This is a genomic window from Pseudomonas sp. FG35 (genome assembly GCF_057809295.1).
Map to the genome: position 1 here is coordinate 282,388 of NZ_JBMDJR010000007.1, position 47,417 is coordinate 329,804.

General features: G+C 56.6%; 57 protein-coding genes and 4 tRNA genes (1 of these 61 running past the window's edge). 8 read left to right on the top strand and 53 right to left on the bottom strand.

The features are described 5' to 3' along the window. Positions 1–334 carry the beginning of a GlxA family transcriptional regulator gene (locus tag ACODTD_RS16375; protein ID WP_489105023.1) on the bottom strand. 662 nt of this gene lie to the left of the window's left edge, so the window shows 334 of its 996 coding nt (coding positions 1–334); the start codon lies at positions 332–334; its stop codon lies off the left edge, out of view. Between the two features lie 101 nt (positions 335–435). On the opposite strand from ACODTD_RS16375, the gene ACODTD_RS16380 reads away from it, so the two are divergent. The 7 genes from ACODTD_RS16380 to ACODTD_RS16410 all read left to right on the top strand — a co-directional run bounded on the left by ACODTD_RS16380 (position 436) and on the right by ACODTD_RS16410 (position 5,613). After that, complete coding sequence (locus ACODTD_RS16380) at positions 436–990, top strand: cysteine hydrolase family protein (protein WP_011336159.1); 555 nt, start codon at positions 436–438, stop codon at positions 988–990. Positions 991–1,143: 153 nt separating this feature from the next. Next, complete coding sequence (locus ACODTD_RS16385; protein WP_064382238.1) at positions 1,144–1,812, top strand: YjfI family protein; 669 nt, start codon at positions 1,144–1,146, stop codon at positions 1,810–1,812. Positions 1,813–1,829: 17 nt separating this feature from the next. Then, positions 1,830–2,528, top strand: coding sequence for a PspA/IM30 family protein (locus ACODTD_RS16390; RefSeq protein ID WP_011336161.1), 699 nt, complete (start codon positions 1,830–1,832; stop codon positions 2,526–2,528). 125 nt (positions 2,529–2,653) lie between these two features. Further along, positions 2,654–3,304, top strand: coding sequence for a DUF2491 family protein (locus ACODTD_RS16395; protein WP_039771970.1), 651 nt, complete (start codon positions 2,654–2,656; stop codon positions 3,302–3,304). A gap of 13 nt (positions 3,305–3,317) precedes the next feature. Then, a complete protein-coding gene (locus tag ACODTD_RS16400; RefSeq protein WP_489105024.1) occupies positions 3,318–3,743 on the top strand; it encodes a DUF350 domain-containing protein in 426 nt (141 codons plus the stop codon). 17 nt (positions 3,744–3,760) lie between these two features. After that, complete coding sequence (locus tag ACODTD_RS16405) at positions 3,761–4,453, top strand: DUF1190 domain-containing protein (protein WP_011336163.1); 693 nt, start codon at positions 3,761–3,763, stop codon at positions 4,451–4,453. Between the two features lie 2 nt (positions 4,454–4,455). Beyond that, a complete protein-coding gene (locus tag ACODTD_RS16410; protein ID WP_221615937.1) occupies positions 4,456–5,613 on the top strand; it encodes a glutathionylspermidine synthase family protein in 1,158 nt (385 codons plus the stop codon). A gap of 75 nt (positions 5,614–5,688) precedes the next feature. Here the strand turns inward: ACODTD_RS16410 and ACODTD_RS16415 are convergent, their stop codons facing one another. Together ACODTD_RS16415 and ACODTD_RS16420 are read right to left on the bottom strand one after the other, a co-directional pair. Beyond that, positions 5,689–6,207, bottom strand: coding sequence for a single-stranded DNA-binding protein (locus tag ACODTD_RS16415; protein WP_003228709.1), 519 nt, complete (start codon positions 6,205–6,207; stop codon positions 5,689–5,691). Between the two features lie 9 nt (positions 6,208–6,216). Next, positions 6,217–7,614, bottom strand: coding sequence for an MFS transporter (locus ACODTD_RS16420; protein ID WP_007955631.1), 1,398 nt, complete (start codon positions 7,612–7,614; stop codon positions 6,217–6,219). Between the two features lie 191 nt (positions 7,615–7,805). Here ACODTD_RS16420 and uvrA point away from each other — a divergent pair, with 191 nt between their 5' ends. Then, positions 7,806–10,640, top strand: a complete 2,835-nt coding sequence (gene uvrA / locus ACODTD_RS16425; RefSeq protein ID WP_011336165.1) for an excinuclease ABC subunit UvrA — start codon at positions 7,806–7,808, stop codon at positions 10,638–10,640. 65 nt (positions 10,641–10,705) lie between these two features. Here the strand turns inward: uvrA and bfr are convergent, their stop codons facing one another. The 50 genes from bfr to birA all read right to left on the bottom strand — a co-directional run bounded on the left by bfr (position 10,706) and on the right by birA (position 47,288). Continuing rightward, positions 10,706–11,173 (bottom strand): bacterioferritin, encoded by a 468-nt coding sequence (bfr, locus tag ACODTD_RS16430; RefSeq protein ID WP_489105025.1) that lies wholly within the window; start codon positions 11,171–11,173, stop codon positions 10,706–10,708. A 149-nt stretch (positions 11,174–11,322) separates the two neighbouring features. Then, positions 11,323–12,777 carry a catalase gene (locus ACODTD_RS16435; RefSeq protein WP_285357939.1) on the bottom strand — a complete coding sequence of 485 codons (1,455 nt, stop codon included), beginning with the start codon at positions 12,775–12,777 and terminating at the stop codon, positions 11,323–11,325. Positions 12,778–13,015: 238 nt separating this feature from the next. Further along, positions 13,016–13,402 carry a 50S ribosomal protein L17 gene (rplQ, locus tag ACODTD_RS16440; RefSeq protein WP_007955635.1) on the bottom strand — a complete coding sequence of 129 codons (387 nt, stop codon included), beginning with the start codon at positions 13,400–13,402 and terminating at the stop codon, positions 13,016–13,018. Positions 13,403–13,444: 42 nt separating this feature from the next. Continuing rightward, positions 13,445–14,446, bottom strand: coding sequence for a DNA-directed RNA polymerase subunit alpha (locus tag ACODTD_RS16445; protein ID WP_003186012.1), 1,002 nt, complete (start codon positions 14,444–14,446; stop codon positions 13,445–13,447). Between the two features lie 26 nt (positions 14,447–14,472). Then, positions 14,473–15,093, bottom strand: coding sequence for a 30S ribosomal protein S4 (gene rpsD, locus ACODTD_RS16450; protein ID WP_011336168.1), 621 nt, complete (start codon positions 15,091–15,093; stop codon positions 14,473–14,475). Positions 15,094–15,111: 18 nt separating this feature from the next. Continuing rightward, a complete protein-coding gene (gene rpsK / locus ACODTD_RS16455) occupies positions 15,112–15,501 on the bottom strand; it encodes a 30S ribosomal protein S11 (protein ID WP_002555466.1) in 390 nt (129 codons plus the stop codon). A 30-nt stretch (positions 15,502–15,531) separates the two neighbouring features. Next, a complete protein-coding gene (rpsM, locus tag ACODTD_RS16460) occupies positions 15,532–15,888 on the bottom strand; it encodes a 30S ribosomal protein S13 (protein WP_009045849.1) in 357 nt (118 codons plus the stop codon). A gap of 130 nt (positions 15,889–16,018) precedes the next feature. Next, a complete protein-coding gene (rpmJ, locus tag ACODTD_RS16465; protein WP_002555468.1) occupies positions 16,019–16,135 on the bottom strand; it encodes a 50S ribosomal protein L36 in 117 nt (38 codons plus the stop codon). Positions 16,136–16,162: 27 nt separating this feature from the next. Continuing rightward, a complete protein-coding gene (secY, locus tag ACODTD_RS16470) occupies positions 16,163–17,491 on the bottom strand; it encodes a preprotein translocase subunit SecY (RefSeq protein ID WP_003228718.1) in 1,329 nt (442 codons plus the stop codon). Beyond that, positions 17,492–17,929 carry a 50S ribosomal protein L15 gene (gene rplO / locus ACODTD_RS16475; RefSeq protein ID WP_011336169.1) on the bottom strand — a complete coding sequence of 146 codons (438 nt, stop codon included), beginning with the start codon at positions 17,927–17,929 and terminating at the stop codon, positions 17,492–17,494. It abuts the gene before it with no gap. Between the two features lie 3 nt (positions 17,930–17,932). After that, complete coding sequence (rpmD, locus tag ACODTD_RS16480; RefSeq protein WP_003176408.1) at positions 17,933–18,109, bottom strand: 50S ribosomal protein L30; 177 nt, start codon at positions 18,107–18,109, stop codon at positions 17,933–17,935. A 2-nt stretch (positions 18,110–18,111) separates the two neighbouring features. Further along, positions 18,112–18,612, bottom strand: a complete 501-nt coding sequence (rpsE, locus tag ACODTD_RS16485; RefSeq protein WP_007955637.1) for a 30S ribosomal protein S5 — start codon at positions 18,610–18,612, stop codon at positions 18,112–18,114. A 3-nt stretch (positions 18,613–18,615) separates the two neighbouring features. After that, the gene (gene rplR, locus ACODTD_RS16490) at positions 18,616–18,966 is read right to left on the bottom strand and encodes a 50S ribosomal protein L18 (RefSeq protein WP_003186037.1); all 351 of its coding nucleotides are present in this window, start codon (positions 18,964–18,966) and stop codon (positions 18,616–18,618) included. A 10-nt stretch (positions 18,967–18,976) separates the two neighbouring features. Next, entirely contained in the window at positions 18,977–19,510 is a 534-nt protein-coding gene (gene rplF / locus ACODTD_RS16495) for a 50S ribosomal protein L6 (RefSeq protein WP_011336170.1), read from the bottom strand. 12 nt (positions 19,511–19,522) lie between these two features. Beyond that, on the bottom strand, positions 19,523–19,915 hold the full coding sequence (gene rpsH, locus ACODTD_RS16500) for a 30S ribosomal protein S8 (protein ID WP_011336171.1): 393 nt from the start codon (positions 19,913–19,915) through the stop codon (positions 19,523–19,525). A gap of 209 nt (positions 19,916–20,124) precedes the next feature. Further along, the gene (rpsN, locus tag ACODTD_RS16505) at positions 20,125–20,430 is read right to left on the bottom strand and encodes a 30S ribosomal protein S14 (RefSeq protein ID WP_007955639.1); all 306 of its coding nucleotides are present in this window, start codon (positions 20,428–20,430) and stop codon (positions 20,125–20,127) included. A 13-nt stretch (positions 20,431–20,443) separates the two neighbouring features. Beyond that, a complete protein-coding gene (rplE, locus tag ACODTD_RS16510; RefSeq protein WP_003210069.1) occupies positions 20,444–20,983 on the bottom strand; it encodes a 50S ribosomal protein L5 in 540 nt (179 codons plus the stop codon). 20 nt (positions 20,984–21,003) lie between these two features. Then, positions 21,004–21,318, bottom strand: a complete 315-nt coding sequence (gene rplX, locus ACODTD_RS16515) for a 50S ribosomal protein L24 (protein ID WP_003186046.1) — start codon at positions 21,316–21,318, stop codon at positions 21,004–21,006. Positions 21,319–21,329: 11 nt separating this feature from the next. Then, a complete protein-coding gene (rplN, locus tag ACODTD_RS16520) occupies positions 21,330–21,698 on the bottom strand; it encodes a 50S ribosomal protein L14 (RefSeq protein WP_002555479.1) in 369 nt (122 codons plus the stop codon). 23 nt (positions 21,699–21,721) lie between these two features. Then, on the bottom strand, positions 21,722–21,988 hold the full coding sequence (gene rpsQ, locus ACODTD_RS16525) for a 30S ribosomal protein S17 (RefSeq protein ID WP_003194644.1): 267 nt from the start codon (positions 21,986–21,988) through the stop codon (positions 21,722–21,724). Positions 21,989–21,990: 2 nt separating this feature from the next. After that, positions 21,991–22,182 (bottom strand): 50S ribosomal protein L29, encoded by a 192-nt coding sequence (rpmC, locus tag ACODTD_RS16530; protein ID WP_002555481.1) that lies wholly within the window; start codon positions 22,180–22,182, stop codon positions 21,991–21,993. Then, the gene (gene rplP / locus ACODTD_RS16535) at positions 22,182–22,595 is read right to left on the bottom strand and encodes a 50S ribosomal protein L16 (RefSeq protein WP_003228729.1); all 414 of its coding nucleotides are present in this window, start codon (positions 22,593–22,595) and stop codon (positions 22,182–22,184) included. Before rplP ends, rpmC begins: the two co-directional genes overlap by 1 nt. Positions 22,596–22,607: 12 nt before the next feature. Continuing rightward, positions 22,608–23,294 carry a 30S ribosomal protein S3 gene (gene rpsC, locus ACODTD_RS16540; RefSeq protein ID WP_003176422.1) on the bottom strand — a complete coding sequence of 229 codons (687 nt, stop codon included), beginning with the start codon at positions 23,292–23,294 and terminating at the stop codon, positions 22,608–22,610. A gap of 13 nt (positions 23,295–23,307) precedes the next feature. Continuing rightward, entirely contained in the window at positions 23,308–23,640 is a 333-nt protein-coding gene (gene rplV, locus ACODTD_RS16545) for a 50S ribosomal protein L22 (protein WP_003103908.1), read from the bottom strand. Between the two features lie 11 nt (positions 23,641–23,651). Further along, on the bottom strand, positions 23,652–23,927 hold the full coding sequence (gene rpsS / locus ACODTD_RS16550; protein WP_489105026.1) for a 30S ribosomal protein S19: 276 nt from the start codon (positions 23,925–23,927) through the stop codon (positions 23,652–23,654). A 16-nt stretch (positions 23,928–23,943) separates the two neighbouring features. Beyond that, positions 23,944–24,768, bottom strand: coding sequence for a 50S ribosomal protein L2 (rplB, locus tag ACODTD_RS16555; protein WP_003186055.1), 825 nt, complete (start codon positions 24,766–24,768; stop codon positions 23,944–23,946). A gap of 14 nt (positions 24,769–24,782) precedes the next feature. Continuing rightward, positions 24,783–25,082, bottom strand: coding sequence for a 50S ribosomal protein L23 (rplW, locus tag ACODTD_RS16560; protein ID WP_002555488.1), 300 nt, complete (start codon positions 25,080–25,082; stop codon positions 24,783–24,785). After that, the gene (gene rplD / locus ACODTD_RS16565; protein ID WP_003228735.1) at positions 25,079–25,681 is read right to left on the bottom strand and encodes a 50S ribosomal protein L4; all 603 of its coding nucleotides are present in this window, start codon (positions 25,679–25,681) and stop codon (positions 25,079–25,081) included. The genes rplW and rplD overlap by 4 nt, the downstream gene beginning before the upstream one ends. Positions 25,682–25,693: 12 nt before the next feature. Then, positions 25,694–26,329 (bottom strand): 50S ribosomal protein L3, encoded by a 636-nt coding sequence (rplC, locus tag ACODTD_RS16570; protein ID WP_007955641.1) that lies wholly within the window; start codon positions 26,327–26,329, stop codon positions 25,694–25,696. 80 nt (positions 26,330–26,409) lie between these two features. Beyond that, positions 26,410–26,721 carry a 30S ribosomal protein S10 gene (gene rpsJ / locus ACODTD_RS16575; RefSeq protein WP_003186070.1) on the bottom strand — a complete coding sequence of 104 codons (312 nt, stop codon included), beginning with the start codon at positions 26,719–26,721 and terminating at the stop codon, positions 26,410–26,412. A 157-nt stretch (positions 26,722–26,878) separates the two neighbouring features. Beyond that, positions 26,879–28,072, bottom strand: coding sequence for an elongation factor Tu (tuf, locus tag ACODTD_RS16580; RefSeq protein ID WP_010220303.1), 1,194 nt, complete (start codon positions 28,070–28,072; stop codon positions 26,879–26,881). Positions 28,073–28,103: 31 nt separating this feature from the next. After that, positions 28,104–30,209 (bottom strand): elongation factor G, encoded by a 2,106-nt coding sequence (fusA, locus tag ACODTD_RS16585; RefSeq protein WP_011336173.1) that lies wholly within the window; start codon positions 30,207–30,209, stop codon positions 28,104–28,106. Between the two features lie 30 nt (positions 30,210–30,239). Beyond that, positions 30,240–30,713, bottom strand: a complete 474-nt coding sequence (gene rpsG / locus ACODTD_RS16590; RefSeq protein ID WP_007957592.1) for a 30S ribosomal protein S7 — start codon at positions 30,711–30,713, stop codon at positions 30,240–30,242. 108 nt (positions 30,714–30,821) lie between these two features. Then, positions 30,822–31,193 (bottom strand): 30S ribosomal protein S12, encoded by a 372-nt coding sequence (gene rpsL, locus ACODTD_RS16595; protein WP_003186084.1) that lies wholly within the window; start codon positions 31,191–31,193, stop codon positions 30,822–30,824. A 215-nt stretch (positions 31,194–31,408) separates the two neighbouring features. Further along, entirely contained in the window at positions 31,409–35,608 is a 4,200-nt protein-coding gene (gene rpoC / locus ACODTD_RS16600) for a DNA-directed RNA polymerase subunit beta' (protein WP_007957594.1), read from the bottom strand. A 63-nt stretch (positions 35,609–35,671) separates the two neighbouring features. Next, entirely contained in the window at positions 35,672–39,745 is a 4,074-nt protein-coding gene (rpoB, locus tag ACODTD_RS16605; protein ID WP_221615940.1) for a DNA-directed RNA polymerase subunit beta, read from the bottom strand. A gap of 220 nt (positions 39,746–39,965) precedes the next feature. Further along, on the bottom strand, positions 39,966–40,331 hold the full coding sequence (gene rplL / locus ACODTD_RS16610; protein ID WP_007957596.1) for a 50S ribosomal protein L7/L12: 366 nt from the start codon (positions 40,329–40,331) through the stop codon (positions 39,966–39,968). A 79-nt stretch (positions 40,332–40,410) separates the two neighbouring features. Further along, positions 40,411–40,911, bottom strand: a complete 501-nt coding sequence (gene rplJ / locus ACODTD_RS16615; protein WP_007957597.1) for a 50S ribosomal protein L10 — start codon at positions 40,909–40,911, stop codon at positions 40,411–40,413. A gap of 198 nt (positions 40,912–41,109) precedes the next feature. After that, a complete protein-coding gene (gene rplA, locus ACODTD_RS16620) occupies positions 41,110–41,805 on the bottom strand; it encodes a 50S ribosomal protein L1 (protein ID WP_003228754.1) in 696 nt (231 codons plus the stop codon). Further along, on the bottom strand, positions 41,805–42,236 hold the full coding sequence (rplK, locus tag ACODTD_RS16625; RefSeq protein ID WP_003228756.1) for a 50S ribosomal protein L11: 432 nt from the start codon (positions 42,234–42,236) through the stop codon (positions 41,805–41,807). Before rplK ends, rplA begins: the two co-directional genes overlap by 1 nt. Positions 42,237–42,353: 117 nt before the next feature. Continuing rightward, positions 42,354–42,887, bottom strand: a complete 534-nt coding sequence (nusG, locus tag ACODTD_RS16630; protein WP_007957598.1) for a transcription termination/antitermination protein NusG — start codon at positions 42,885–42,887, stop codon at positions 42,354–42,356. Positions 42,888–42,896: 9 nt separating this feature from the next. Beyond that, the gene (secE, locus tag ACODTD_RS16635) at positions 42,897–43,265 is read right to left on the bottom strand and encodes a preprotein translocase subunit SecE (protein ID WP_489105027.1); all 369 of its coding nucleotides are present in this window, start codon (positions 43,263–43,265) and stop codon (positions 42,897–42,899) included. Positions 43,266–43,310: 45 nt separating this feature from the next. Further along, a tRNA-Trp gene (locus ACODTD_RS16640) sits at positions 43,311–43,386 on the bottom strand. 53 nt (positions 43,387–43,439) lie between these two features. Then, positions 43,440–44,633, bottom strand: a complete 1,194-nt coding sequence (tuf, locus tag ACODTD_RS16645; protein ID WP_010220303.1) for an elongation factor Tu — start codon at positions 44,631–44,633, stop codon at positions 43,440–43,442. Between the two features lie 85 nt (positions 44,634–44,718). After that, positions 44,719–44,794, bottom strand: a tRNA-Thr gene (locus ACODTD_RS16650). 26 nt (positions 44,795–44,820) lie between these two features. Continuing rightward, positions 44,821–44,894 (bottom strand) — tRNA-Gly (locus tag ACODTD_RS16655). Positions 44,895–44,919: 25 nt separating this feature from the next. Then, positions 44,920–45,004 (bottom strand) — tRNA-Tyr (locus ACODTD_RS16660). A gap of 143 nt (positions 45,005–45,147) precedes the next feature. Beyond that, positions 45,148–45,588: a hypothetical protein gene (locus tag ACODTD_RS16665; protein WP_011336176.1), complete on the bottom strand. Its 441-nt coding sequence runs from the start codon at positions 45,586–45,588 to the stop codon at positions 45,148–45,150. Positions 45,589–45,595: 7 nt separating this feature from the next. Next, positions 45,596–46,345 carry a pantothenate kinase gene (locus ACODTD_RS16670; RefSeq protein ID WP_011336177.1) on the bottom strand — a complete coding sequence of 250 codons (750 nt, stop codon included), beginning with the start codon at positions 46,343–46,345 and terminating at the stop codon, positions 45,596–45,598. Then, positions 46,335–47,288, bottom strand: coding sequence for a bifunctional biotin--[acetyl-CoA-carboxylase] ligase/biotin operon repressor BirA (gene birA / locus ACODTD_RS16675; protein ID WP_011336178.1), 954 nt, complete (start codon positions 47,286–47,288; stop codon positions 46,335–46,337). The genes ACODTD_RS16670 and birA overlap by 11 nt, the downstream gene beginning before the upstream one ends. Between the last annotated feature and the right edge of the window lie 129 nt (positions 47,289–47,417).

Consider the following 47,417-nt stretch of genomic DNA (forward strand, 5'->3'; position numbering starts at 1 on the left):
CGCCAAGCGTCGCGCCACGCGCATGTTGTTCACGCAGCCAGGGCAGCAGCCCGGCCGGCATCTGTGCCGCGGAAAAACCGGCAATGGACGGCGGGATCAACACCGCCAGCAAACCGTTGTCGGCTCCGGGATGACTGTCGTAAACCCGCACGGGCGGGTGGTCGTCATCGACCTGCCAGTGGCTGATCCGTAGCAGCGGCAATTGCGTGGCCTGGTGTTCGGCGGCGATCCGGTTGGCGACCCCGAACAGGTCGGTCAGGCCATGCACCGCCGCCATTTGCGCGCCGGGATACATCAGCACGCCCAGTTCCGCGACGGTCCTTTCTGCACCCATTGTCAGTTTTCCCCTGTGTATTGTCGGTGCGGCCAATCCTCGAAACCGTGGCCAGCGCCAATACTGAACCCACACCCAACGTTCACTTCGAGGACACACCCATGGCCAAGCAAGCGCTCATCGTAGTCGATATCCAGAACGACTACTTCCCCCAAGGCAAGTGGCCGCTGGCCGGTGCCGACGCCGCCGCGGATAACGCTGCCCGGTTGATCGCGGCCTTCCGCGAGGCCGGCGATTCGGTGGTGCACATCCGCCACGAATTCACTTCGCCCGAGGCACCGTTTTTCACCCCGGGCTCCGAAGGCGCGAAACTGCATCCGAAAGTGCTCAACCGCGCCGATGAGCCGGTGGTGCTCAAGCACTTCGTCAACTCGTTCCGCGAAACCGAGCTGCAATCGATCCTCGACGAACAGGGCATCAAGGAGCTGGTGGTGGTCGGCAGCATGAGCCACATGTGCGTCGATGGCGTTACTCGCGCGGCGGCCGATCTGGGTTACACCGTTACGGTGATCCACGATGCTTGCGCCAGCCGTGACCTGGAATTCAACGGTCTGACCGTGCCCGCCGCCCACGTGCATGCGGCGTTCATGTCGGCGCTGGGGTTTGCCTATGCCAGCGTGGTATCCACCGACGAGTTCCTCGCTGCCAGCCGCTAAGCCCTGCTCTGATACAACCAGAAAAATCTGCGCCCGCCTCGTTGCGGGCGTTTTTTCGCGTGTCATGAAAATCTCACGCGTGAGCCATTGATGGCATTTTGATTTGGTTGTAGTGTGGCTCACGCGTGAGATGTTCATAACGGAGTCATCGCCATGAAAAGCAACTCCCCAGCAACAAAATCGGAGAGCCCGAAGGGAGTGCGCTCGACACCGTCCGCGAAAAAACCGTCGAGCTTCTACATGAAGCAGATGCGCGCGGGCCTGGCTGCCGCCGGTTATGTGAAACACGAAACTTGGGTGCTTCCGGAAAACCGAAGCTTGCTCAAGCAAATGGAGCAACAGCTACGCCAACCGATTCTGGCTGGCTCTTTCATGTCGGAGAATTACATGAGCGCAGGCAACAACTGGAACATCGATAGCCTCTACAACGCTTTCAAGGCGCTGGACGAGGTGGCTTCGCAAGAGATCACGCTGTCTCTGATCCAGAGCTCCGAACCCAGCCTCAAGCTGGAAATGAACGAATTCGGCGGTCTGCCGATTCACATCGCCCTCGCCGGTCAGCAGATCATCGTCGACACCGTGCTGGTGGACATCGATTCGATCACCGATGTGCGCGCCTTCAACGACGCCGTACTGCGCAGCCGGGAAATGTTCCCGCTGTCGTCGATCGGCATCGAGACCATGCCCAACGGCCAGACTGTCTACAACATGTTCGGCGCACTGAGTGCCGATTCGAGCCTGACCAACGTGGTCACCGAGGTGAAAACCCTGGTCGACAACGTGCAGCGCGCCAGCGAAGCCTTCGAACACTTCTTCAAGTAATCAACAGGGAATATCCAATGACTCAGTCCATCTGGAGCAAGTTGTTCACCGCGCTGCGCGGCGGCGCCAACGAAGTCGGCGAAGCGATCGCCGACCAACAGGCCCTGCGCATCCTCGATCAGGAAATCCGTGACGCCGACAGCGCGCTGTCCAATGCCCGTCGCGAACTGGTCACCATCATGGCCAAGCACAAACTCTCCGCCGACCGCGTGAGCGAGTACGAAGCCAAGATCGGGGACCTGGAAGCCAAGGCCGTTTCCGCCCTGAACGCCGGCCGTGAAGACCTGGCGCTGGAAGTGGCCGAAGCGATTTCGACCCTGACCAACGACCTGGGCGTCGAGAAAAAGCAGACCGACGAGTTCGGCACCTACGCCGACAACATGCGCAAGGACATCAACAAGGCCGAAGCGCGGATCAAGAGCCTGCGCCAGCAAGTGGACATGGCCAAGGCCCGTGAGAGCGTGCAGAAAGCGCAGGTCAGCGCCTCGATCGCCAGCGGCGGCGCCAACGGCAAGCTGGAAACCGCTGTCGGTACTCTGAACCGTCTGCAAGCCAAGCAGCAGCAACGCGCTGCCGAGCTGAGCGCTGCCGACGAACTGGCCGATGCTTCGACCGGCAACGACCTGGATCGCAAGCTGCGCGAAGCCGGCATCACGCCGAACGAAGGCAGCGCCAACGCCATCCTCGAGCGTCTGAAGCAGAAGTCCGCCCAGTAACGGCGGCGAGAAAAACAGAAGGGCACCGGGTGCCCTTCTTTTTTGCCTGCTCGTTCGCCGCGCGGCCCGGTACACTAGCGGCGTTTTGCCAACGAATATCGATACCCGCTTCAAGGAATGTACCCATGGGATGGTTCAAAGATTTGCTCGGCACCAGCAACTGGCAGTCGGCCGCGCCGGCGTCCGAGTCTGCCGGCGGCCCGCTCGGACTGGCGCAGGGCAAGGCGATCCGCTTCGACACGACCCTCGGCCTGTTGCTCGACGGCAGCACATCAGTGCGGGTTCCCGACGCCCAGGCCATCTGGAGCGCCGGCTGGATCGACCTCGGCCAGTCGAACAAACTGCATCGCTACTATCTGAACGATGAAGAATTCTGGGTACAGATCCATGTCACCGGTGATGACCAGATCGAGTCGGTGACGCTGTTCAACTACGTTAGCTACGTGACGGTCAACAGTGACGCCGAATTGCAGCGTCTGGCCGGCCCGAACAGCCTGATCGGCCTACCGACCTATCGCCACGAAGGCGTCGAATACACCCGTGAGTGGGGCACCGAACGCGGTCAGACCGAACTGGTGCCGCTGACCGAACAGGTGATCAACCCCGACGAGTCGTACACCATCAACCATCACTCGATGCTCTACGCCCGGGACACCGGCCTGACCGATCGCCGCGAGCTCCTGCTGTTCTCCGTCGAACAGGACGAAGAAGGCACCGTCAGCCTGAGCACCTCGCTGGGCATCTCGCTGTACACCACCGATTTGAGCACCATCTAAAAGGAATTTTTCCATGCTGGAAGCGTTGTCCATTTCCCTGAACAAAGCCGCACTGGTCGGTTTCGTCGCCTACCTGATCGGCGCCGTGCTGCTGTTCATGCTGTTTCAGTTCGTCTACACCCGCGTCACGCCGCACAAGGAATTCGAGCTGATCCGTTTCGGCAACGTCGCCGCCGCCATTGCCCTGTCCGGCGCGATCATCGGTTTCGCGATTCCGGCCAGCAACGTGATCGCTCATTCGATCAACGTCCTCGACTTCGTCCTCTGGGCGGTGATCGCGGCCGTGGTGCAATTGTTGGCCTTCCTGGCGACCGGCCTGGTGCTCAAAGGCACGTCACAGCGCATCGCCAACGGTGAAATCGCCGCAGGCATCTATGTGGCGGCAGTTGCGATCAGCGTCGGCATGCTCAACGCCGCTTGCATGACCCCGTCCTACTGATCGGCAGGAAGCCTGAGATGAAACGAAGCAAGTACGTTCAACTGTCGCTGGCCGCTTCGGTGGCCCTGGCGATTTCCGCTGAAGTGGCCGCCCAGGAGCAGCAACGCAACTTCCAGAGCGTCGAACAATGCGTCGACGCCGAAGTGGCGCCGGATGTTTGCTCGAATGCCTACGTCGCCGCCCTGGCCGAACACCGGCGGATCTCCCCGGCCTACGACGACAAGGCTGCCTGCGACGCGGACTTTGCCGCCGACTGGTGTCAGAAAAATTCCGCCGGCCGTTTCGTGCCGAAACTCGGCGGCTTCAAGGTGCCGCAGGACGGTGAGCCGGCGCAGAACCTCGATGCGATCGCCAATGCCCAGATGCCCGCCGGCGACGCCGCCGCCGTGCAGAGCAATCAGACCAGCACTTCGCACTCGTCCAGCGGTGCAGGCAACGGCTGGCTCACCGGATGGCTGATCGGCAATGCCATGAGCAACAACCGCGCGATCGACTCGCGGCCGGTTTATCGTGAGCGCAATACCCGCCAGACCTACGACACCTCGACGCTGAACCGTCGCATCGAATCGGCGCCGAGCCGCAGCCAGCGGGACTACGACAGCGATTACCGCAAACCGGTCAACGTCGCTGCGTCCACCTCCCGTGGCGGCTTCGGCAGCCAGTCCAGCGCACGCAGTGGTTGGGGCGGCTGGGGCCGTTCGAGCAGCTGACCATGAAGAAGATCCACTGCGCCGAGCGCCACGACTGGAAGCAGACCGCCGAAAGCCTCGGCTTTCTGTTTCATACCATCGACGACGAGCCGTACTGGGACGAGCGCGCCTATTACCAGTTCACGCTCGCACAGATCGAAAACGATCTGGAGGATCCAACCACCGAGCTGCACGAGATGTGCATGGACCTGGTCGACCGCGTCGTGCACAGCGAAGAACTGCTGGGTCGCCTGAGCATTCCGGCGTCGTACTACGACATGATCCGAACGTCCTGGCTGGAAGGTCATCCGCATCTGTACGGGCGCATGGACTTCTCCTACAGCGGCAATGGCCCGGCGAAGCTGCTCGAGCTCAACTACGACACGCCCACGAGTCTTTACGAAGCGTCGGCGTTCCAGTGGGGCTGGCTGGAGCAATGCATCGAGCGCGGGATGCTGCCGCGCCATGCCGACCAGTTCAACAGCATCGACACCCGGCTGCACGAAGCCTTTGCCCACCTGAAACTCACGCGGCCGTTTTACTTCGCCTCGATGAAAGACTCGGTCGAAGACAAGGGCACCACGGATTACCTGCGGCTGATCGCAGAAAAGGTCGGCATCGAATCGCGGCACATCGATATCGAAGACATTGGCCTGAGCGCTGACGGTCGTTTCGTGGATCTCGAGGATCGCTGGATCCCGCACCTGTTCAAACTGCACGCCTGGGAGTTCATCTTCCACGAACCGTTCGGCGCGGCGATCGCCGAATGCGACACCCAGTTTTTCGAACCGGCGTGGAAATCCATTCTCTCCAACAAGGGCGCCTTGCCGTTGCTTTGGGAACTGCACAAGGGTCATCCGAACCTGCTCGCCGCACATCTCGATCCGAATCCGGGCAGCGCGGTGCCCAAGGGCTGGGTACGCAAGCCGTACTTCTCCCGGGAAGGTGCCAACATCGAACTGCAGACCGCCGAGGGCCTGATCGTCAAGGAGGGTGGGCCCTACACCGATGCGCCCTTCATCCTTCAGGAACTTGCCCCGTTGCCGAAGTTCGACGACAGCTACACGCTGATCGGCTCATGGGTGATCGGCGATCAGGCGGCGGGGATTGGCGTGCGCGAAGACAACAGCCTGATCACCAAGGATTCGAGTCGGTTCCTGCCGCACCTGATTCTTGACTGAAAACCCGCGCACATGAAAAAGGCCCGTCGTGTTCAGCGACGGGCCTTTTTTATTTAGCGCGGATACAGCAGCGAATCAGAACGGAATGTCGTCATCGAAGCTGTCGAAATCCGGAGCCGGTTGCGGTGCGGCCTGCTGTGGAGCCGGGGCCGAACGCTGCTGAGGTGCCGACTGCTGCGGACGCGGAGCCTGTTGGCGTGGCGCCTGCTGCTGATAGTTGTTGCCACCGCCTTGTTGGTCGCCCTGTTGTGGACGGCCGCCAAGCAGTTGCATGGTGCCTTGCATGTCGACCACGATTTCGGTGGTGTAACGCTTGATACCGTCTTTTTCCCACTCACGGGTCTGCAGCTTGCCTTCGATGTAAACCTGCGAACCCTTGCGCAGGTATTCGCCCGCGATCTCGGCAACCTTGCCGAACATCGATACACGGTGCCACTCGGTCTTCTCGACCTTCTGACCGGTCTGCTTGTCGGTCCACTGCTCGCTGGTCGCCAGACTCAGGTTGGTCACGGCGTTACCGTTGGGCAGGTAGCGTACTTCGGGATCCTGGCCGCAAGTACCGACCAGAATGACTTTGTTAACCCCACGGGCCATAACGTTCTCCTAGGCTTCGCACGCAGTCTGCGCCGGGTTGTTCACCAGGCGTTCGAGAGTGGTGCGATCCATTAATTCGGTGTCCAGTTTGATGTAGATCGCCGCTTCATCAGCGACTATCACTGCATCAGTTACCCCTACGAGGGCCTTGAGACGCTCGACCAGACCCGCTTCGCGGATCGCTTCGGGCGACAGCGGCAGGCGCAGGCTCGTCACGTAGGGAGGTTCGCGCATGGTAACAGCAAAGGCCAGCCAAAGTGCAGCCAGCCCGGCACATCCGAGGAACACAACCGACAGACCGCCATGCTGGAACATCCAGCCGCCGAGAATCCCGCCGAGTGCCGAACCGAGGAACTGACTGGTGGAGTACACGCCCATGGCCGTGCCCTTGCCACCTGCCGGTGAAACCTTGCTGATCAGCGACGGCAGCGATGCTTCCAGCAGATTGAACGCGGTGAAGAACACCACTGTCCCGATCACCAGAGCCCGCAGGCTGTCGCCGAACTGCCAGAAGAATAGCTCAGTGAGCATCAGCGTCATCACGGCGCCGAGCAAAACTCGTTTCATTTTGCGTTTCTTCTCGCCGTAGATAATGAACGGGATCATGGCGAAGAAAGAAATCAGCAGCGCGGTGAGGTAGACCCACCAGTGCTGTTCCTTGGGCAGACCGGCCTTTTCGACCAGCGCCAGGGGCAGTGCGACGAAGCTCGACATCAACATCGCATGTAACACAAAAATGCCCAGGTCCAGCCGCAGCAGGTCCGGGTGCTTGAGCGTCGGCATCAACGCCTGACGTGCAACGCCAGACTCGCGGTGGCTCAGCGGCCCGGTGGATTTCGGCACCATGAACATCACGATCACGATCCCTACCAGCGCCATGCCGCCCGTAGCCAGAAACAGACCGGACAAGCCGAACGCACGGGTCAGCAGCGGGCCGACCACCATCGCTACGGCGAACGACAGGCCGATGGTCATGCCAATCATGGCCATGGCCTTGGTGCGGTGCTGTTCGCGGGTCAGGTCGGAAAGCAACGCCATGACTGCCGCAGAAATAGCGCCGGCGCCCTGCAGGATCCGCCCGGCAATCACGCCCCAGATCGAATCGGCCTGAGCCGCCAGCACGCTGCCAAGGGCGAAGACGATCAGCCCCAGGTAAATCACCGGACGCCGGCCGATGCGGTCGGAAATGATCCCGAACGGAATCTGAAAAATCGCCTGGGTCAGGCCGTAAGCGCCGATCGCCAGCCCGATCAGGGCCGGGGTCGCTCCCGCCAGATCCATGCCGTAGGTCGCCAGTACCGGCAACACCATGAACATGCCAAGCATACGGAAGGCGAACACCAGGGCCAGACCGCTCGCCGCGCGGGTCTCGCTGCCACTCATGCGTTCGCTGTGGGGATCGTGCATGGAAAAACCTCGTGTGAACCGGCGGCGATTCTACCAGTCCCATCGAGAGACGGGGTATATCGCGACGCTTTGACGCGTACAGATGAAACTCTCTTCATGTAAGGCAAAAAACCCTTCACTTGATAGTGTGCATCCATCCAGTATTTGGCCGTATACTCCTGTGTTTTCGACGCCCGCCGAGCGAGGCCATTTTGGACAAGATCCTGATTCGTGGGGCCCGCACCCACAACCTGAAGAACATCGACCTGACCCTGCCACGGGACAAACTGATCGTCATCACCGGCCTGTCCGGATCCGGCAAGTCGTCCCTGGCCTTCGACACGCTGTACGCCGAAGGTCAGCGCCGCTATGTCGAATCCCTGTCGGCCTATGCCCGGCAGTTCCTGTCGATGATGGAAAAACCCGACGTCGACACCATCGAAGGCCTGTCGCCGGCGATCTCCATCGAACAGAAGTCGACCTCGCACAACCCGCGTTCCACGGTCGGCACCATCACCGAAATCTACGACTACCTGCGCCTGCTTTATGCCCGCGTAGGTACGCCGCGCTGCCCGGATCACGACATTCCGCTGGAAGCACAGACTGTCAGCCAGATGGTCGACCTGGTACTGGCCCAGCCGGAAGGCAGCAAGCTGATGCTGCTGGCGCCGGTGATCCGCGAGCGCAAGGGCGAGCACCTGTCGGTGTTCGAAGAACTGCGCGCCCAGGGCTTCGTCCGGGCCCGGGTCAATGGCCGGCTCTGCGAGCTGGACGAACTGCCGAAACTGGATAAACAGAAGAAGCATACGATCGAAGTGGTGGTCGACCGCTTCAAGGTTCGCGCCGACCTGCAGCAGCGTCTGGCGGAGTCCTTCGAGACCGCGCTGAAGCTGGCAGACGGCATCGCCCTGGTGGCGCCGATGGACGACGAGCCGGGCGAAGAAATGATCTTCTCCGCGCGCTTCGCCTGCCCGATCTGCGGCCACGCAATCAGCGAGCTGGAACCCAAGCTGTTTTCCTTCAACAACCCGGCCGGCGCCTGCCCGACCTGCGACGGTCTGGGAGTGAAGCAGTTCTTCGACATCAAGCGACTGGTCAACGGTGATTTGACCCTGGCCGAAGGCGCGATCCGTGGCTGGGACAGGCGCAACGTCTATTACTTCCAGATGCTCGGCTCACTGGCCGCGCACTACGGTTTCAGCCTGGAGCAGCCGTTCAACGAGCTGCCGGCCGATCAACAGAAATACATCCTGCACGGCAGTGGCTCGCAGAACGTCGATTTCAAATACCTCAACGACCGGGGCGACATCGTCAAACGCTCGCACCCGTTCGAAGGCATCGTGCCGAATCTCGAGCGCCGCTACCGCGAAACCGAATCGGCGAGCGTGCGCGAAGAACTGGCGAAGTTCCTCAGCACCCAGTCGTGCCCGGATTGCCGTGGCACCCGCCTGCGTCGCGAAGCGCGGCACGTGTGGGTCGGCGAGAAAACCCTGCCGGCGGTGACCAACCTGCCGATCGGCGACGCCTGCGATTACTTCGGCGCGCTGAAGATGACCGGCCGCCGCGGCGAGATCGCCGACAAGATTCTCAAGGAAATTCGCGAGCGCCTGCAGTTTCTGGTCAACGTCGGCCTGGACTATCTGTCGCTGGATCGCAGTGCCGATACGTTGTCTGGCGGTGAAGCGCAGCGGATTCGTCTGGCCAGCCAGATCGGCGCGGGCCTTGTGGGTGTTCTGTACATCCTCGACGAGCCGTCCATTGGCCTGCACCAGCGCGACAACGATCGCCTGCTCGGCACCCTCAAACACCTGCGCGACATAGGCAACACGGTCATCGTGGTAGAGCATGACGAAGACGCGATCCGCTTGGCCGACTACGTAGTGGATATCGGCCCGGGTGCCGGCGTTCATGGCGGGCAGATCGTCGCCGAAGGCACGCCGGACGAAGTCATGGCGCACCCGGACTCGCTGACCGGCAAATACCTGTCGGGCCGGGTCAAGATCGAAGTACCGGCCAAGCGCACGCCGCGTAACAAGAAGCAGGTGCTGTCGCTCAAGGGGGCGCGCGGCAACAATCTGCGCAACGTCGACCTGGAAATCCCGATCGGCTTGCTGACCTGCGTGACCGGTGTCTCCGGCTCGGGCAAATCGACGTTGATCAACAACACGCTGTTCCCTTTGAGCGCCACGGCACTCAATGGCGCGACCACCCTGGAAGCGGCAGCTCATGACAGCATCAAGGGCCTGGAGCATCTGGACAAGGTCGTCGACATCGACCAGAGCCCGATCGGTCGTACGCCACGTTCCAACCCGGCGACCTATACCGGGCTGTTCACGCCGATTCGCGAACTGTTCGCCGGTGTGCCCGAATCCCGATCTCGTGGTTACGGCCCGGGGCGCTTCTCGTTCAACGTCAAGGGCGGTCGTTGCGAAGCTTGCCAGGGCGACGGTCTGATCAAGGTGGAAATGCACTTCCTGCCGGACATCTACGTCCCGTGTGATGTGTGCAAGAGCAAGCGCTACAACCGCGAAACCCTGGAGATCAAATATAAGGGCAAGAACATCCACGAAACCCTCGAGATGACCATCGAGGAAGCGCGGGAGTTCTTCGACGCGGTGCCGGCGCTGGCGCGCAAACTGCAAACGCTGATGGATGTGGGGCTTTCGTACATCAAGCTTGGACAATCGGCCACGACGCTTTCCGGTGGTGAAGCGCAGCGGGTCAAGTTGTCCCGCGAGCTGTCCAAGCGCGATACCGGCAAGACCCTGTACATCCTCGACGAGCCGACCACCGGCCTGCACTTCGCGGATATCCAGCAACTGCTCGACGTACTGCATCGCCTGCGCGACCACGGCAACACCGTGGTGGTGATCGAGCACAACCTCGACGTGATCAAAACCGCCGACTGGCTGGTGGATCTTGGCCCCGAGGGTGGTTCGAAGGGTGGACAGATCATTGCCACCGGTACGCCTGAGGAAGTGGCCGAGATGAAACAATCTCACACCGGTCACTATCTCAAGCCGCTGTTGATTCGCGATCGGGCCTGATTGCCGGACATGAAAAAGCCCCTGTCACTTCATCAGTGACAGGGGCTTTTTTGTATCAATTGCAATCAGGACGCGTGGGACTGCAGGTAGTTCTGGATACCGATCAGCTTGATCAGGCCCAACTGCTTTTCGAGCCAGTAAGTGTGATCTTCTTCGGTGTCATTGAGCTGAACCCGCAGGATTTCACGGCTGACATAGTCGTTGTGTCGTTCGCACAGTTCGATGCCTTTGCACAGAGCAGCACGCACCTTGTACTCAAGACGCAAATCCGCTTCGAGCATGGTCTCTACCGTGGTCCCAACATCCAGGTCATCCGGGCGCATGCGCGGAGTGCCTTCGAGCATCAGAATCCGGCGCATCAGCGCATCGGCGTGACCGGCCTCTTCTTCCATCTCGTGGTTGATTCGTTCGTAGAGCTTGGTGAATCCCCAGTCCTCATACATCCGCGAGTGAACAAAATATTGGTCACGCGCGGCCAGTTCGCCGGTCAGCAACGTGTTGAGGTAATCGATAACGTCTGGGTGGCCTTGCATCGCCCTACATCTCCCTGCTTGAAAGTCTGTAGTTTGAACCAACCTGACTGGAAGGTCACTCACTTCGCGCAATAAAAGCGAAGATATTCTGAGAAAAGCAGCCTAAATAACGCAAAAACCGCCCGAATGAGGGCGGTTCTGCTTCTCGTTTAGACTTCGTTAAGCTGTACGTTGAGCAGCTTTGCGATTGCTTCTCCGTACGCCGGATCGGCCTTGTAGAAATGCTGCAGCTGACGGTCGATCACATCACTCGAAACACCCCCCATCGCACCGGCGATGTTGCTGACCAGCAACGCTTTCTGTTCGTCGCTCATCAAACGGAACAGCGCACCGGCGTGGCTGTAGTAGTCGCTGTCTTCGCGGTGATCGTAGCGATCAGCCGCACCACTCAGGGCCAGCGCAGGCTCGGCATAATGTGGCGCTTGTTTCGGCGACTCTACGTAGCTGTTTGGCTCGTAGTTAGGCGCTGCGCCACCATTGCTGCCAAAAGCCATAGAACCGTCGCGCTGGTAAGTATTCACCGGGCTGCGCGGGGCGTTAACTGGCAGCTGCTGGTGGTTGGTGCCTACGCGGTAGCGGTGGGCATCGGCGTACGCGAATACGCGACCTTGCAGCATGCGATCTGGCGACAGACCTACGCCAGGCACCATGTTGCTCGGGCCGAACGCAGCTTGCTCAACTTCGGCAAAGTAGTTGAGCGGATTACGGTTCAGCTCCAACTCACCCACCTCGATCAGTGGAAACTCCTTTTGCGACCAGGTCTTGGTCACGTCGAACGGGTTCTCATAGTGCGCAGCGGCTTGGGCTTCGGTCATGATCTGGATACACACGCTCCATTTCGGGAAGTCACCACGCTCGATAGCTTCGAATAGATCGCGCTGGGCGTAATCCGGGTCTGTGCCCGCCAGACGTGCCGCGTCTGCCGGCGCGAGGTTCTTGATCCCTTGCTTGGTCTTGTAGTGCCACTTCACCCAGTGGCGCTCGCCTTGAGCGCTGATGAGGCTGTAGGTGTGACTGCCGAAGCCGTGCATGTGGCGATAGCCGTCCGGAATACCGCGATCGGAGAACAGGATCGTGACCTGGTGCAGCGCTTCAGGCGAATGCGACCAGAAGTCCCACATCATCTGCGCGCTTTTCAGGTTGCTTTGCGGCAGGCGTTTCTGGGTGTGGATAAAGTCAGGAAATTTCAGCGGATCGCGAATGAAGAACACCGGCGTGTTGTTGCCGACGATGTCCCAGTTGCCTTCTTCGGTGTAGAACTTGAGGGCGAAGCCACGCGGATCGCGCTCAGTGTCGGCCGAGCCACGCTCACCACCGACCGTGGAGAAACGCAGGAAGGTCGGCGTCTGCTTGCCGACAGCAGAGAACAGCTTGGCGCTGGTGTACTGCGTAATGTCGCGAGTGACCGTGAAAGTGCCGTATGCGCCCGAACCCTTGGCGTGTACACGACGCTCAGGAATGTTTTCCCGGTTGAAGTGAGCAAGCTTCTCGATCAAGTGGAAGTCATCGAGCAACAACGGGCCACGAGGGCCTGCGGAGCGAGAGTTCTGGTTGTCGGCGACAGGTGCGCCACTGGCGGTCGTAAGCGTCTTGTTCTGGCTCATGCAATCTTCATCCTCTATCGGTCTTGAACTGCCGGCTAATCGGCTTGTTGGGGAGTATCGATCATCAATATGACAGCCACAAATTCATTAACTTATGGTCACCAATAGATAAAAACTAACGATAAATCCCCGCACATAGTGCAGACCCAAACAGCGTAGAAGCTTGTACGAACAGCGCATTTCTTACAGGCACAAAAAACCGGGCACTAGGCCCGGTTCCTTGTTTCAGACTGATGTCTTACTCAGCGGATACAGCTTCACCGCCGACAGCACGATCAACCAGTTCGACGTACGCCATAGGCGCGTTGTCGCCAGCGCGGAAACCGCACTTGAGGATGCGCAGGTAGCCACCCTCACGGGTAGCGTAACGCTTGCCCAGGTCGTTGAAGAGCTTACCAACGATAGCTTTCGAACGAGTACGGTCGAAAGCCAGACGACGGTTAGCAACGCTGTCTGTCTTGGCCAGAGTGATCAGCGGCTCGGCAACGCGGCGCAGTTCTTTGGCTTTTGGCAGAGTAGTTTTGATCAGCTCGTGCTCGAACAGCGACACCGCCATGTTCTGGAACATGGCCTTGCGGTGCGAGCTGGTGCGGCTCAGGTGACGCCCACTTTTACGATGACGCATGGTTCATTCCTTACCAAACACTACGTTCGGTGATTACGACGATCAGGCAGTCGCCTTGTCGTCCTTCTTAAGACTTGCAGGCGGCCAGTTGTCGAGGCGCATGCCGAGGGACAGACCGCGGGAGGCCAGAACGTCCTTGATTTCAGTCAAGGATTTCTTGCCCAGGTTCGGAGTCTTCAACAGCTCTACTTCGGTACGCTGAATCAGGTCGCCGATGTAGTAGATGTTTTCCGCCTTAAGGCAGTTAGCCGAACGTACAGTCAGTTCCAGATCGTCAACCGGGCGAAGCAGGATCGGATCGATCTCGTCTTCCTGCTCGACAACCACTGGCTCACTGTCACCTTTGAGGTCGACGAACGCAGCCAACTGCTGTTGCAGAATGGTTGCAGCACGGCGGATAGCCTCTTCAGGATCCAGAGTACCGTTGGTTTCCAGATCAATAACCAGCTTGTCCAGGTTGGTACGCTGCTCGACACGGGCGTTTTCCACCACATATGCGATACGGCGAACCGGGCTGAACGAAGAGTCGAGCTGCAAGCGACCGATGCTGCGGCTTTCGTCTTCATCGCTCTGACGCGAGTCGGCTGGTTCATAACCACGACCACGAGCTACGGTGAGCTTCATGTTCAGGGCGCCGTTAGACGCCAGGTTAGCGATTACGTGATCGGGATTAACGATCTCGACATCATGATCCAGCTGAATATCGGCAGCGGTAACCACCCCCGAACCCTTCTTCGACAAGGTCAGCGTAACTTCGTCACGACCGTGCAGCTTGATGGCCAGACCTTTAAGGTTCAACAGGATTTCAATTACGTCTTCCTGTACACCTTCGATGGCGCTGTACTCGTGGAGCACACCGTCAATCTCGGCCTCGACTACTGCGCAGCCGGGCATTGAGGACAACAGGATGCGGCGCAGCGCGTTGCCCAGGGTGTGGCCAAAACCACGCTCGAGAGGCTCGAGAGTGATCTTGGCGCGGGTTGGACTGACAACCTGCACATCAATGTGGCGGGGTGTCAGGAACTCATTTACCGAAATCTGCATGGATGCACCTATTTTCTAGCCCTTACTTACTTGGAGTAGAGCTCGACAATCAGGCTTTCGTTGATGTCGGCGGACAGATCACTGCGAGCAGGAACGTTCTTGAAAACGCCCGACTTCTTCTCAGCATCTACCTCTACCCATTCTACGCGACCACGTTGGGCGCACAGCTCGAGAGCTTGGACAATGCGAAGTTGGTTCTTTGCCTTCTCGCGAACAGCAACCACGTCACCAGCACGAACCTGGTAGGACGGAACGTTTACGGTCTGACCGTTAACGCTGATCGACTTGTGCGATACCAGCTGACGGGATTCGGCACGAGTCGAACCGAAGCCCATACGGTATACAACGTTGTCCAGACGGCATTCGAGCAGTTGCAGCAGGTTTTCACCGGTTGCACCTTTCTTGCTGGCAGCAGCCTTGTAGTAGCCGCTGAACTGACGCTCGAGAACGCCGTAGATACGACGGACCTTCTGCTTTTCGCGCAGTTGGGTGCCGTAATCGGACTGGCGACCGCGGCGTTGGCCGTGGATACCAGGTGCTGCTTCAATGTTGCACTTCGATTCGATCGCGCGCACGCCGCTCTTCAGGAAGAGATCGGTGCCTTCGCGACGAGCGAGTTTGCATTTTGGACCAATGTAACGAGCCATTCTTTACAATCTCCTGGATTACACGCGGCGCTTCTTCGGCGGACGGCACCCGTTGTGCGGGATTGGCGTCACGTCGGTGATGCTGGCGATCTTGTAGCCACAGCCGTTCAAAGCGCGGACTGCGGATTCACGACCTGGACCTGGGCCCTTGACGTTCACGTCGAGGTTTTTCAGGCCGTATTCCAGCGCAGCTTGACCAGCACGTTCAGCGGCTACCTGAGCAGCGAACGGGGTGGACTTGCGGGAACCGCGGAAACCCGAACCACCGGAGGTAGCCCAGGAAAGAGCGTTACCTTGACGGTCGGTGATGGTCACGATGGTGTTGTTAAAAGAGGCATGGATGTGGGCGATGCCATCAACCACTGTCTTTTTAACTTTTTTACGAGGACGAGCAGCAGGTTTTGCCATGATTAAATTCCTGTCGATTCGCTGGGGCGATTACTTGCGGATCGGCTTACGCGGACCTTTACGGGTACGCGCGTTGGTCTTGGTACGCTGACCGCGTACTGGCAGACCACGACGATGACGCAGACCGCGATAGCAACCGAGGTCCATCAAGCGCTTGATTTTCATGTTGATTTCGCGACGCAGGTCACCTTCAGTGGTGAACTTCGCCACTTCGCCACGCAGCTGTTCAATCTGCTCGTCGCTCAGATCCTTGATCTTTGCGGCTGGGTTTACCCCAGTCTCTGCACAGATCTTCTGTGCAGTAGTGCGACCAACACCATAGATGTAGGTCAGCGAGATAACAGTATGCTTGTTATCTGGAATGTTAACGCCTGCAATACGGGCCATTCAGTGGGACTCCAATTGACAGCTACCTACGCCCCGGAAGCCAAGAAATAGGGCGCGAGATAATATCGCTGTAATAACAAATAATCAACCCGGTAGCGCACTAGCTACCGGGCTTGAAGCACAATCACACTCAGCCTTGGCGCTGTTTGTGACGCGGTTCCGCGCTGCAAATTACTCGAACAACACCTTCGCGGCGAATAATCTTGCAGTTACGGCACAGCTTTTTCACCGATGCACGAACTTTCATCACCAACTCCTCGAACCTTATGGGTACTCAGCGCAACATGCCGCTGCCGTAACCCTTCAGGTTGGCTTTCTTCATCAGGGATTCGTACTGGTGCGAAACGAGGTGCGATTGTACTTGGGACATGAAGTCCATCACAACCACGACCACGATCAGCAACGAGGTCCCGCCAAGGTAGAACGGAACGTTTGCTGCAACCACCAAGAACTGGGGCAACAAGCACACGGCCGTCATGTAAAGAGCACCGAACATGGTCAAGCGAGTCAGAACGCCATCAATATAGCGTGCGGACTGCTCACCTGGACGGATGCCCGGAATAAAGGCACCGGACTTCTTCAGGTTTTCCGCTACGTCTTTCGGATTGAACATCAACGCCGTATAGAAGAAGCAGAAGAAAATAATCCCTGCACTAAACAGCAGAATATTCAACGGCTGACCAGGAGCGATCGACTGCGAGATGTCCTGCAACCAGCCCATACCTTCAGACTGACCAAACCAGGCACCCAACGAAGCCGGGAACAGCAAAATGCTGCTCGCGAAAATAGCCGGAATAACACCGGCCATGTTCACCTTCAGCGGCAAGTGGCTTGTCTGTGCAGCAAAAACCTTGCGGCCCTGCTGACGCTTGGCGTAGTGAACAGCGATACGACGCTGACCACGCTCAATGAAGACCACGAAACCGATAATCGCTACTGCCAGCAAACCGATGGCAACCAAGGCGAAGATGTTGATATCGCCCTGACGCGCAGACTCGAAAGACTGCCCGATTGCTCTCGGAAGACCGGCGACGATACCCGAAAAAATCAACATCGAGATACCGTTGCCTACACCACGCTCAGTAATCTGCTCACCCAGCCACATCATGAACATCGCGCCAGCCACAAACGTGGAAACCGCGACGAAATGGAAGCCAAAGTCACCAGTGAACGCAACGCCCTGCCCCGCCAGACCAATGGACATGCCAATGGCCTGAACGAGAGCGAGGACGACGGTGCCGTAGCGGGTGTACTGGCTGATCTTGCGACGGCCAGCTTCACCTTCCTTCTTCAACTGCTCCAGCTGCGGGCTGACGGCGGTCATCAACTGCATGATGATCGATGCCGAAATGTACGGCATGATCCCCAACGCAAAGATGCTCATCCGCTCCAGCGCGCCGCCGGAAAACATGTTGAACAAGCTAAGAATGGTCCCCTCATTCTGTCGAAACAGGTCTGCGAGTCGATCCGGGTTGATACCTGGAACCGGGATGTGTGCGCCTATTCGGTAGACGATAATCGCCAGGAACAGAAAACGCAGACGAGCCCAAAGTTCAGACATACCGCCTTTGCCGAGCGCAGAGAGAGCACCTTGCTTAGCCATTTATTCCTCGAACTTGCCGCCAGCTGCTTCGATAGCCGCACGCGCACCTTTGGTGGCGCCGATTCCCTTGCCGATAGTGACAGCGCGAGCCACTTCACCGGACAGCATGATTTTCACACGCTGTACGTTGACGTTGATCACGTTGGCATCTTTCAGGGACTGCACGGTGACGATGTCGCCTTCCACTTTAGCCAGCTCGGACAGACGCACTTCTGCGCGATCCATGGCCTTCAGGGAAACGAAACCGAACTTCGGCAGGCGACGATGCAGCGGCTGTTGACCGCCTTCAAAGCCTGGAGCAATGGTGCCACCGGAGCGGGAAGTCTGACCTTTGTGACCACGGCCACCAGTCTTACCCAAACCACTACCGATACCACGGCCCGGACGATGCTTTTCGCGACGGGAACCCGGCGCTGGACTCAGATCATTGAGTTTCATCGATTAACCCTCGACACGCAGCATGTAGTAAGCCTTGTTGATCATCCCGCGATTCTCGGGAGTATCCTGGACTTCTACAGTGTGACCGATGCGACGCAGACCCAGACCCTTAACGCACAGTTTGTGGTTAGGGATGCGGCCGGTCATGCTTTTGATCAGCGTAACTTTAACGGTAGCCATGATTACTTGATCTCCTCAACACGCAGGCCACGTTTGGCTGCAATGGATTCAGGAGACTGCATAGCCTTCAGACCCTTGAAAGTGGCGTGAACCACGTTTACAGGGTTAGTCGAGCCGTAGCACTTGGCCAGAACGTTCTGAACGCCAGCAACTTCGAGGACAGCACGCATAGCGCCGCCAGCGATGATACCGGTACCTTCAGAAGCAGGCTGCATGTACACCTTCGAAGCGCCATGAGCAGACTTCATTGCGTACTGCAGAGTGGTGCCGTTCAGATCAACCTGGATCATGTTGCGGCGAGCAGCTTCCATTGCCTTCTGGATCGCAGCAGGCACTTCACGCGACTTGCCACGGCCGAAGCCAACACGCCCTTTACCATCACCAACCACGGTCAACGCGGTGAAAGTGAAGATACGGCCGCCTTTTACGGTTTTGGCTACGCGGTTAACTTGAACCAGCTTCTCGATGTAGCCTTCGTCGCGCTTTTGGTCGTTATTTGACATAACTTAGAACTCCAGCCCAGCTTCACGAGCAGCATCAGCCAGCGCTTTAACGCGGCCATGGTACTTGAAGCCAGAGCGGTCGAAAGCCACCTGCGAGACGCCAGCGGCCTTAGCACGCGTAGCGACCAGCTGGCCAACCTTAGTGGCCGCGTCGATGTTGCCAGTGGCGCCATCACGCAGTTCTTTATCCAAAGTCGAGGCGCTTGCCAGGACTTTGTTGCCGTCGGCCGAAATGACCTGGGCGTAGATGTGCTGCGAAGAGCGGAACACGCAGAGACGCACGACTTCGAGTTCGTGCATTTTCAGGCGTGCTTTGCGAGCGCGACGCAGTCGAGTAACTTTTTTGTCGGTCATTTGCTATGCCCTACTTCTTCTTGGCTTCTTTACGACGGACGACTTCGTCCGCGTAGCGCACACCTTTGCCTTTGTACGGCTCTGGTGGACGGAAGTCGCGGATCTCGGCGGCCACTTGACCTACCAGCTGCTTGTCGATGCCCTTGATCAGGATATCGGTCTGGCTAGGAGTCTCAGCGGTGATGCCTTCCGGCAGTTCGTAATCCACTGGGTGCGAGAAGCCAAGAGCCAGGTTCAGCACCTGACCTTTTGCTTGCGCTTTGTAACCAACACCGACCAGCTGGAGCTTACGCTCGAAGCCTTGGCTTACGCCCTGGACCATGTTGTTTACCAACGCACGAGTGGTACCGGCCATTGCGCGAGTCTGTTGATCGCCATTGCGAGCAGCAAAACGCAGCTCACCGGCCTCTTCAACGACTTCAACGGACGAATGGACGTTCAGTTCAAGAGTACCCTTGGCACCCTTCACCGAAAGCTGTTGGCCTGCGAATTTTACTTCGACACCGGCTGGCAGCTTAACGGGGTTCTTAGCGACGCGAGACATGCTTATCCCCCCTTAGAACACAGTGCAAAGAACTTCGCCGCCGACACCGGCAGCGCGCGCAGCACGATCAGTCATCACACCCTTGTTGGTGGAGACGATAGACACACCGAGACCGCCACGTACTTTTGGCAGTTCTTCGACGGACTTGTACTGACGCAGGCCTGGACGGCTAACGCGCTTCACTTCTTCGATGACCGGACGGCCTTCGAAGTATTTCAGCTCGATGGACAGCAGTGGTTTGGTTTCGCTGCTGATCTGATAACCCGCGATGTAACCTTCGTCCTTCAGGACTTTTGCTACAGCCACCTTCAACGTGGAAGACGGCATGCTTACGACGGACTTTTCAGCCATCTGGGCATTACGGATTCGAGTTAGCATGTCCGCTAACGGGTCCTGCATACTCATGGGCTAGACGCTCCTAATACAGAAAAATTAGCCTTGCGGCTACTACTTGTCGCCGAGAAATTCCGGGCATAAAAAACACGGGCTCAGGCGAGCCGGTCATTCTAGACATACCCCAGAAATGAATCAAGCCCCAAAAGGGGCTTGATTCAAGTTCAAGGCCACCGGTGGTCAGGTTCTTGCGACGCTGACCACCAAGGCTTTGACAGCAATTACCAGCTGGCTTTAACCAGACCTGGAACGTCACCACGCATTGCCGCTTCACGCAGTTTGTTACGGCCGAGGCCGAACTTGCGGTAAACGCCGTGCGGACGACCGGTCAGACGGCAACGGTTACGCATGCGCGAAGCGCTTGCGTCACGTGGTTGCTTCTGCAGAGCTACGGTAGCTTCCCAACGCGCTTCTGGACTTGCGTTCAGATCGACGATGATAGCTTTCAGCGCTGCACGCTTGACGGCGTACTTGGCAACGGTGAGCTGACGCTTCAGCTCACGGTTTTTCATGCTCTTCTTGGCCATTTTCCTACTCCAATCAGTTGCGGAACGGGAATTTGAAAGCACGCAGCAGAGCGCGGCCTTCATCATCGTTCTTGGCAGTGGTGGTCAGGGTAATGTCCAGACCGCGGAGAGCATCGATCTTGTCGTAGTCGATTTCCGGGAAAATGATCTGCTCTTTCACGCCCATGCTGTAGTTGCCACGACCATCGAAGGACTTGGCATTCAGGCCGCGGAAGTCGCGAACCCGAGGCAGGGAGATCGACAGCAGACGATCCAGGAACTCGTACATACGCTCACGGCGCAGGGTCACTTTGACGCCGATCGGCCAACCTTCACGGACTTTAAAGCCAGCGATGGATTTGCGAGCGTAGGTCACAACGACTTTCTGGCCGGTGATCTTTTCCAGGTCAGCAACAGCGTGCTCGATGACTTTTTTGTCGCCGATCGCTTCGCCCAGACCCATGTTCAGGGTGATTTTGGTAACGCGCGGAACTTCCATCACGTTCGAAAGCTTAAGTTCTTCCTTAAGTTTCGGAGCGATTTCCTTCCGGTAAATCTCTTTTAGTCGTGCCATGGTCTTCTACCTAGCAGTGTTCAAGCATCAACCGCTTTTTGGGTCGACTTGAAGACACGAATTTTCTTACCGTCTTCTACTTTGAAACCAACGCGGTCAGCCTTGTTGGTTTCGCCGTTGAAGATGGCGACGTTGGAAGCGTGCAGTGGCGCTTCTTTCTCGACGATACCGCCCTGTACGCCCGACATCGGGTTAGGCTTGGTATGACGCTTGACCAGGTTCAGACCACCAACAACCAGACGGTTGTCAGCAAGAACCTTCAGCACCTTACCGCGCTTACCTTTGTCTTTGCCGGCGATCACGATGATCTCGTCGTCACGACGAATCTTTTGCATGTCGGATCTCCTTACAGCACTTCTGGGGCGAGCGAGACGATCTTCATGAACTTCTCAGTACGAAGCTCACGGGTCACTGGCCCAAAGATACGGGTGCCGATCGGCTCTTGCTTGTTGTTCAGAAGAACAGCAGCGTTGCCATCAAAGCGGATAATGGAGCCATCAGCACGACGTACGCCGTGACGAGTGCGGACTACAACAGCAGTCATCACTTGGCCTTTTTTCACCTTACCGCGAGGAATTGCTTCCTTCACGGTAACTTTGATGATGTCACCGATACCAGCGTAACGACGATGGGAGCCACCCAGCACCTTGATGCACATAACGCGGCGAGCGCCGCTGTTATCGGCCACATCGAGCATGGATTGAGTCTGAATCATATAATTTCTCCGACCCCTAGCCCTTAGACTTCCACAGCGCGTTCGAGAACATCAACCAGCGCCCAAGACTTGGTCTTGGCCATCGGACGAGTTTCACGAATAGTGACTTTGTCGCCGATGTGGCACTGGTTGGTTTCGTCGTGCGCGTGCAGCTTAGTCGAACGCTTAACGTATTTACCGTAGATCGGGTGCTTAACGCGACGCTCGATCAGAACGGTGATGGTTTTGTCCATCTTGTCGCTGACAACACGGCCAGTCAGCGTACGGACAGTTTTTTCGGCTTCAGCCATGATCACTTACCTGCCTGCTGGTTGAGCACAGTCTTCACGCGAGCGATGTCACGCTTAACTTGCGAGAGCAGATGAGACTGCCCCAACTGGCCAGTTGCTTTCTGCATGCGCAGATTGAACTGGTCGCGCAGCAAGCCGAGCAGTTGCTCGTTCAGCTGCTGTGCGGATTTTTCACGAAGTTCATTCGCTTTCATCACATCACCGTCCGTTTAACAAAGGAGGTGGCGAGCGGCAGCTTTGCAGCAGCCAGGGCGAAAGCCTCACGCGCCAGCTCTTCAGAAACACCCTCGATTTCATACAGGACTTTGCCTGGCTGAATCTGGGCAACCCAGTACTCCACGTTACCCTTACCTTTACCCATACGAACCTCGAGAGGCTTTTTGGAGATCGGCTTGTCCGGGAATACACGGATCCAGATCTTGCCGCCACGTTTTACGTGACGGGTCAGAGCACGACGCGCTGACTCGATCTGACGAGCGGTGAGACGACCACGAGCTACAGACTTCAGCGCGAACTCGCCGAAGCTGACTTTGCTACCGCGCAGTGCCAGACCACGGTTGTGGCCGGTCATCTGCTTGCGGAACTTCGTACGCTTAGGTTGCAACATTTGGCGTACCCCTTACTTAGCAGCTTTTTTACGAGGCGCTGGTGCTTGTGGCTTCAGCTCTTCTTGGCGACCACCAATTACTTCGCCTTTGAAGATCCAAACCTTTACACCGATCACACCGTAAGTGGTGTGAGCTTCGTAGTTGGCATAGTCGATGTCGGCACGCAGGGTGTGCAGTGGCACACGACCTTCGCGATACCATTCAGTACGTGCGATTTCAGCACCGCCGAGACGACCGCTCACTTGGATTTTGATGCCTTTGGCACCAATGCGCATGGCGTTCTGTACAGCGCGCTTCATGGCGCGACGGAACATTACACGACGCTCCAGCTGCTGAGCTACGCTCTGCGCAACCAGCATACCGTCGAGTTCCGGCTTGCGGATCTCTTCGATATTGATGTGCACAGGCACACCCATTTGCTTGGTCAGGTCCTGACGCAGTTTCTCAACATCTTCACCTTTCTTCCCGATAACGATACCTGGACGAGCGGTGTGGATGGTGATGCGTGCAGTTTGGGCCGGACGATGGATATCGATACGGCTTACGGACGCGCTTTTTAGTTTGTCTTGGAGGTATTCACGCACCTTCAGATCAGCGAACAAGTAGTCCGCATAAGTCCGACCGTCTGCGTACCAGACGGAGGTGTGCTCCTTGACGATTCCCAGGCGAATGCCAATGGGATGTACTTTCTGACCCATCTCTTCGACTCCGTTACTTGTCAGCAACCTTGACAGTGATATGGCAAGACCGCTTGACGATGCGATCAGCACGGCCTTTGGCACGTGGCATGATGCGCTTCAGCGAACGCCCTTCGTTGACGAAAACGGTGCTGACCTTCAGGTCATCAACGTCTGCGCCTTCGTTATGCTCGGCGTTGGCTACGGCCGACTCCAGCACTTTTTTCATGATCTCGGCGGCTTTCTTACTGCTGAAAGCCAACAGGTTGAGCGCTTCGCCCACCTTCTTCCCGCGGATCTGGTCGGCGACCAAGCGGGCTTTCTGGGCGGAGATTCGAGCGCCCGACAACTTAGCGGCTACTTCCATTTCCTTACCCCTTAACGCTTGGCTTTCTTGTCTGCCACGTGCCCGCGATAGTTGCGGGTACCGGCGAACTCGCCCAGTTTGTGGCCGACCATGTCTTCGTTTACGAGAACTGGGACGTGCTGACGACCGTTGTGTACTGCGATGGTCAGACCGACCATTTGTGGCAGGATCATCGAACGACGCGACCAAGTCTTAATTGGTTTGCGATCGTTCTTTTCCGCCGCCAGTTCGATCTTCTTCAGTAGGTGAAGATCAATAAAAGGACCTTTTTTCAGAGAACGTGGCACTGTCGTATCCCTCTATTTACTTGCGACGACGGACGATCATTTTGTCGGTACGCTTATTACCACGAGTCTTCGCGCCCTTAGTCGGGAAGCCCCATGGCGATACCGGATGACGACCACCAGAGGTACGACCTTCACCACCACCATGCGGGTGGTCAACCGGGTTCATGGCAACACCACGAACGGTTGGGCGAACGCCACGCCAGCGTTTGGCACCAGCTTTACCCAGCGAACGCAGGCTGTGCTCGGAGTTCGAGACTTCGCCCAGGGTCGCACGGCACTCAGCCAGTACTTTACGCATTTCACCGGAACGCAGACGCAGGGTCACGTAAACGCCTTCACGAGCGATCAGCTGAGCCGAAGCACCAGCGGAACGAGCGATTTGTGCGCCCTTACCTGGCTTCAGTTCGATGCCGTGTACGGTGCTACCAACTGGAATGTTGCGCAGTTGCAGAGCGTTGCCCGGCTTGATCGGTGCCAGAGCACCTGCGATCAGCTGGTCGCCAGCGCTCACGCCTTTAGGGGCGATGATGTAGCGACGCTCGCCATCTGCGTACAGCAGCAGAGCGATGTGAGCAGTACGGTTTGGATCGTATTCGATACGCTCGACAGTGGCAGCGATGCCATCTTTGTCGTTGCGACGGAAGTCGACCAGACGATAATGCTGCTTATGACCACCACCGATGTGACGAGTGGTAATACGGCCATTGTTGTTACGACCACCAGACTTCGACTTTTTCTCGAGCAGCGGTGCGTGAGGAGCGCCTTTATGCAGCTCCTGGTTGACCACCTTGACCACAAAACGGCGGCCAGGGGAAGTCGGTTTGCATTTAACGATTGCCATGATGCACCCCTTCCTTACTCAGCACTGCTGCTGAAATCGAGATCTTGGCCTGGCTGAAGGGAGATAACTGCCTTCTTCCAGTCATTACGCTTGCCCAGACCGCGAGCGGTGCGCTTGCTCTTACCCAGAACGTTCAGGGTAGTAACACGCTCAACTTTCACGCTGAACAGGCTTTCGACGGCCTTCTTGATTTCCAGCTTGGTTGCGTCAGTAGCAACCTTGAAAACGAACTGGCCTTTCTTGTCTGCCAGAACCGTAGCCTTCTCGGAAACGTGCGGGCCAAGCAGAACTTTAAATACGCGTTCCTGGTTCATCCCAGCAGCTCCTCGAATTTCTTCACGGCCGACACGGTGATCAACACCTTGTCGTATGCGATCAGACTAACTGGATCGGAACCTTGCACGTCACGTACATCTACGTGCGGCAGGTTGCGAGCAGCCAGGTACAGGTTCTGATCAACAGCGTCCGACACGATCAGAACGTCGGTCAGGCTCATGTTGTTCAGTTTGCCCAGCAGGTCTTTGGTCTTCGGAGTTTCAACTGCGAAATCCTGAACCACGACCAGACGATCAGTACGCACCAGCTCAGCAAGGATGGAACGCATTGCTGCGCGGTACATCTTCTTGTTCAGCTTCTGGGAGTGATCCTGTGGACGAGCTGCGAAAGTGGTGCCGCCGCCGCGCCAGATTGGGCTACGGATAGTACCGGCACGAGCACGGCCAGTACCTTTCTGACGCCATGGGCGCTTACCGCCACCACGAACGTCGGAACGGGTCTTTTGCTGCTTGCTACCTTGACGGCCGCCGGCCATGTAGGCCACGACTGCTTGGTGAACCAGCGTCTCGTTGAATTCGCCGCCAAATGTCAGTTCGGAAACTTCGATCGCTTGAGCGTCATTTACATTTAATTGCATGTCAGCTTCCCCTTAACCGCGAGCCTTGGCTGCTGGACGTACAACCAGGTTGCCGCCAGTAGCGCCAGGAACAGCACCCTTGACCAGCAACAGATTGCGTTCAGCGTCCACGCGCACTACTTCCAGGGACTGCACGGTCACGCGCTCAGCGCCCATATGACCGGACATTTTTTTGCCCTTGAATACACGACCAGGAGTCTGGCACTGGCCGATAGAGCCTGGGACGCGGTGGGATACGGAGTTACCGTGGGTATTATCTTGCCCGCGGAAATTCCAACGCTTGATCGTACCCTGGAAGCCTTTACCTTTGGACTGACCGGTTACATCAACCAGTTGACCAGCAGCGAAGATTTCAGCGTTGATCAGATCGCCGGCCTGGTACTCGCCTTCTTCAAGGCGGAATTCCATTACGGTACGACCAGCGGCAACGTTCGCCTTGGCGAAGTGGCCAGCCTGAGCAGCTGTTACACGGGAAGCACGACGCTCGCCGACAGTGACTTGCACTGCACGATAGCCATCGGTTTCTTCAGTTTTGAACTGGGTGACGCGATTCGGCTCGATCTCAATGACCGTGACCGGAATGGAGACACCTTCTTCGGTGAAAATACGGGTCATACCCGCTTTACGACCGACTACACCAATAGTCATGTTGTAAACCTCATGAGTGTACGGGGCTTTCACCCGCTATGGCCGCCCATTTCAGAGCGTTACACGACCAAGACCGAGTCTTAGCCGAGGCTGATCTGCACTTCCACACCGGCCGCAAGATCAAGCTTCATAAGTGCATCAACGGTTTTATCCGTTGGCTGGACGATGTCCAGAACACGCTTATGAGTGCGGATCTCGTACTGGTCACGCGCGTCTTTGTTGACGTGCGGGGAAACCAGAACGGTGAACCGCTCTTTACGGGTAGGCAGTGGAATTGGACCACGCACTTGAGCACCAGTACGTTTCGCGGTTTCCACGATTTCCTGGGTTGATTGGTCGATCAGGCGATGGTCAAAAGCCTTCAACCTGATACGGATTTGCTGATTTTGCATTGGATTTCAGACTCCGGCTGCTATTCCCACCGGGCGCAATACGCCCGTTAAAAGGAGGCGCAATTCTATAGACGCCCCAGATAGGTGTCAACCCAATAAAAAAGCCCCCGCTAAGCGGGGGCTTTTTCAACTCATCAAAGCTGACTCAATAAAGAGATCACTCGATGATTTTAGCTACGACGCCAGCACCAACGGTACGGCCGCCTTCACGGATTGCGAAACGCAGACCGTCTTCCATAGCGATGGTTTTGATCAGGGTAACAGTCATCTGAATGTTGTCACCTGGCATTACCATTTCAACGCCTTCTGGCAGCTCGCAGTTACCGGTCACGTCAGTAGTACGGAAGTAGAACTGTGGACGGTAGCCTTTGAAGAACGGAGTGTGACGACCGCCTTCTTCCTTGCTCAGAACGTAAACTTCTGCGGTGAACTTGGTGTGCGGCTTAACCGAACCCGGCTTAACCAGAACCTGACCACGCTCAACGTCGTCGCGCTTGGTGCCACGCAGCAGAACGCCGCAGTTCTCGCCAGCACGACCTTCGTCCAGCAGCTTGCGGAACATCTCAACACCGGTGCAGGTGGTGGTGGTGGTGTCACGCAGACCAACGATTTCCAGGGCGTCTTGAACGCGAACGATACCGCGCTCGATACGACCGGTCACAACAGTACCGCGACCCGAGATCGAGAACACGTCTTCGATTGGCATCAGGAATGGCTTGTCGATAGCACGCTCTGGCTCTGGGATGTAGCTATCCAGAGTTTCCACCAGCTTCTTAACAGCGGTGGTGCCCATTTCGTTGTCGTCTTTGCCTTCCAGCGCCATACGAGCCGAACCGATGATGATCGGAGTGTCGTCGCCTGGGAAGTCGTAGGTGGACAGCAGGTCGCGAACTTCCATCTCAACCAGTTCCAGCAGCTCAGCGTCGTCTACCAGGTCAGCCTTGTTCAGGAAAACCACGATGTACGGAACGCCTACCTGACGGGACAGCAGGATGTGCTCACGGGTTTGCGGCATCGGACCATCAGCGGCCGAGCAAACCAGGATCGCGCCGTCCATCTGCGCAGCACCAGTGATCATGTTCTTCACGTAGTCAGCGTGACCTGGGCAGTCAACGTGAGCGTAGTGACGAATGTTCGAGTTGTACTCAACGTGCGCGGTGTTGATGGTGATACCGCGAGCTTTTTCTTCTGGAGCGCTGTCGATCTTGTCGAATTCAACTACGGCCGAACCGAAAACTTCGGAGCAGACGCGAGTCAGAGCAGCGGTCAGAGTGGTTTTACCGTGGTCAACGTGGCCGATGGTGCCAACGTTTACGTGCGGTAGGGAACGATCAAATTTTTCTTTAGCCACGACAATTAACTCCTAGCCTAAAGGGGCTGAATCAGCCTTGTTTTTTGGTAACGGATTCGACGATGTGCGACGGAGCCGTATCGTATTTTTTGAATTCCATAGAGTAGCTTGCGCGACCCTGGGACATGGAGCGAACGTCGGTCGCATAACCGAACATCTCACCCAGTGGAACTTCGGCACGGATAACCTTGCCGGACACTGTGTCTTCCATACCCTGGATCATGCCGCGACGACGGTTAAGGTCGCCCATCACATCACCCATATAGTCTTCAGGCGTAACAACCTCTACCGCCATGATCGGCTCGAGCAACTCACCACCGCCCTTCTGGGCCAGTTGCTTGGTCGCCATGGAAGCAGCCACTTTAAACGCCATCTCGTTGGAGTCGACGTCGTGGTAAGAACCATCGAACACGGTAGCCTTCAGGCCGATCAGCGGATAGCCGGCAACAACGCCGTTCTTCATCTGCTCTTCGATACCCTTCTGGATAGCCGGGATGTATTCCTTAGGAACCACACCACCCACTACTTCGTTCAGGAATTGCAGACCTTCCTGACCTTCGTCAGCAGGAGCAAAGCGAATCCAGCAGTGACCGAACTGGCCACGACCGCCGGACTGACGAACGAACTTGCCTTCGATTTCGCAGTTCTTCGTGATGCGCTCACGGTACGAAACCTGTGGCTTGCCGATGTTGGCTTCGACGTTGAACTCACGGCGCATCCGGTCAACCAGGATGTCCAGGTGCAGCTCGCCCATGCCGGAGATGATCGTCTGACCAGTCTCTTCATCAGTCTTAACGCGGAAAGACGGGTCTTCCTGAGCAAGCTTGCCCAGAGCGATACCCATTTTTTCCTGGTCATCCTTGGTCTTAGGCTCTACGGCAACCGAAATAACCGGCTCCGGGAAGTCCATGCGAACCAGGATGATTGGCTTGTCAGCGTTGCAGAGGGTTTCACCAGTGGTGACGTCCTTCATGCCGATCAGGGCCGCGATGTCGCCAGCGCGCACTTCCTTGATCTCTTCACGGGCGTTTGCGTGCATTTGCACCATACGACCAACGCGCTCTTTCTTGCCCTTAACCGAGTTGATCACGCCGTCGCCGGAGTTCAACACGCCCGAGTAAACACGGACGAAGGTCAAGGTACCCACGAATGGGTCGGTAGCGATCTTGAACGCCAGGGCCGCGAACGGCTCGTCGTCGCTTGCATGACGCTCCATCTCTTCTTCCTCGTTATCAGGGTTGGAACCCTTGATAGCAGGAATGTCGGTCGGAGCAGGCAGGAAGTCGATAACGGCGTCGAGAACCAGGGGAACGCCCTTGTTCTTGAACGAAGAACCGCAAACAGCCAGAACGATTTCGCCGGCGATAGTACGTTGACGCAGAGCAGCCTTGATCTCGGCGATCGACAGCTCTTCACCTTCCAGGTACTTGTTCATCAGCTCTTCGCTGGCTTCGGCGGCGGCTTCAACCATGTTGTTGCGCCATTCTTCAGCCAGTTCAAGCATGTCCGCAGGGATTTCCTTGCGAACCGGAACCATACCCTTGTCAGAGTCGTTCCAGTAGACAGCTTGCATGTTGATCAGGTCGATCTGGCCCTGGAAGTTATCTTCCGAACCGATAGCCAGCTGGATCGGCACCGGAGTGTGACCCAGACGCTGTTTGATCTGACCGATCACGCGCAGGAAGTTGGCACCAGCACGGTCCATCTTGTTTACGTAAACAAGACGTGGAACGCCGTATTTGTTGGCCTGACGCCATACGGTTTCCGACTGAGGCTCAACACCCGAAGTACCGCAGAACACAACGACCGCGCCGTCGAGTACGCGCAGGGAACGCTCTACTTCAATGGTGAAGTCTACGTGGCCCGGGGTATCGATTACGTTGAAGCGATGTTCGTGTGGGTACTGCTTCTCGGAACCTTTCCAGAAGGCGGTAATGGCAGCAGAAGTAATGGTAATACCACGCTCCTGCTCCTGAACCATCCAGTCTGTGGTCGCGGCGCCGTCATGCACCTCGCCCATTTTGTGACTTTTGCCAGTGTAAAAAAGGACGCGCTCGGTGGTGGTGGTTTTACCAGCATCCACGTGAGCGACGATACCGATGTTACGGTAGCGACTAATCGGAGTAGTACGAGCCATAAAGCCCTCGCAAAATTAGTGAAGCTAAAATTAGAAGCGGTAGTGCGAGAAAGCTTTGTTAGCTTCGGCCATACGGTGCACGTCTTCACGCTTCTTAACAGCAGCACCTTTACCTTCAGCAGCATCCAGCAGTTCGCCAGCCAAGCGCAGAGCCATGGACTTCTCGCCGCGCTTGCGGGCGAAGTCTACCAACCAGCGCATTGCCAGAGCGTTACGACGGGACGGACGAACCTCGACCGGAACCTGGTAAGTAGCACCACCAACGCGGCGCGACTTCACTTCGACCAGCGGAGCGATGGCGTCGAGTGCTTTTTCGAAGAGTTCCAGGGGATCGGTGCCGGTCTTGCGAGCCGCAACGGTTTCCAGGGCACCATAAACGATACGCTCGGCAACGGCTTTCTTGCCGCTTTCCATAACGTGGTTCATGAATTTGGCGAGGATTTGGCTTCCGTATTTCGGATCGTCCAGAATCTCACGCTTTGCTGCTACGCGACGTCTTGGCATTGATAAGCCCTCAAACGGTCTTCAGGTTAGCTCGGGACAGATCCAGTGGATGCGCGCCCGACCTTACTCTTATCGACTCAATAAAATGAAAATCTGCAAAACGGCCGATTACTTCGGACGCTTGGTACCGTACTTCGAACGACCCTGGTTACGGCCTTTAACGCCGGAAGTATCCAAGGAGCCGCGAACGGTGTGGTAACGAACACCTGGCAAGTCTTTTACACGACCGCCGCGGATCAGTACCACGCTGTGCTCTTGCAGGTTGTGGCCTTCACCACCGATGTACGAGGAAACCTCGAAACCGTTGGTCAGACGCACACGGCATACTTTACGCAGTGCCGAGTTAGGTTTTTTCGGCGTAGTGGTGTACACACGGGTGCACACACCACGACGTTGCGGGCAGTTCTGCAGCGCAGGCACGTCGGATTTCTCGACGATACGCTTACGCGGCTGACGTACCAGCTGGTTGATAGTTGCCATCTACTAGCTCCACTGTTGTCTTGCGACGCTATTGTCTTGCAAGAAAAGCAAAATGGCAGGAACGAATTCCCGCCAAATTTAGGGGATCAAGAGTCTAAAGAGGATCTTGTCCCCAGTCAAGGCAAGGCCCCGACCTCCCCGCTCGTCGAACCTCGACAAATTGTCTCGACTCGATGAACGGCTTGATCAGGGCCTCAGCTCATTTTTCGCAGAACTCAGTTACCGCTCGAGTTCAGCGCTTCGGTCAGTGCAGCTTCCACTTCACTGGCGCTTACGCGCAACGGCTTGTCTGCATCACGACGACGCTTGCGCTCACTGTGATAAGCCAGACCGGTACCAGCCGGGATCAGACGACCCACGACCACGTTTTCTTTCAGGCCGCGCAGGTAATCGCGCTTGCCGGTTACGGCCGCCTCGGTCAGCACGCGGGTGGTTTCCTGGAAGGAAGCCGCCGAGATGAACGATTCGGTCGACAACGACGCCTTGGTGATACCCAGCAGAACGCGGGTGAACTTGGAGACAAACTTGTCTTCCGCGTTCAGACGCTCGTTCTCTACCAGAACGTGAGTCAGTTCCATCTGGTCGCCCTTGATGAAGCTGGAATCGCCAGACTCGGAGATCTCAACCTTACGCAGCATCTGACGCAGGATGGTCTCGATGTGCTTGTCGTTGATCTTCACGCCTTGCAGACGGTAAACGTCCTGGATCTCGTTGACGATGTACTTGGCCAGCGCGCTCACACCCAGCAGACGCAGGATGTCGTGCGGATCGCTCGGACCGTCGGAGATAACTTCGCCGCGGTTTACCTGTTCGCCTTCGAACACGTTCAGGTGACGCCACTTCGGAATCAGCTCTTCATACGGATCACTACCGTCGTTCGGGGTAATGACCAGACGGCGCTTGCCTTTGGTCTCTTTACCGAACGCGATGGTGCCGCTGACTTCAGCCAGAATCGACGCTTCTTTCGGACGACGGGCTTCGAACAGGTCGGCAACACGCGGCAGACCACCGGTGATGTCACGGGTTTTCGAAGTTTCTTGCGGGATACGAGCGATAACATCACCGATCGCAATCTTCGCACCGTCCGCAACACCGACCAGGGCGTTGGCTGGCAGGAAGTACTGAGCGATAACGTCAGTGCCTGGCAGCAACAGATCCTTGCCGTTGTCATCAACCATCTTCACCGCAGGACGAATGTCCTTGCCGGCAGCCGGACGGTCTTTGGCATCGAGTACTTCAATGTTGGTCATACCGGTCAATTCGTCAGTCTGACGCTTGATCGTGATGCCTTCTTCCATGCCCACGTAGGTCACGGTACCTTTCATTTCGGTAACGATCGGGTGAGTGTGCGGATCCCACTTGGCCACGATTGCGCCAGCGTCGACCTTGTCACCTTCTTTAACCGAAATCACGGCACCGTACGGCAGCTTGTAACGCTCGCGCTCACGACCGAAGTCGTCAGCGATTGCCAGCTCACCGGAACGGGACACAGCAACCAGGTTGCCATCCACACGCTCAACGTGTTTCAGGTTGTGCAGACGGACGGTACCGCCATTCTTCACCTGAACGCTGTCGGCTGCGGAAGTACGGCTTGCCGCACCACCGATGTGGAACGTACGCATCGTCAGCTGGGTACCCGGCTCACCGATGGACTGGGCAGCGATAACGCCGACCGCTTCACCGATGTTCACCTGGTGACCACGAGCGAGATCACGGCCGTAGCACTTGGCGCAAATGCCATAGCGGGTTTCGCAGCTGATCGGCGAACGCACGATCACTTCGTCGATGCTGTTCAGCTCGATGAACTCGACCCACTTCTCGTCTACCAGAGTGCCAGCAGGAACGATGACGTCCTCGGTACCCGGCTTGAATACGTCACGGGCAATGACACGACCCAATACGCGCTCACCCAACGGCTCTACAACGTCACCGCCTTCAATGTGCGGAGTCATCAGCAGACCGTGTTCGGTGCCGCAATCGATCTCGGTCACGACCAGATCCTGCGCCACGTCTACCAGACGACGAGTCAGGTAACCGGAGTTCGCAGTTTTCAACGCGGTATCCGCCAGACCTTTACGAGCACCGTGAGTCGAGATGAAGTACTGGAGTACGCTCAGACCTTCACGGAAGTTCGCAGTAATCGGCGTTTCAATGATGGAACCGTCCGGCTTGGCCATCAGACCACGCATACCGGCCAGCTGACGAATCTGTGCTGCGGAACCCCGCGCACCCGAGTCGGCCATCATGTACATCGAGTTGAACGATTCTTGCTCGACTTCGTCGCCGTGACGGTCGATGACTTTCTCTTTCGAGAGGTTGGCCATCATCGCCTTGGAGACTTCGTCGTTCGCTTTCGACCAAAGGTCGATCACTTTGTTGTACTTCTCGCCCTGGGTTACCAGGCCGGAGGCGTACTGGCTCTCGATTTCTTTCACTTCGTCGGTGGCAGCACCGATGATGCGGGCTTTTTCATCCGGGATAACGAAATCGTTAACACCGATGGAAACGCCGGAAATGGTCGAATAGGCAAAACCGGTGTACATCAACTGGTCAGCGAAGATCACGGTCTCTTTCAGACCAACCACGCGGTAGCACTGGTTGATCAGCTTGGAGATCGCCTTTTTCTTCATCGGCAGGTTGACGACGTCGAACGACAGACCTTTTGGCACAACCTGGAACAGCAGCGCACGGCCGACAGTGGTGTCGACGATACGAGTGTTGTTCACGCTGTTGCCGTCACGATCGTTCACGGTTTCGTTGATACGAACCTTGATCTTGGCGTGCAGTGCGGCTTCGCCGGCACGGAACACACGGTCAACTTCCTGCAGATCCGCGAACACACGACCTTCGCCCTTGGCGTTGATGGCTTCACGAGTCATGTAGTACAGACCCAATACAACGTCCTGCGACGGAACGATGATTGGCTCACCGTTGGCTGGCGACAGAATGTTGTTGGTCGACATCATCAACGCACGCGCTTCGAGCTGGGCTTCCAGCGTCAGCGGTACGTGCACGGCCATTTGGTCGCCGTCGAAGTCAGCGTTGTACGCGGCGCAGACCAGAGGGTGCAGCTGGATAGCCTTACCTTCGATCAGTACCGGTTCAAACGCCTGGATACCCAGACGGTGAAGGGTCGGTGCACGGTTGAGAAGAACCGGGTGTTCGCGAATCACTTCAGCGAGAACATCCCAAACCTCTGGCAGTTCGCGCTCGACCATTTTCTTGGCCGCTTTGATGGTGGTCGCCAGACCACGCATTTCCAGCTTGCCGAAAATGAACGGTTTGAACAGCTCGAGAGCCATCTTCTTCGGCAGACCGCACTGATGCAGACGCAGGGTCGGACCTACGGTAATTACCGAACGACCCGAGTAGTCAACACGCTTACCGAGCAAGTTCTGACGGAAACGACCTTGCTTACCCTTGATCATGTCAGCCAGGGATTTCAGAGGACGCTTGTTCGAACCGGTGATAGCGCGGCCACGACGACCGTTGTCGAGCAGTGCATCGACAGCTTCCTGCAACATACGCTTTTCGTTGCGCACGATGATGTCAGGAGCGGACAGATCCAGCAGGCGCTTCAAACGGTTGTTACGGTTGATCACTCGACGATACAGATCGTTGAGGTCGGAAGTCGCGAAACGACCGCCATCCAGCGGGACCAGTGGACGCAGATCTGGCGGCAGAACCGGCAGAACGGTCAGCACCATCCACTCTGGCAGGTTGCCGGAACCTTGGAAGGCTTCCATCAACTTCAGACGCTTGGACAGCTTCTTGATCTTGGTTTCGGAGTTGGTTTGCGGAATTTCTTCACGCAGACGGCCAATCTCGTGTTCCAGGTCGATAGCGTGCAGCAGTTCACGGACAGCCTCAGCACCCATACGGGCGTCGAAATCGTCACCGAATTCTTCCAGCGCTTCGAAGTACTGCTCGTCGTTCAGCAGCTGACCTTTTTCAAGAGTGGTCATGCCCGGGTCGATAACGACATAGCTCTCGAAGTAGAGAACGCGTTCGATATCACGCAGGGTCATGTCCATCAGCAGGCCGATGCGGGACGGCAGCGATTTCAGGAACCAGATGTGGGCAACCGGCGAAGCCAGTTCGATGTGCGCCATGCGCTCACGACGAACCTTGGCCAGTGCAACTTCAACACCGCACTTCTCGCAGATCACACCACGGTGCTTCAAGCGCTTGTACTTACCGCACAGGCACTCGTAATCCTTTACCGGGCCAAAGATCTTGGCGCAGAACAGACCGTCACGCTCAGGTTTGAACGTACGGTAGTTGATGGTTTCCGGCTTTTTAACTTCACCGAACGACCACGAGCGGATCATCTCAGGCGAGGCCAATCCGATACGGATGGCGTCGAACTCTTCGACTTGACCCTGGTTTTTCAGCAAATTCAGTAGGTCTTTCAAGGCCTTTCCTCCTGGCGGAGCAGAGAGCGGGCAATCCTGCCCCGCTCTCGATCGCGTCACGTGTTATTCGGTTTCCAGATCGATATCGATGCCGAGGGAACGAATTTCCTTGATCAACACGTTGAAGGACTCGGGCATGCCCGGCTCCATACGGTGATCGCCGTCCACGATGTTTTTGTACATCTTGGTCCGGCCGTTCACATCGTCCGACTTCACTGTGAGCATTTCTTGCAGAGTGTAAGCAGCACCGTATGCTTCCAGTGCCCAGACCTCCATCTCCCCGAAACGCTGACCACCGAACTGCGCCTTACCACCCAGCGGCTGCTGGGTAACCAGGCTGTACGAACCGGTAGAACGCGCGTGCATCTTGTCGTCTACCAAGTGGTTCAGCTTCAGCATGTACATGTAGCCAACGGTAACTGGACGCTCGAACTTGTTGCCGGTACGGCCGTCGGTCAGCTGCATCTGGCCGCTTTCTGGCAGGTCTGCCAGTTTCAGCATGGCCTTGATTTCGCTTTCCTTGGCACCGTCGAACACTGGAGTGGCCATTGGAACACCGCCACGCAGGTTCTTCGCCAGATCCAGGATTTCCTGATCGGAGAAGCTGTCCAGATCTTCGTTACGACCGCCGATCTGGTTGTAGATCTCGTCCAGGAAGGTACGCAGTTCAGCGACTTTGCGCTGCTCTTCGACCATCCGGTTGATCTTCTCGCCCAGACCTTTGGCCGCGAGGCCCAGGTGGGTTTCAAGGATCTGACCAACGTTCATACGCGAAGGTACGCCCAGCGGGTTGAGGACCACGTCGACCGGGGTGCCATTGGCATCGTGCGGCATGTCTTCAACCGGCATGATCACGGAGACCACACCTTTGTTACCGTGACGACCGGCCATCTTGTCGCCCGGCTGGATGCGACGACGGATTGCCAGGTAAACCTTGACGATCTTCAGCACGCCTGGAGCCAGGTCATCGCCCTGCTGCAGTTTGCGCTTCTTGTCTTCGAACTTGTCGTCCAGCAGACGGCGACGATCAACGATGTAGGCCTGAGCCTTCTCGAGCTGCTCGTTCAGAGCATCTTCAGCCATGCGCAGTTTGAACCACTGACCATGCTCAAGACCGTCGAGTACTTCGTCGGTGATGTCCTGACCTTTCTTCAGGCCGGCGCCGCCTTCAGCCTTGTGGCCTACCAGAGCGGAACGCAGACGCTCGAAGGTCGCGCCTTCAACGATGCGGAACTCTTCGTTCAGATCCTTGCGGATCTCGTCCAGCTGGGACTTCTCGATCGACAGCGCACGAGCATCACGCTCAACGCCGTCACGCGTGAAGACCTGTACGTCGATGACAGTACCTTTGGTGCCCGTTGGCACGCGCAGGGAAGTGTCTTTAACGTCGCTGGCTTTTTCACCGAAGATTGCGCGCAGCAGTTTTTCTTCCGGAGTCAGTTGGGTCTCGCCTTTCGGAGTGACCTTGCCTACCAGGATGTCGCCTGCGCCAACTTCAGCACCTACGTAAACGATACCGGCTTCGTCCAGCTTGTTCAGCGCAGCTTCACCCACATTAGGGATGTCCGCAGTGATTTCCTCTGGGCCAAGCTTGGTGTCACGTGCCACACAGGTCAGTTCCTGAATGTGGATCGTGGTGAAACGGTCTTCCTGAACTACACGCTCGGACAGGCAGATGGAGTCTTCGAAGTTGAATCCGTTCCATGCCATGAACGCGATGCGCATGTTCTGACCCAGAGCCAATTCACCCATGTCGGTGGACGGGCCGTCGGCCATGATGTCGCCACGCTGAACACGATCCCCCTTGCTCACCAGCGGACGCTGGTTGATGCAGGTGTTCTGGTTCGAGCGGGTGTATTTGGTCAGGTTGTAGATGTCGACACCAGCTTCGCCGGTTTCAACTTCGTCATCAGCAACGCGAACCACGATACGGCTGGCATCAACGGAGTCGATCACGCCGCCGCGACGAGCCACGACGCAAACGCCGGAGTCGCGAGCCACGTTACGCTCCATGCCGGTACCGACCAGCGGCTTGTCAGCACGCAGGGTTGGTACAGCCTGACGCTGCATGTTCGAACCCATCAACGCACGGTTGGCGTCGTCATGCTCGAGGAACGGAATCAGCGACGCTGCAACCGAAACTACCTGCTTCGGCGAAACGTCCATCAAGGTGACGTCTTCCGGCGCCTTGACGGTGAATTCGTTCAGGTGACGCACGGCCACCAGTTCGTCGATCAGGACTTTCTGCTCGTTCATGGTCGCCGAAGCCTGCGCGATCACGTGATCGGCTTCTTCAATGGCGGACAGGAACACGATGTCGTCGGTGACCACACCCTCTTTCACCACGCGGTACGGGCTCTCGAGGAAGCCGTACTGGTTGGTGCGAGCGTAAGCAGCCAGGGAGTTGATCAGACCGATGTTCGGACCTTCCGGCGTTTCAATCGGACAGACACGACCATAGTGAGTCGGGTGTACGTCACGGACTTCGAAGCCCGCGCGCTCACGAGTCAGACCGCCAGGGCCGAGTGCAGAGACACGACGCTTGTGGGTGATCTCGGACAGCGGGTTGTTCTGGTCCATGAACTGCGACAGCTGGCTGGAACCGAAGAACTCTTTCACCGCCGCAGCCACTGGCTTGGCGTTGATCAGATCTTGCGGCATCAGGCCTTCGCTTTCAGCCATCGACAGACGCTCTTTGACCGCACGCTCAACACGTACCAGGCCAACGCGGAACTGGTTCTCGGCCATTTCGCCTACGCAGCGAACACGACGGTTACCCAGGTGGTCGATGTCGTCGACGATGCCTTTACCGTTACGGATGTCGACCAGAGTCTTCAGTACCGCGACGATGTCTTCCTTGCACAGCACGCCCGAACCTTCAATCTCGGTACGACCGATACGACGGTTGAACTTCATCCGGCCGACCGCAGACAGGTCATAGCGCTCAGGGCTGAAGAACAGGTTGTTGAACAGGGTCTCGGCAGCGTCTTTGGTTGGCGGCTCGCCTGGACGCATCATGCGATAGATCTCGACCAGCGCTTCCAATTGGTTGCTGGTGGAGTCGATCTTCAGCGTGTCGGAGACGAACGGACCGCAGTCGATGTCGTTGGTGTACAGAGTTTCGATGCGTACGACGCCGGCCTTGGCGATTTTCGCCAGGATCTCGGTCGAAAGCTCGGTGTTGCACTCTGCCAGGATCTCACCGGTAGCCGGGTGCACGATGGCCTTGGCGGTGGTACGACCCAGAACGTAGTCCAGAGGCACGTCCAGCTCTTTGATCCCGGCTTTTTCCAGCTGGTTGATGTGGCGGGCAGTAATACGACGGCCCTGCTCAACGATCACCTTGCCTTTGTCGTCCTGGATATCGAGAACCGCAACTTCACCACGCAGACGCTGAGGTACCAGCTCCAGGCTCAGGCCTTCGCCTTTCACGTGGAATACGTTGGTAGTGTAGAACGCGTCCAGCACTTCCTCGGTGGTATAACCGAGCGCGCGCAGCAGTACCGAGGCCGGCAGCTTGCGACGACGGTCGATACGCACGAATACACAGTCTTTCGGGTCGAACTCGAAGTCCAGCCACGAACCGCGGTAAGGAATGATGCGCGCGGAGTACAGCAGCTTGCCGGAGCTGTGCGTCTTGCCACGGTCGTGGTCGAAGAACACGCCCGGGGAACGGTGCAGCTGGGAAACGATAACACGCTCGGTACCGTTGATTACGAAGGTACCGTTCTCAGTCATCAATGGGATTTCACCCATGTAGACTTCTTGCTCTTTGATGTCCTTGATCGCTTTGTTCGACGATTCTTTGTCGAAAATGATCAGGCGCACTTTTACCCGCAAAGGTACGGCGAAAGTTACACCGCGCAATACGCATTCTTTGACATCAAATGCCGGATCGCCCAGGCGATAACCGACGTACTCCAGCGCAGCATTGCCGGAGTAGCTGATGATCGGGAAAACGGATTTGAAGGCCGCATGCAGGCCCACGTCGCGGAACTGATCTTTAGTCGCTCCCGCTTGCAAGAATTCACGATACGAATCCAGCTGGATGGCCAGGAGGTAAGGCACATCCATGACGTCCGGCAACTTGCTAAAGTCCTTGCGGATACGTTTTTTCTCAGTATATGAGTAAGCCATCAGCGTTCCCCAGCTTGGTCACCTGCTTGTTTGGCCCCTCCCGACGGGAGCAGCCAGAAAATCGTGCAAACCCCATGGTTTGCGCCACCGCATCGGGTGGTTACAGCTCGTTATCGACACCGACCCAGTCGGCTGCCAATAACGGAAAAAGGCCGGTGGCAAGAGCCACCAGCCATCAGCCTGTCGCTTGACGCTCGGGCTGGAGGAGCAAAGTCGATGCTTACTTCAGCTCGACTTTAGCGCCTGCTTCTTCCAGCTTCTTCTTAGCGTCTTCAGCAGCTTCTTTCGAAACGCCCTCAGCTACAACCTGAGGAGCGCCGTCGACTTTCTCTTTGGCTTCTTTCAGGCCCAGACCGGTCAGTTCACGAACTGCCTTGATCACGTTTACTTTCTTCTCGCCGGCTTCAACCAGAACAACGTTGAACTCGGTTTGCTCTTCAACAACAGCGGCAGCAGCAGCTGGACCAGCAGCAGCAACAGCAGCGGTCACGCCGAAGGTTTCTTCCATTGCCTTGATCAGCTCAACAACCTCCAGAACGGTTTTCTGGCCGATTGCTTCGATGATTTGTTCGTTAGTCAGAGACATGACTCAATTCCTGATTTGGTGGACAGCCTGTACGGCCGTCGAAATAAACAAAAATACGCGAGAGTGGAAACGCTCAGCCTCAGGCTGCAGCTGCTTCTTTCTGATCGCGAATTGCCGCCAGAGTACGAGCCAGCTTGCTGGTAGCGCCTTGAATCACGCTCATCAGTTTCGCAATAGCTTCGTCGCGAGTTGGCAGGCTTGCCAGCACGTCGATCTCATTCGCTGCGAGGAACTTGCCCTCGAACGAAGCTGCCTTGATCTCGAACTTATCCTGACCCTTGGCAAATTCCTTGAACAGACGAGCAGCAGCGCCCGGGTGTTCGTTGGAGAATGCAATCAGGGTCGGGCCGGTGAACACGTCGTTGAGGACACTGTAAGGAGTGTCAGCAACAGCGCGCTTGAGCAGGGTGTTACGTACAACACGTACGTAAACGCCAGCTTCACGAGCCTCTTTACGGAGTCCGGTCATTGCGCCTACTGTTACGCCACGGGCATCAACCACGACAGCGGACAGAGCGACTTTGGCAGCCTCGTTGACTTCAGCGACGATGGCCTTCTTGTCTTCGAGATTAATTGCCACGGGTTTAACTCCTGCTTGTTACCGTTTCATCCGATCGAAACCGAATGTCGTTTTGGTGTCTGATTCGGTAAGGAACCGGGAGCACCATCTGCGTAGGCTTGAGGTTTAAGACTTGCGTCGCCTACGGTCTTGGATAGCCCCCGCCAGGCAGGGACCCCAATCTTTCAATTGGCGCAGTCAACTGCGCCAATTTTTGTCTTACGCGTCCAGCGAGCTCTGGTCGATGACCAGACCTGGGCCCATAGTGGTGCTCAGGGTAACGCGCTTGACATAGATACCTTTCGAAGAAGCTGGCTTGATACGCTTCAGATCAGCGATCAGGGCTTCAACGTTTTCCTTCAGCTTGACGGCATCGAAGCCGATCTTGCCAACGGAAGTGTGGATGATGCCGTTTTTGTCGGTGCGATAACGAACCTGACCAGCCTTGGCATTTTTAACCGCGGTAGCGACGTCTGGGGTAACAGTGCCGACTTTCGGGTTAGGCATCAGACCACGTGGACCGAGGATCTGACCCAGTTGACCTACAACGCGCATGGCATCCGGGGATGCGATCACTACGTCATAGTTCAGGTCGCCGCCTTTCATTTCGGCAGCCAGGTCGTCCATACCTACACGGTCAGCGCCGGCAGCCAGAGCGGCCTCAGCAGCTGGACCCTGGGTGAACACAGCAACGCGAACAGTCTTGCCAGTGCCGTGTGGCAGCACGGTAGCGCTACGAACGACCTGGTCGGATTTACGCGGGTCTACGCCCAGGTTTACAGCTACGTCGAACGACTCGCTGAACTTGACAGTCGACAGCTCGGCCAGCAGTGCAGCGGCGTCTACAATGTTGTAGGCCTTGCCTGCTTCGATTTTGCCGGCGATAGCCTTTTGACGCTTGGTCAGCTTAGCCATTACACACCCTCCACGTTAAGGCCCATGCTACGAGCAGAACCGGCGATAGTACGCACGGCTGCATCCATATCAGCTGCAGTCAGATCCGCGTTTTTGGTTTTCGCGATTTCTTCCAGCTGAGCACGGGTAACAGTGCCAACCTTAACGGTGTTCGGACGAGCGGAACCGCTGGTCAGACCGGCCGCCTTCTTCAGCAGTACCGAAGCAGGGGTGGATTTGGTTTCGAAAGTGAAGCTACGGTCGCTGTAGACAGTGATGATCACCGGAGTCGGCAGACCAGCTTCCAGACCCTGGGTACGGGCGTTGAAAGCTTTGCAGAATTCCATGATGTTCACGCCGTGCTGACCCAGAGCAGGACCAACAGGTGGGCTTGGGTTAGCCTGAGCGGCCTTCACTTGCAGCTTGATGTAAGCGGTAATCTTCTTGGCCATGAGGCACTCCAATTACGGGTTCGAACGCCTCGAAAGGCTCCCCGGTTACTTGCGCGTTTATCCCAGTGACGACAAAACCCCACAGCCTAGGGCTGCGGGGTTGGGATGCTTGCTCAGTTAGACCTTTTCGACCTGACTGAACTCCAACTCTACCGGAGTAGAGCGTCCGAAAATGAGCACTGCCACTTGGATCCGGCTCTTTTCGTAATTAACTTCTTCAACAACACCGTTAAAGTCAGCAAACGGACCGTCGTTGACTCGAACGGTTTCGCCTGGTTCAAACAACGTCTTCGGCTTCGGCTTGTCGCTACCGTCAGCAACGCGACGCAGAATCGCCTCAGCTTCTTTATCAGTGATTGGCGCTGGCTTATCAGCAGTACCGCCGATAAAACCCATCACCCGAGGAGTATCCTTGACCAAGTGCCAAGTACCCTCGTTCATATCCATCTGAACCAGCACATAACCTGGGAAGAATTTGCGCTCGCTTTTGCGTTTCTGGCCATTACGCATTTCAACCACTTCTTCAGTGGGAACCAGAATTTCGCCGAAGCCATCTTCCATGCCAGCCAGCTTTACGCGCTCGATCAACGAACGCATGACATGCTTCTCGTAACCCGAGTAAGCATGCACAACGTACCAACGCTTAGCCACGGGACACCCTTAGCCGACAATCAAGGAAACAAGCCAGCCGAGCAGGGAATCAAGCCCCCACAACAGCAACGCCATAACCAGAACAACAGCCACAACAATAAGCGTGGTCTGCGTCGTTTCTTGGCGAGTTGGCCATACGACTTTACGAATCTCGGCGCGAGCTTCCTTAACCAGTACAAAGAAAGACTTGCCCTTGGCAGTCTGCAGGCCTACAAAGGCAGCTACAGCAGCAATGACAAGCAATGCGAGTACGCGGTACAGGATCGGCGAAGCAGCGTAATACTGATTGCCGACAACGCCAACAATTACCAAAGCGACTACGACGAGCCACTTGAGCAAATCGAAGCGAGAGCCTTGAGCTTCAGCTTTAGGAGTCATCTATGAAGATCCTGTGAAAAGAAAGCCAGACACACCGAGTGAATCTGGCAGGTCAGGAGGGAATCGAACCCCCAACCTACGGTTTTGGAGACCGTCGCTCTGCCAATTGAGCTACTGACCTAAAACAAAATCAGGCCGACCATTATGCCGGCCTGAAAAAGACATTACAACTGTTTACTCGATGATCTTGGCTACGACGCCAGCACCAACGGTACGGCCGCCTTCACGGATTGCGAAACGCAGACCGTCTTCCATAGCGATGGTTTTGATCAGGGTAACAGTCATCTGAATGTTGTCACCTGGCATTACCATTTCAACGCCTTCTGGCAGCTCGCAGTTACCGGTCACGTCAGTAGTACGGAAGTAGAACTGTGGACGATAGCCTTTGAAGAACGGAGTGTGACGACCGCCTTCTTCCTTGCTCAGAACGTAAACTTCTGCGGTGAACTTGGTGTGCGGCTTAACCGAACCCGGCTTAACCAGAACCTGACCACGCTCAACGTCGTCACGCTTGGTACCACGCAGCAGAACGCCGCAGTTCTCGCCAGCACGACCTTCGTCCAGCAGCTTGCGGAACATCTCAACACCGGTGCAGGTGGTGGTGGTGGTGTCACGCAGACCAACGATTTCCAGGGCGTCTTGAACGCGAACGATACCGCGCTCGATACGACCGGTTACAACAGTACCGCGACCCGAGATCGAGAATACGTCTTCGATTGGCATCAGGAATGGCTTGTCGATAGCACGCTCTGGCTCTGGGATGTAGCTGTCCAGAGTTTCCACCAGCTTCTTAACAGCGGTGGTGCCCATTTCGTTGTCGTCTTTGCCTTCCAGCGCCATACGAGCCGAACCGATGATGATAGGAGTGTCGTCGCCTGGGAAGTCGTAGGTGGACAGCAGGTCGCGAACTTCCATCTCAACCAGTTCCAGCAGCTCAGCGTCGTCTACCAGGTCAGCCTTGTTCAGGAAAACCACGATGTACGGAACGCCTACCTGACGGGACAGCAGGATGTGCTCACGAGTTTGTGGCATCGGACCATCAGCGGCCGAGCAAACCAGGATCGCGCCGTCCATCTGCGCAGCACCAGTGATCATGTTCTTCACGTAGTCAGCGTGACCTGGGCAGTCAACGTGAGCGTAGTGACGAATGTTCGAGTTGTACTCAACGTGCGCGGTGTTGATGGTGATACCGCGAGCTTTTTCTTCTGGAGCGCTGTCGATCTTGTCGAATTCAACTACGGCCGAACCGAAAACTTCGGAGCAGACGCGAGTCAGAGCAGCGGTCAGCGTGGTCTTACCGTGGTCTACGTGACCGATGGTGCCAACGTTGACGTGCGGCAGGGAACGATCAAATTTTTCCTTAGCCATCGATATCACCCCTAACAGAAGAAATTGAGCAAACGACACGAGCCATTAAAACAAAGGCAGATATTTTCATATCTGCCTTGTTATATGGAGCTCTTGAGCGGATTTGAACCGCTGACCTCACCCTTACCAAGGGTGTGCTCTACCAACTGAGCTACAAGAGCGTAACACTTTGCACAACCTGCAAACTTGGAGCGGGTAGCGGGAATCGAACCCGCATCATCAGCTTGGAAGGCTGAGGTTCTACCACTAAACTATACCCGCGGAGCTTGCAGCTCACGCTAAAATCTGGTGGAGGGAGAAGGATTCGAACCTTCGAAGTCGTAGACGTCAGATTTACAGTCTGATCCCTTTGGCCGCTCGGGAACCCCTCCTAATCAGGCCGGCATTCTATACCATGCCAAACCTCTGTCAAGCATTTTCTCATTTAAAAACCTGAGGTTAGCTGCATTGACACCACCCCACTGCATCAACCTTTTCAGGTCTTCGCTGTGGAGCGGGCGCCATTCTATGCAAACTATTCCGCAGGTGCAACCCCCTCGCACAGCATTATTTTATGTTTTAACTCATTGAATTCCTTGGAAAGGTTTTGTAGCTGAGCATCACCCAGCAAACGCTGGGTTTCGGGCGTAATCTGGAACCAATATGAGCCGCCGGAAGACTCTTTTGACGAAGGAAGAGCTTTTGCTCCAAGCTCCGTCAAACGCTGTTCCAACACCTGAGCAGACTCAGGTAGACCCAAGCCGCCTATATATAGGCACTGCCCATCAGGCTTTCCCCCAGTCCTTTTTTCACGGGAAGCATCACCTCCAGCCTCACTCAACAGGCGAATATCCTGTTGCGAGCCACGATAAAGACTGAGCGGCGTGACATCCTTTGCGCGCAGAGGGGCCTCCTGCTGATGCCAGACGTAATAAAACACATTGAGTACCAGAAGCAGGAGGAACAACCAACGCATACAAACCTCAGGACAAAGGACACGCCATAGCCAAACCCACGAACACCAAATCGGAAACAACCCGAGCCTCAGGCGCGACATCCGAGACCAGCTCCGCATCACCACCGGTGATGAAGACTCGGTAGTCATCACCCCAGTAGGAACGCGCCATCTCCAACTGCGTCAACACGAATCCTCTGAGCATCAACGAACAGCCACGCTCTACAGCCTCAACTGTATTGCGCCCCGGAGCCTGGCTCGTCAATGCCCGCTCCGCCGCGAGATCTCCATAGCGAATTTTTCGAGTATGGGTACGCAGTTGATTACGCATCAGCGGCATGCCGGGACAAATGAAGCCTCCCAAATGCTCACCGTCCGCGGAGATAAAATCGGCGGTCACCGCCGTCCCGAAATCTAGAACCAGACAAGCCCCTTTAGCCAGGTGAAAACCACCAAGCATCGCAAGCCAACGATCGAGGCCAAGGCGCTCATAATCGTCGTAACCATTCTTTACGCCGGACATCTCGCGAGCGGGCGCCGCACAGACAACGGAAATGCCGAACTCCTGCTTAAGCAAGCCAATAAGCAAATTGGTCTCATCTTCAGTTCTTACGCTAACAAGGCGACATTTGACGAGAGATACCTTCTCAAGCGACCTTAGATTGTCGACCAAGGCGCCATCAGAGTCGACCACTCCTTCCGCGATCAAGGCTCCCGCCTCAGCCCGCAGCACACGCCACTTGATAAAGCTGTTTCCACAATCAAGCTCAAGAATCATCACGCAACCTCAAGCTGAGCTCACCACCACTAAAGACTTTTTCCACACCGTCTACCTTTAGCCGCAGTGCGCCTTGATTATCGATTCCCAGCACCACACCATCTACTTGATTGACCCCCGCAGTGAGAGAAACCGGCTGCCCCTGCCACAAATGGCTCGCCTCCCACTCCGCCCGAAGCACAGAGAAGCCGCCCGATTGGTGACGCTGCAAATAGAGTTGCAGCTGCTTACTCAGCTCAACCGCCAGAATATTGCGATCACAAGATTTACCCGACTCCAGACGCATTGAAGTCCATTGCTGATCGACTTCATCTGTAGCTTGCATGTTCACATTAATGCCTATGCCCAACACTACATGACACACGTCTGCCGGATCGCCAACCAGCTCCAACAGGATCCCGGCGATTTTTTTTCGCCCGACCAATACATCATTGGGCCATTTCAGCCCTGCACCTGGCACCCCAAGCGCATGCAAGGCCTGCATGACCGCGAGACCAACAACAAGACTTAACCCCTCAAGCTGACGCATCCCACCATCGATGCGCAACACGAGGCTGTAATAGAGGTTTTCAGCAAACGGACTAACCCATTTACGCCCCCTGCGCCCACGCCCTGATCTTTGGAGCTCGGCCAGTACAAGAAAGGGAGCCGCCCGCCCCCGATCCACCGCGCGCAACGATTCAGCATTAGTAGAGTCGACGGAATCAAAGATACTGACAGACCAGCCAGGAAGACTTTCCGCTATCTCGAGCGAGTCAAGCAAAGTCAATGGCGAGGCTAATTGATAGCCCCGCCCCCGAACTTTATGTATGGATAACCCAAGCTCAGCCTCCAGGTGCTGAAGCTGCTTCCACACCGCACTTCGACTAATTCCCAGGGCAGCCCCCAGAGCCTGACCGGAATGGAATCGACCATCCTTCAGAAGGTTCAACAACGTCAGCATGCAGGTCTCGCCTCAGAATGAGGCCCGAATAATAGCCATGCACCGGGCCGCTGCATAGAATTCAAACAATCCAATTTCCTGCGGGCAAAACAAAACCCCAACTGCTTTCGCAATTGGGGTTTCGGAATT

Excerpts from the sequence above, each read along its gene's own strand:
- ACODTD_RS16380 (WP_011336159.1), top strand. The coding sequence starts at position 436 with ATGGCCAAGCAAGCGCTCATCGTAGTCGATATCCAGAACGACTACTTC.
- ACODTD_RS16385 (WP_064382238.1), top strand. The coding sequence starts at position 1,144 with ATGAAAAGCAACTCCCCAGCAACAAAATCGGAGAGCCCGAAGGGAGTG.
- ACODTD_RS16390 (WP_011336161.1), top strand. The coding sequence starts at position 1,830 with ATGACTCAGTCCATCTGGAGCAAGTTGTTCACCGCGCTGCGCGGCGGC.
- ACODTD_RS16395 (WP_039771970.1), top strand. The coding sequence starts at position 2,654 with ATGGGATGGTTCAAAGATTTGCTCGGCACCAGCAACTGGCAGTCGGCC.
- ACODTD_RS16400 (WP_489105024.1), top strand. The coding sequence starts at position 3,318 with ATGCTGGAAGCGTTGTCCATTTCCCTGAACAAAGCCGCACTGGTCGGT.
- ACODTD_RS16405 (WP_011336163.1), top strand. The coding sequence starts at position 3,761 with ATGAAACGAAGCAAGTACGTTCAACTGTCGCTGGCCGCTTCGGTGGCC.
- ACODTD_RS16410 (WP_221615937.1), top strand. The coding sequence starts at position 4,456 with ATGAAGAAGATCCACTGCGCCGAGCGCCACGACTGGAAGCAGACCGCC.
- ACODTD_RS16415 (WP_003228709.1), bottom strand. The coding sequence starts at position 6,207 with ATGGCCCGTGGGGTTAACAAAGTCATTCTGGTCGGTACTTGCGGCCAG.
- ACODTD_RS16420 (WP_007955631.1), bottom strand. The coding sequence starts at position 7,614 with ATGCACGATCCCCACAGCGAACGCATGAGTGGCAGCGAGACCCGCGCG.
- bfr (WP_489105025.1), bottom strand. The coding sequence starts at position 11,173 with ATGCAAGGCCACCCAGACGTTATCGATTACCTCAACACGTTGCTGACC.
- ACODTD_RS16435 (WP_285357939.1), bottom strand. The coding sequence starts at position 12,777 with ATGAGCCAGAACAAGACGCTTACGACCGCCAGTGGCGCACCTGTCGCC.
- rplQ (WP_007955635.1), bottom strand. The coding sequence starts at position 13,402 with ATGCGTCATCGTAAAAGTGGGCGTCACCTGAGCCGCACCAGCTCGCAC.
- ACODTD_RS16445 (WP_003186012.1), bottom strand. The coding sequence starts at position 14,446 with ATGCAGATTTCGGTAAATGAGTTCCTGACACCCCGCCACATTGATGTG.
- rpsD (WP_011336168.1), bottom strand. The coding sequence starts at position 15,093 with ATGGCTCGTTACATTGGTCCAAAATGCAAACTCGCTCGTCGCGAAGGC.
- rpsK (WP_002555466.1), bottom strand. The coding sequence starts at position 15,501 with ATGGCAAAACCTGCTGCTCGTCCTCGTAAAAAAGTTAAAAAGACAGTG.
- rpsM (WP_009045849.1), bottom strand. The coding sequence starts at position 15,888 with ATGGCCCGTATTGCAGGCGTTAACATTCCAGATAACAAGCATACTGTT.
- rpmJ (WP_002555468.1), bottom strand. The coding sequence starts at position 16,135 with ATGAAAGTTCGTGCATCGGTGAAAAAGCTGTGCCGTAACTGCAAGATT.
- secY (WP_003228718.1), bottom strand. The coding sequence starts at position 17,491 with ATGGCTAAGCAAGGTGCTCTCTCTGCGCTCGGCAAAGGCGGTATGTCT.
- rplO (WP_011336169.1), bottom strand. The coding sequence starts at position 17,929 with ATGAAACTCAATGATCTGAGTCCAGCGCCGGGTTCCCGTCGCGAAAAG.
- rpmD (WP_003176408.1), bottom strand. The coding sequence starts at position 18,109 with ATGGCTACCGTTAAAGTTACGCTGATCAAAAGCATGACCGGCCGCATC.
- rpsE (WP_007955637.1), bottom strand. The coding sequence starts at position 18,612 with ATGTCAAATAACGACCAAAAGCGCGACGAAGGCTACATCGAGAAGCTG.
- rplR (WP_003186037.1), bottom strand. The coding sequence starts at position 18,966 with ATGACCGACAAAAAAGTTACTCGACTGCGTCGCGCTCGCAAAGCACGC.
- rplF (WP_011336170.1), bottom strand. The coding sequence starts at position 19,510 with ATGTCTCGCGTCGCTAAGAACCCCGTTAAGCTGCCAGCCGGTGTCGAA.
- rpsH (WP_011336171.1), bottom strand. The coding sequence starts at position 19,915 with ATGAGTATGCAGGACCCGTTAGCGGACATGCTAACTCGAATCCGTAAT.
- rpsN (WP_007955639.1), bottom strand. The coding sequence starts at position 20,430 with ATGGCCAAGAAGAGCATGAAAAACCGTGAGCTGAAGCGTCAGCTCACC.
- rplE (WP_003210069.1), bottom strand. The coding sequence starts at position 20,983 with ATGGCACGACTAAAAGAGATTTACCGGAAGGAAATCGCTCCGAAACTT.
- rplX (WP_003186046.1), bottom strand. The coding sequence starts at position 21,318 with ATGCAAAAGATTCGTCGTGACGACGAGATCATCGTGATCGCCGGCAAA.
- rplN (WP_002555479.1), bottom strand. The coding sequence starts at position 21,698 with ATGATTCAGACTCAATCCATGCTCGATGTGGCCGATAACAGCGGCGCT.
- rpsQ (WP_003194644.1), bottom strand. The coding sequence starts at position 21,988 with ATGGCTGAAGCCGAAAAAACTGTCCGTACGCTGACTGGCCGTGTTGTC.
- rpmC (WP_002555481.1), bottom strand. The coding sequence starts at position 22,182 with ATGAAAGCGAATGAACTTCGTGAAAAATCCGCACAGCAGCTGAACGAG.
- rplP (WP_003228729.1), bottom strand. The coding sequence starts at position 22,595 with ATGTTGCAACCTAAGCGTACGAAGTTCCGCAAGCAGATGACCGGCCAC.
- rpsC (WP_003176422.1), bottom strand. The coding sequence starts at position 23,294 with ATGGGTCAGAAAGTACATCCCATTGGCATTCGCCTGGGAATCGTCAAG.
- rplV (WP_003103908.1), bottom strand. The coding sequence starts at position 23,640 with ATGGAAGTAGCCGCTAAGTTGTCGGGCGCTCGAATCTCCGCCCAGAAA.
- rplB (WP_003186055.1), bottom strand. The coding sequence starts at position 24,768 with ATGGCAATCGTTAAATGCAAACCGACTTCCCCTGGCCGCCGTTTTGTG.
- rplW (WP_002555488.1), bottom strand. The coding sequence starts at position 25,082 with ATGAACCAGGAACGCGTATTTAAAGTTCTGCTTGGCCCGCACGTTTCC.
- rplD (WP_003228735.1), bottom strand. The coding sequence starts at position 25,681 with ATGCAATTAAATGTAAATGACGCTCAAGCGATCGAAGTTTCCGAACTG.
- rplC (WP_007955641.1), bottom strand. The coding sequence starts at position 26,329 with ATGACTATTGGTGTAGTCGGTCGTAAAGCGGGTATGACCCGTATTTTC.
- rpsJ (WP_003186070.1), bottom strand. The coding sequence starts at position 26,721 with ATGCAAAATCAGCAAATCCGTATCAGGTTGAAGGCTTTTGACCATCGC.
- fusA (WP_011336173.1), bottom strand. The coding sequence starts at position 30,209 with ATGGCTCGTACTACTCCGATTAGTCGCTACCGTAACATCGGTATCGTC.
- rpsG (WP_007957592.1), bottom strand. The coding sequence starts at position 30,713 with ATGCCAAGACGTCGCGTAGCAGCAAAGCGTGAGATTCTGGACGATCCG.
- rpsL (WP_003186084.1), bottom strand. The coding sequence starts at position 31,193 with ATGGCAACTATCAACCAGCTGGTACGTCAGCCGCGTAAGCGTATCGTC.
- rpoB (WP_221615940.1), bottom strand. The coding sequence starts at position 39,745 with ATGGCTTACTCATATACTGAGAAAAAACGTATCCGCAAGGACTTTAGC.
- rplL (WP_007957596.1), bottom strand. The coding sequence starts at position 40,331 with ATGTCTCTGACTAACGAACAAATCATCGAAGCAATCGGCCAGAAAACC.
- rplA (WP_003228754.1), bottom strand. The coding sequence starts at position 41,805 with ATGGCTAAGCTGACCAAGCGTCAAAAGGCTATCGCCGGCAAAATCGAA.
- rplK (WP_003228756.1), bottom strand. The coding sequence starts at position 42,236 with ATGGCCAAGAAGATTACCGCTTACATCAAGCTGCAAGTGAAGGCCGCT.
- secE (WP_489105027.1), bottom strand. The coding sequence starts at position 43,265 with ATGACTCCTAAAGCTGAAGCTCAAGGCTCTCGCTTCGATTTGCTCAAG.
- tuf (WP_010220303.1), bottom strand. The coding sequence starts at position 44,633 with ATGGCTAAGGAAAAATTTGATCGTTCCCTGCCGCACGTCAACGTTGGC.
- ACODTD_RS16665 (WP_011336176.1), bottom strand. The coding sequence starts at position 45,588 with ATGCGTTGGTTGTTCCTCCTGCTTCTGGTACTCAATGTGTTTTATTAC.
- ACODTD_RS16670 (WP_011336177.1), bottom strand. The coding sequence starts at position 46,345 with ATGATTCTTGAGCTTGATTGTGGAAACAGCTTTATCAAGTGGCGTGTG.
- birA (WP_011336178.1), bottom strand. The coding sequence starts at position 47,288 with ATGCTGACGTTGTTGAACCTTCTGAAGGATGGTCGATTCCATTCCGGT.